This is a genomic window from Streptomyces sp. NPDC001933 (assembly GCF_042890955.1).
Classification (GTDB): Bacteria; Actinomycetota; Actinomycetes; order Streptomycetales; family Streptomycetaceae; genus Streptomyces.
In genome coordinates, this window is the sequence record NZ_JBIASS010000003.1 from 343,867 (window position 1) to 398,397 (window position 54,531).

54 protein-coding genes, 1 pseudogene and 1 riboswitch (2 of these 56 cut by a window edge) are annotated in these 54,531 nt (G+C 71.3%); of the genes and pseudogenes, 25 read left to right on the top strand and 30 right to left on the bottom strand.

All coding sequences use genetic code 11. The annotated features are described in order from the left end of the window. Positions 1-896, bottom strand: partial view of a sensor histidine kinase gene (locus tag ACFYY7_RS09325; protein ID WP_388659017.1) — the 5' portion only. 328 nt of this gene lie to the left of the window's left edge; only the first 896 of its 1,224 coding nucleotides appear in the window; its start codon is at positions 894-896; its stop codon lies off the left edge, out of view. Positions 897-926: 30 nt separating this feature from the next. Beyond that, positions 927-1,715 (bottom strand): hypothetical protein, encoded by a 789-nt coding sequence (locus ACFYY7_RS09330; protein ID WP_388659020.1) that lies wholly within the window; start codon positions 1,713-1,715, stop codon positions 927-929. A 302-nt stretch (positions 1,716-2,017) separates the two neighbouring features. Here ACFYY7_RS09330 and ACFYY7_RS09335 point away from each other — a divergent pair, with 302 nt between their 5' ends. After that, positions 2,018-2,497, top strand: a complete 480-nt coding sequence (locus tag ACFYY7_RS09335; protein WP_388659022.1) for a VOC family protein — start codon at positions 2,018-2,020, stop codon at positions 2,495-2,497. Positions 2,498-2,735: 238 nt separating this feature from the next. Here ACFYY7_RS09335 and ACFYY7_RS09340 read toward each other — a convergent pair whose 3' ends face one another. Beyond that, positions 2,736-4,229: an MFS transporter gene (locus tag ACFYY7_RS09340; protein ID WP_388659025.1), complete on the bottom strand. Its 1,494-nt coding sequence runs from the start codon at positions 4,227-4,229 to the stop codon at positions 2,736-2,738. Between the two features lie 112 nt (positions 4,230-4,341). Between ACFYY7_RS09340 and ACFYY7_RS09345 the strand changes: the two genes are divergently transcribed. Continuing rightward, positions 4,342-4,953, top strand: coding sequence for a TetR/AcrR family transcriptional regulator (locus ACFYY7_RS09345; RefSeq protein WP_388659028.1), 612 nt, complete (start codon positions 4,342-4,344; stop codon positions 4,951-4,953). Between the two features lie 39 nt (positions 4,954-4,992). On the opposite strand, the gene ACFYY7_RS09350 is transcribed toward ACFYY7_RS09345, so the two are convergent. The 6 genes from ACFYY7_RS09350 to ACFYY7_RS09375 all read right to left on the bottom strand — a co-directional run bounded on the left by ACFYY7_RS09350 (position 4,993) and on the right by ACFYY7_RS09375 (position 10,627). Beyond that, complete coding sequence (locus ACFYY7_RS09350; protein ID WP_388659031.1) at positions 4,993-5,616, bottom strand: nucleotidyltransferase domain-containing protein; 624 nt, start codon at positions 5,614-5,616, stop codon at positions 4,993-4,995. A gap of 125 nt (positions 5,617-5,741) precedes the next feature. After that, positions 5,742-6,668: an NAD(P)H-binding protein gene (locus ACFYY7_RS09355; protein WP_388659034.1), complete on the bottom strand. Its 927-nt coding sequence runs from the start codon at positions 6,666-6,668 to the stop codon at positions 5,742-5,744. After that, positions 6,665-7,024: a DUF952 domain-containing protein gene (locus tag ACFYY7_RS09360; protein ID WP_266729777.1), complete on the bottom strand. Its 360-nt coding sequence runs from the start codon at positions 7,022-7,024 to the stop codon at positions 6,665-6,667. The genes ACFYY7_RS09355 and ACFYY7_RS09360 overlap by 4 nt, the downstream gene beginning before the upstream one ends. A 334-nt stretch (positions 7,025-7,358) precedes the next feature. Further along, positions 7,359-8,417 (bottom strand): choice-of-anchor A family protein, encoded by a 1,059-nt coding sequence (locus tag ACFYY7_RS09365; RefSeq protein WP_388659037.1) that lies wholly within the window; start codon positions 8,415-8,417, stop codon positions 7,359-7,361. Positions 8,418-8,549: 132 nt separating this feature from the next. After that, the gene (locus ACFYY7_RS09370; protein ID WP_388659769.1) at positions 8,550-9,557 is read right to left on the bottom strand and encodes an NAD-dependent epimerase/dehydratase family protein; all 1,008 of its coding nucleotides are present in this window, start codon (positions 9,555-9,557) and stop codon (positions 8,550-8,552) included. A 116-nt stretch (positions 9,558-9,673) separates the two neighbouring features. Then, on the bottom strand, positions 9,674-10,627 hold the full coding sequence (locus ACFYY7_RS09375; protein ID WP_351261994.1) for a LysR family transcriptional regulator: 954 nt from the start codon (positions 10,625-10,627) through the stop codon (positions 9,674-9,676). A 278-nt stretch (positions 10,628-10,905) separates the two neighbouring features. Here ACFYY7_RS09375 and snpA point away from each other — a divergent pair, with 278 nt between their 5' ends. Continuing rightward, positions 10,906-11,586, top strand: a complete 681-nt coding sequence (snpA, locus tag ACFYY7_RS09380) for a snapalysin (protein WP_388659040.1) — start codon at positions 10,906-10,908, stop codon at positions 11,584-11,586. 124 nt (positions 11,587-11,710) lie between these two features. Here the strand turns inward: snpA and ACFYY7_RS09385 are convergent, their stop codons facing one another. The 3 genes from ACFYY7_RS09385 to ACFYY7_RS09395 all read right to left on the bottom strand — a co-directional run bounded on the left by ACFYY7_RS09385 (position 11,711) and on the right by ACFYY7_RS09395 (position 15,204). Beyond that, positions 11,711-12,385: a DUF6304 family protein gene (locus ACFYY7_RS09385; RefSeq protein ID WP_266729780.1), complete on the bottom strand. Its 675-nt coding sequence runs from the start codon at positions 12,383-12,385 to the stop codon at positions 11,711-11,713. Between the two features lie 227 nt (positions 12,386-12,612). Beyond that, positions 12,613-13,638, bottom strand: coding sequence for a family 2 encapsulin nanocompartment cargo protein polyprenyl transferase (locus ACFYY7_RS09390; protein ID WP_388659773.1), 1,026 nt, complete (start codon positions 13,636-13,638; stop codon positions 12,613-12,615). Positions 13,639-13,797: 159 nt separating this feature from the next. Continuing rightward, complete coding sequence (locus ACFYY7_RS09395; protein WP_388659044.1) at positions 13,798-15,204, bottom strand: family 2B encapsulin nanocompartment shell protein; 1,407 nt, start codon at positions 15,202-15,204, stop codon at positions 13,798-13,800. A 178-nt stretch (positions 15,205-15,382) separates the two neighbouring features. Here ACFYY7_RS09395 and ACFYY7_RS09400 point away from each other — a divergent pair, with 178 nt between their 5' ends. The 4 genes from ACFYY7_RS09400 to ACFYY7_RS09415 all read left to right on the top strand — a co-directional run bounded on the left by ACFYY7_RS09400 (position 15,383) and on the right by ACFYY7_RS09415 (position 18,849). Further along, a complete protein-coding gene (locus tag ACFYY7_RS09400; protein ID WP_388659047.1) occupies positions 15,383-15,832 on the top strand; it encodes an RrF2 family transcriptional regulator in 450 nt (149 codons plus the stop codon). 121 nt (positions 15,833-15,953) lie between these two features. Beyond that, positions 15,954-17,150 carry a globin domain-containing protein gene (locus tag ACFYY7_RS09405; protein ID WP_388659049.1) on the top strand — a complete coding sequence of 399 codons (1,197 nt, stop codon included), beginning with the start codon at positions 15,954-15,956 and terminating at the stop codon, positions 17,148-17,150. Positions 17,151-17,297: 147 nt separating this feature from the next. Then, positions 17,298-17,888 (top strand): N-acetylmuramoyl-L-alanine amidase, encoded by a 591-nt coding sequence (locus ACFYY7_RS09410; protein WP_388659052.1) that lies wholly within the window; start codon positions 17,298-17,300, stop codon positions 17,886-17,888. 43 nt (positions 17,889-17,931) lie between these two features. Beyond that, the gene (locus ACFYY7_RS09415) at positions 17,932-18,849 is read left to right on the top strand and encodes a 1-aminocyclopropane-1-carboxylate deaminase/D-cysteine desulfhydrase (RefSeq protein WP_388659055.1); all 918 of its coding nucleotides are present in this window, start codon (positions 17,932-17,934) and stop codon (positions 18,847-18,849) included. On the opposite strand, the gene ACFYY7_RS09420 is transcribed toward ACFYY7_RS09415, so the two are convergent. After that, a complete protein-coding gene (locus ACFYY7_RS09420) occupies positions 18,822-20,426 on the bottom strand; it encodes a Na+/H+ antiporter (RefSeq protein ID WP_388659057.1) in 1,605 nt (534 codons plus the stop codon). The two genes, ACFYY7_RS09415 and ACFYY7_RS09420, sit on opposite strands and share 28 nt — an antisense overlap. 57 nt (positions 20,427-20,483) lie before the next feature. On the opposite strand from ACFYY7_RS09420, the gene ACFYY7_RS09425 reads away from it, so the two are divergent. The 3 genes from ACFYY7_RS09425 (at position 20,484) to ACFYY7_RS09435 (ending at position 22,338) form a co-directional block, all read left to right on the top strand. Beyond that, on the top strand, positions 20,484-20,744 hold the full coding sequence (locus tag ACFYY7_RS09425) for a UBP-type zinc finger domain-containing protein (RefSeq protein WP_358948954.1): 261 nt from the start codon (positions 20,484-20,486) through the stop codon (positions 20,742-20,744). Between the two features lie 230 nt (positions 20,745-20,974). Beyond that, on the top strand, positions 20,975-21,388 hold the full coding sequence (locus ACFYY7_RS09430; RefSeq protein WP_072483809.1) for an anti-sigma regulatory factor: 414 nt from the start codon (positions 20,975-20,977) through the stop codon (positions 21,386-21,388). After that, on the top strand, positions 21,385-22,338 hold the full coding sequence (locus tag ACFYY7_RS09435) for an RNA polymerase sigma factor SigF (protein WP_382934735.1): 954 nt from the start codon (positions 21,385-21,387) through the stop codon (positions 22,336-22,338). Before ACFYY7_RS09430 ends, ACFYY7_RS09435 begins: the two co-directional genes overlap by 4 nt. A gap of 113 nt (positions 22,339-22,451) precedes the next feature. Here the strand turns inward: ACFYY7_RS09435 and ACFYY7_RS09440 are convergent, their stop codons facing one another. Next, a complete protein-coding gene (locus ACFYY7_RS09440) occupies positions 22,452-22,925 on the bottom strand; it encodes a hypothetical protein (RefSeq protein WP_388659061.1) in 474 nt (157 codons plus the stop codon). Between the two features lie 130 nt (positions 22,926-23,055). On the opposite strand from ACFYY7_RS09440, the gene ACFYY7_RS09445 reads away from it, so the two are divergent. Together ACFYY7_RS09445 and ACFYY7_RS09450 are read left to right on the top strand one after the other, a co-directional pair. After that, positions 23,056-24,024 (top strand): diacylglycerol/lipid kinase family protein, encoded by a 969-nt coding sequence (locus tag ACFYY7_RS09445; RefSeq protein WP_388659063.1) that lies wholly within the window; start codon positions 23,056-23,058, stop codon positions 24,022-24,024. A 319-nt stretch (positions 24,025-24,343) separates the two neighbouring features. Beyond that, complete coding sequence (locus tag ACFYY7_RS09450) at positions 24,344-24,601, top strand: WhiB family transcriptional regulator (RefSeq protein ID WP_003953983.1); 258 nt, start codon at positions 24,344-24,346, stop codon at positions 24,599-24,601. A 197-nt stretch (positions 24,602-24,798) separates the two neighbouring features. On the opposite strand, the gene ACFYY7_RS09455 is transcribed toward ACFYY7_RS09450, so the two are convergent. After that, positions 24,799-26,265, bottom strand: a complete 1,467-nt coding sequence (locus ACFYY7_RS09455; protein WP_356088470.1) for a histidine kinase N-terminal domain-containing protein — start codon at positions 26,263-26,265, stop codon at positions 24,799-24,801. Positions 26,266-26,801: 536 nt separating this feature from the next. Between ACFYY7_RS09455 and nagB the strand changes: the two genes are divergently transcribed. Further along, complete coding sequence (gene nagB, locus ACFYY7_RS09460) at positions 26,802-27,587, top strand: glucosamine-6-phosphate deaminase (protein WP_356088412.1); 786 nt, start codon at positions 26,802-26,804, stop codon at positions 27,585-27,587. Between the two features lie 132 nt (positions 27,588-27,719). Here the strand turns inward: nagB and ACFYY7_RS09465 are convergent, their stop codons facing one another. The 4 genes from ACFYY7_RS09465 to ACFYY7_RS09480 form a co-directional block, all read right to left on the bottom strand. Next, positions 27,720-29,261, bottom strand: a complete 1,542-nt coding sequence (locus ACFYY7_RS09465; protein WP_388659066.1) for a glycoside hydrolase family 3 protein — start codon at positions 29,259-29,261, stop codon at positions 27,720-27,722. A 7-nt stretch (positions 29,262-29,268) separates the two neighbouring features. Next, positions 29,269-30,099, bottom strand: a complete 831-nt coding sequence (locus ACFYY7_RS09470) for a carbohydrate ABC transporter permease (RefSeq protein ID WP_388659069.1) — start codon at positions 30,097-30,099, stop codon at positions 29,269-29,271. Beyond that, complete coding sequence (locus tag ACFYY7_RS09475) at positions 30,096-31,088, bottom strand: carbohydrate ABC transporter permease (RefSeq protein ID WP_388659072.1); 993 nt, start codon at positions 31,086-31,088, stop codon at positions 30,096-30,098. The genes ACFYY7_RS09470 and ACFYY7_RS09475 overlap by 4 nt, the downstream gene beginning before the upstream one ends. 99 nt (positions 31,089-31,187) lie before the next feature. Then, on the bottom strand, positions 31,188-32,471 hold the full coding sequence (locus tag ACFYY7_RS09480) for an extracellular solute-binding protein (protein WP_388659075.1): 1,284 nt from the start codon (positions 32,469-32,471) through the stop codon (positions 31,188-31,190). 279 nt (positions 32,472-32,750) lie between these two features. Here ACFYY7_RS09480 and ACFYY7_RS09485 point away from each other — a divergent pair, with 279 nt between their 5' ends. From ACFYY7_RS09485 to ACFYY7_RS09505, 5 genes are all read left to right on the top strand, one after another. After that, entirely contained in the window at positions 32,751-33,515 is a 765-nt protein-coding gene (locus ACFYY7_RS09485; RefSeq protein ID WP_266729794.1) for a GntR family transcriptional regulator, read from the top strand. Between the two features lie 225 nt (positions 33,516-33,740). Then, positions 33,741-33,995, top strand: a complete 255-nt coding sequence (locus ACFYY7_RS09490) for a DUF3311 domain-containing protein (protein ID WP_266729795.1) — start codon at positions 33,741-33,743, stop codon at positions 33,993-33,995. Then, the gene (gene mctP / locus ACFYY7_RS09495) at positions 33,992-35,626 is read left to right on the top strand and encodes a monocarboxylate uptake permease MctP (protein WP_388659081.1); all 1,635 of its coding nucleotides are present in this window, start codon (positions 33,992-33,994) and stop codon (positions 35,624-35,626) included. Before ACFYY7_RS09490 ends, mctP begins: the two co-directional genes overlap by 4 nt. Positions 35,627-35,781: 155 nt before the next feature. Then, positions 35,782-35,923: riboswitch (cobalamin riboswitch) on the top strand. A gap of 141 nt (positions 35,924-36,064) precedes the next feature. Further along, positions 36,065-38,473 (top strand): ribonucleoside-diphosphate reductase subunit alpha, encoded by a 2,409-nt coding sequence (locus tag ACFYY7_RS09500; RefSeq protein WP_388659084.1) that lies wholly within the window; start codon positions 36,065-36,067, stop codon positions 38,471-38,473. After that, positions 38,473-39,492 carry a ribonucleotide-diphosphate reductase subunit beta gene (locus ACFYY7_RS09505; protein WP_072483822.1) on the top strand — a complete coding sequence of 340 codons (1,020 nt, stop codon included), beginning with the start codon at positions 38,473-38,475 and terminating at the stop codon, positions 39,490-39,492. Before ACFYY7_RS09500 ends, ACFYY7_RS09505 begins: the two co-directional genes overlap by 1 nt. 14 nt (positions 39,493-39,506) lie before the next feature. Here ACFYY7_RS09505 and ACFYY7_RS09510 read toward each other — a convergent pair whose 3' ends face one another. Next, positions 39,507-39,719, bottom strand: a complete 213-nt coding sequence (locus tag ACFYY7_RS09510) for a hypothetical protein (protein ID WP_388659087.1) — start codon at positions 39,717-39,719, stop codon at positions 39,507-39,509. Positions 39,720-39,800: 81 nt separating this feature from the next. On the opposite strand from ACFYY7_RS09510, the gene ACFYY7_RS09515 reads away from it, so the two are divergent. Continuing rightward, positions 39,801-40,775, top strand: coding sequence for a GlxA family transcriptional regulator (locus tag ACFYY7_RS09515; RefSeq protein ID WP_388659089.1), 975 nt, complete (start codon positions 39,801-39,803; stop codon positions 40,773-40,775). Beyond that, positions 40,723-41,187, top strand: a pseudogene (locus ACFYY7_RS09520) (RICIN domain-containing protein); the annotation flags it as partial. The gene ACFYY7_RS09515 and the pseudogene ACFYY7_RS09520, both read left to right, overlap by 53 nt. 99 nt (positions 41,188-41,286) lie before the next feature. On the opposite strand, the gene ACFYY7_RS09525 reads toward ACFYY7_RS09520, so the two are convergent. The 9 genes from ACFYY7_RS09525 to ACFYY7_RS09565 form a co-directional block, all read right to left on the bottom strand. After that, the gene (locus tag ACFYY7_RS09525) at positions 41,287-42,018 is read right to left on the bottom strand and encodes a D-Ala-D-Ala carboxypeptidase family metallohydrolase (RefSeq protein ID WP_388659092.1); all 732 of its coding nucleotides are present in this window, start codon (positions 42,016-42,018) and stop codon (positions 41,287-41,289) included. A gap of 188 nt (positions 42,019-42,206) precedes the next feature. Next, a complete protein-coding gene (def, locus tag ACFYY7_RS09530) occupies positions 42,207-42,845 on the bottom strand; it encodes a peptide deformylase (RefSeq protein ID WP_351261951.1) in 639 nt (212 codons plus the stop codon). Between the two features lie 143 nt (positions 42,846-42,988). After that, positions 42,989-43,981 carry a hypothetical protein gene (locus ACFYY7_RS09535; protein ID WP_072483827.1) on the bottom strand — a complete coding sequence of 331 codons (993 nt, stop codon included), beginning with the start codon at positions 43,979-43,981 and terminating at the stop codon, positions 42,989-42,991. A 91-nt stretch (positions 43,982-44,072) separates the two neighbouring features. Further along, on the bottom strand, positions 44,073-45,338 hold the full coding sequence (locus tag ACFYY7_RS09540; protein ID WP_388659095.1) for an HD-GYP domain-containing protein: 1,266 nt from the start codon (positions 45,336-45,338) through the stop codon (positions 44,073-44,075). After that, entirely contained in the window at positions 45,335-46,801 is a 1,467-nt protein-coding gene (locus ACFYY7_RS09545; RefSeq protein WP_388659098.1) for an HD-GYP domain-containing protein, read from the bottom strand. The genes ACFYY7_RS09540 and ACFYY7_RS09545 overlap by 4 nt, the downstream gene beginning before the upstream one ends. Positions 46,802-46,938: 137 nt before the next feature. Then, entirely contained in the window at positions 46,939-47,259 is a 321-nt protein-coding gene (gene rsrA, locus ACFYY7_RS09550) for a mycothiol system anti-sigma-R factor (RefSeq protein ID WP_388659100.1), read from the bottom strand. Next, complete coding sequence (locus tag ACFYY7_RS09555; RefSeq protein ID WP_266729806.1) at positions 47,256-47,912, bottom strand: sigma-70 family RNA polymerase sigma factor; 657 nt, start codon at positions 47,910-47,912, stop codon at positions 47,256-47,258. The genes rsrA and ACFYY7_RS09555 overlap by 4 nt, the downstream gene beginning before the upstream one ends. Before the next feature lie 273 nt (positions 47,913-48,185). After that, on the bottom strand, positions 48,186-48,863 hold the full coding sequence (locus tag ACFYY7_RS09560; protein WP_388659103.1) for an alpha/beta family hydrolase: 678 nt from the start codon (positions 48,861-48,863) through the stop codon (positions 48,186-48,188). A gap of 16 nt (positions 48,864-48,879) precedes the next feature. Beyond that, positions 48,880-49,695: an SOS response-associated peptidase gene (locus tag ACFYY7_RS09565; RefSeq protein WP_388659107.1), complete on the bottom strand. Its 816-nt coding sequence runs from the start codon at positions 49,693-49,695 to the stop codon at positions 48,880-48,882. Positions 49,696-49,773: 78 nt separating this feature from the next. On the opposite strand from ACFYY7_RS09565, the gene ACFYY7_RS09570 reads away from it, so the two are divergent. From ACFYY7_RS09570 to ACFYY7_RS09585, 4 genes are all read left to right on the top strand, one after another. Further along, complete coding sequence (locus ACFYY7_RS09570) at positions 49,774-50,487, top strand: M50 family metallopeptidase (RefSeq protein ID WP_388659110.1); 714 nt, start codon at positions 49,774-49,776, stop codon at positions 50,485-50,487. Positions 50,488-50,566: 79 nt separating this feature from the next. Then, a complete protein-coding gene (aroA, locus tag ACFYY7_RS09575; RefSeq protein WP_388659112.1) occupies positions 50,567-51,883 on the top strand; it encodes a 3-phosphoshikimate 1-carboxyvinyltransferase in 1,317 nt (438 codons plus the stop codon). Positions 51,884-51,886: 3 nt separating this feature from the next. Next, positions 51,887-52,903, top strand: a complete 1,017-nt coding sequence (rsgA, locus tag ACFYY7_RS09580) for a ribosome small subunit-dependent GTPase A (protein ID WP_388659115.1) — start codon at positions 51,887-51,889, stop codon at positions 52,901-52,903. Between the two features lie 90 nt (positions 52,904-52,993). After that, positions 52,994-53,317, top strand: coding sequence for a multidrug efflux SMR transporter (locus ACFYY7_RS09585; RefSeq protein WP_145803350.1), 324 nt, complete (start codon positions 52,994-52,996; stop codon positions 53,315-53,317). Here the strand turns inward: ACFYY7_RS09585 and ACFYY7_RS09590 are convergent. Further along, positions 53,247-53,930 carry a TetR family transcriptional regulator gene (locus ACFYY7_RS09590; protein ID WP_388659119.1) on the bottom strand — a complete coding sequence of 228 codons (684 nt, stop codon included), beginning with the start codon at positions 53,928-53,930 and terminating at the stop codon, positions 53,247-53,249. The two genes, ACFYY7_RS09585 and ACFYY7_RS09590, sit on opposite strands and share 71 nt — an antisense overlap. Positions 53,931-54,070: 140 nt before the next feature. On the opposite strand from ACFYY7_RS09590, the gene hisN reads away from it, so the two are divergent. Further along, positions 54,071-54,531, top strand: partial view of a histidinol-phosphatase gene (gene hisN, locus ACFYY7_RS09595; protein WP_376311987.1) — the 5' portion only. It continues 340 nt past the right edge of the window; the window shows 461 of its 801 coding nt (coding positions 1-461); the start codon lies at positions 54,071-54,073; its stop codon lies beyond the right edge, outside the window.

Consider the following 54,531-nt stretch of genomic DNA (forward strand, 5'->3'; position numbering starts at 1 on the left):
TTGACCGCGAAGCGGATGTCCGTGCCCGCCCGCTCGGCCTCGACACCCAGCGCGTCCAGGCGGCCGAGGTCCGGGACCGGGCCGAGCGGGGCGCCCGGGCCGAGCTGCCCGCCCCGGCCGGGTGTCGCGTCCGCGCCGGGGGGTGTGCTCTGGCCGCGCAGTACGCCGAGGGTGCGCCGCATCTCGGCCAGCGCCGACCGGCTCGTCTCCTCGATGATCTTCAGCGCGGCCCTCGCCTCCTGCGGATCGGCGTCCGCGACATGTCCGGCGACGCCCGCCTTGACGGCGATGAGGCCGAGGTTGTGCGAGACGATGTCGTGCAACTCCCGGGCGATCCTGAGGCGTTCCTCCGCCACCGCACGCTCCGCGCGACGCCTCTCGTCCCGTACGGCGTCGGCCCGGCGCCCGCGCACCGTGCGGCCCGCACCCCAGGAACCACCGATCACCAGCACCACCAGCCCGGCCACTCCCACGGCCCCCAAAGGGTCCTCGGCCGGGGTGACCACGGCCTCGCCGAGGTAGACGGCGCCGCCCGCCACCGTCAGCGCGACGGCCAGCGCGGGTACGGAGCGGCGGGCCGGTTCGGCGAGGCCGACCAGGTAGGCCCCGAAACCGGCCGCCGCGTACGGCTCGCGGACGATGTCCAGGAGCGAGGCGGCGGCCAGTGCGGCGAGGACGACCGCCAGGACCAGGAGCGGCCGGCGCCTGCGTACGGCGATGGGCAGGCCCACCGCGGCGGCGACCAGGTACCCGGTCCAGAGCGGCCCGGTGTAGTGCGCCTGGCCGTCGCCGGAACCCATCCGGACGAAACCGACGTAGACGGCGGTCAGGGACAACGCCGCGACGAGGTCGAGGAGTTGGAGCCGCAGACGGCGGCGGTCGACCGTGGGGATCACGGTCCGACGGTATCCGTACGGGCGGCGCATTCAGCCGGCCTGTCCGATCAGCACCATGAACGCGATCGCCACCGGGGTCAGCGCGGCCCACCGCAGCGCCGCCGCCCGGCCGGGTCGCGGCGCCTCGCGCAGCAGGCCGACGCCGGACGGCATCAGTGCGACGCACAGCCCGGCCAGGGCCACCAGCGACATCGGCGTGGTGCCCTTGAGAACTCCCAGGGGCAGCGCCGCCGTCAGGCCGAGCGCGACGGCCCGCACCGGCCCGAGCACCCGGGTGCGCCAGGCCCCGAGTGCGAGGACGATCCAGCCCGCGAGCACGGCGAGGTTGAGCGCGGCGAAGACGTGAAAGGCGCCGTAGCCGGCGGTCACGGCCTCGGTGGCGGCCTCGGCCCCGCGCGACCGCACCAGCTGGAAGGCCAGGTGGTCCACTCCCGCGTGGAAGGCGCGGGCGAACAGCCCGAAGACGACCAGGACTCCGCCCCACAGCCCCCATCCCGGGCTGCGGGCGCCGATCCGGGCGGCGAGCACGGCTACGGCGGGCCAGAGCAGCACGCTCCCGGCGGCGAACAGGCCGTACGCCGTGGCCATCAGCGTGGGGTGCCGTTCGTACGCGGCGAGTTGGTCCGGGTAGAAGAAGTGGAAGCGGACGCGCAGCAGCGCCCCGGCCAGCATCAGGACCGGGCCGAGCACCATGGCGGTGCCGGCTGCCCAGCGTCCGGTGAATCCGGCTGTGCCCATCCGCTCCACCGGCAGCGCGACGCGCAGCCGGGCGCCGATGGCGGTCGCCGGTGTGCCCATGGGGGCAGTTCGGTTCGTCATGCCCCGACGATGCCGCCCCTCCCCCGGCCGGGGCATCGGATCACGGCCCGGATCTCGGGGTCGGACCTGGGTATGACCCGCGTCCGCCGCGCGGTCACGGAACCCTCCGGGCCGGTTGTTAGATGTGGGGTGCAGCCGTGTCGCCGAGGCGATTTCGAGCCATCCACAGGGACCATATGAAGTCGGCCGATACCTGTACCCCTTGAGTTACCCCCAGTACAACGGTGATTTTTCGGGACGGGACCGGTCGGTATGGGTGTATCTGCGCAGGCGACGGGGCTGCGTAATGAGGGGAGACAGCGATGACCACCGAGGGCTTCACCACATGTCTGTGGTTCGACGGACAGGCCGAGGAGGCGGCGGAGTACTACGTCTCGGTCTTCAAGAACTCCCGCCTCGGGGCGATCGGCCGCTACAGCGAGGCGGGGCCGGGGCCCGCCGGGTCGGTGATGACGGTCGAGTTCGAGCTCAACGGCCAGAAGTTCGTGGGGGTGAACGGCGGCCCGGAGTTCACGTTCGACGAGGCCATCTCGTTCCAGATCCGCTGCGCGGACCAGGCCGAGGTGGACTACTACTGGGGCACTCTCACGGACGGGGGCGAGGAGGGGCCCTGCGGCTGGCTGAAGGACAGGTACGGACTCTCCTGGCAGGTCGTGCCGGAGGTGCTGCTGGGGATGGTCACCGATCCGGACGGGGCGAAGGCCGCCAGGACCACCAGGGCGATGATGACCATGAAGAAGCTGGACATCGCCGCGCTGCAGAAGGCCCACGACGGGGGCTGAGACGCGCCGCGGACCGGGAAGCGGGGGGGGGGGGGGGGGGGGGGGGGGGGGGGGGGGGGGGGGGGCGCGGGGCGGGCGGGGCGGCGGGCGCGGCGCGCCGGGCGCGGCCCGCCGCGGCGGGGCCGGGCGCGCGGCGCCCCCCCCCCCCCCCCCCCCGCCGCCCCCCGCCCCCCCCCCCCCCCCCCCCGCGCCCCCCCCCCCCCCCCCCCCCCCCCCCCCCCCCCCCGCTTCCCCGCTCTCACCGCCGCGCGTCGCTCCCCGTCCGCCGTGGCCCGAGGAAGGTGCCCGCGAGCAGCGCCCCGGCAAGCACCAGCGCCGAGTTGACCAGGATCGCGACCGAGACCCCCGAGAGAACGCCCTCGGGGCCGGTGTCGCCGAGTGCGGACATCCGGGCGGTGGCGACCGCGCTCATGACCGGGATGCCCATGGTGATGCCGACCTGCTGGGTCATGGTGGCGAGGCCGGTGGCCAGGCCCTGTTCCTCGTCGGGGAGACCGGAGGTCGCGGTGACCATGAAGGCGACGATCATCAGCATGTTGCCGATGCCGCCGACGAAGGTGGCCACCAGCAGAAGCGTGATCCAGGCCCCCGACGTCCCGAGCGCCACCAGGGAGAGGGTGGCGACGGCCTGGACGGCCCCGCCGGTGACGATGGTCCTGCGGTTCCCGAACCGGCCGACGGCGCGGCCGCCGAGGGTGCCGCCGATCACGGTGCCGATGCCCAGGACGCCGAAGGCGAGACCGGTGGCGAGCGGTGAGTACCCGAGGACCTCCTGCAGGTAGAGGGTGAGCAGGAAGACCAGCGAGGTCTCGGTGACGAAGGCGATGAGACCGGCGGTGTTGCCCCAGATGACGCTGCGCCGCTTCAGGATGTGCACGGGGACCAGCGGTGCCGCGGCCTTCTTCTCGACGGCCCGGAAGGCGACGAGGAGCGCGAGCCCGGCGAGGAGTGCGGCCAGGGTGGTGGGCCGGGTCCAGCCGGACTCGCCGGCCTGCGTCAGCCCGTAGACGAGCAGGAGCAGACCGCCGGTGACGGTCACGGCGCCGGGGACGTCGAGCCGGGGGCGCGCGGCGGGCCGCGAGTCGGTGATGACGGCCGGGGCGAGGGCGACCACCAGGGCGGCCACCGGCACGTTGATGAAGAACGCCCAGCGCCAGGAGAGCAGATCGGTGAGCAGGCCGCCGAGGATGGCCCCGGCGGTGAATCCGGCGGACATCAGCGCCCCGTTGAGCCCCAGGGCGCGTTCGCGCAGCGGGCCCTCCTTGAAGGCGGTGGTCAGCAGCGCGAGCCCGGCCGGGGTGACGGCCGCCGTGGCGAGACCCTGCAACACCCTTGCCACGAGCAGCACTTCGGGCGAGGTGGCGAGTCCGCCGAGGGCGGAGGAGAGACCGAGGACGACCATGCCGGCGAGGAACAGCCGCTTGCGGCCGACGAGGTCGGCGACACGGCCGAAGAGCAGTGTGAAGCCGGCGGCGGCGAGCGCGAACGCGGTGGCGATCCACTGGAGATGAGAGAGGGAGAAGCCGAGCCCCTCGCCGACGACCGGCAGTGCCACGTTCAGGATCGAGAAGTCCACAGCGATCATGAACTGGGCGCCGAGGAGGAGTACGAGGACGAGCTTCTGCCGTCCGGTCATACGGGTTTTCGACGAGGCGGCGGAGGGGGCGGAGGGAGCGAGGGAAGGCGCGGCGGCGGCGGTCGCGCCGGACGGGACCTGGCTGGGTGCGGACATGATGGGACTCCTCGACGGAGCAGGGACGGAGAGTTTTAACGGGACCACAGTTCCGTTAAGATGGGAGTCACCGTAGCAGAGGAAGAGTTACTAATGGAACTGGAGACCCGTTATGGCTTCTGAGGGTGTGGAACCCGGCAGCGTCCGGCCCGGTGGCCGTACCGCCCGGGTCCGGGAATCGGTCCTGCGTGCGGCGGGCGACGCCCTGGCCGAGCACGGCTTCGACCGGCTGGATCTCGCCGATGTCGCGCGCCGCGCGGAGGTCGGAAAGACGACCGTCTACCGGCGCTGGTCCACCCCCACCGGCCTGATCGCGGACCTGCTCGACGACATGGCCGAGCAGTCCTCGCCCCGCACGGCCACGGGTTCGCTGGCCGAGGATCTCAGGGCCAACGCCCGGCTGGTGGCCACGACCCTCTCCGACCCGCGGCAGGGGGCGCTCTTCAGGTCCGTGATCGCCGCCGCCACCTGCGACCCGCGCACCGCCGAGGCGCTGCACCGGTTCTACGCGATCCGGATCAAGGAGTGGTCCGGCTGCGTCACCGAGGCCGTGGAGCGCGGGGAGCTGCCCGCGGGCACGGACGCGGACGAGGTGATCCGCGCCGTGTCGGCGCCGCTCTACTACCGGTTGCTGGCCAGCGGCGACCCGCTCGACGAGTCGGCGGCGGACCGGGCCGCCGGGGCGGCCGAGGCGGCGGCCCGGGCGGGCGCGTACGTGAGCTGAGGACCGGCCGCCCGCCCCGTGGCGGCGATTAGCGCCCCGTCAGCCCGCCGGACGGGCGCGCAGCCGCACCGCCCACGGGTGCCCCGCGTCCTGGGCCAGGGAGATGGCCCCGGTCAGCCAGGCGCGCTGGTCCGCGTCGAGGACCGGCAGCGCCTTCGCGAAGTCCTGCTCGTCCTTGGGGCGCGGGGACCCGGCCTTGTACAGGAGCTGCACCTCGGGGCGGAGATACGGGACGCCGCCCTCGGAGACCCGGCCGAGCCGGCCGACCGGCAGCCGGATGCGGGGGTCGCGGCGGAACAGCCAGTCGTCGCCCTCCGTGTCGTCGAGCATGAGCTGGATGCGCCAGGGCTCGTCGGGCCCCGGACGGCACCAGATGTCGTGCACGTGCGGCGGCAGGATCTCGCCGGGCAGCCAGGGGCGCAGGGTGCCGGGCGGGTCCGCGGCCCACCAATCCCAGCCCGCCAGGAGCCGCTGGGCGGCGAGCTGGTCGCGGCGGAGCAGCAGCACGTCGATGTCGGCGTGGTCCCGGAAGGCATGGCCCACGGCGAATTCGACCGCGTATCCCCCGGCGATCCACCAGGGGACACGCAACGGTGCGAAGAGGCGTGCGGCCTCGTCCGGCGGGGGCGGATCCCAAGGGCCCCACGGGGTCTCCGTACGCATGGCCGCAGGCCTCTTCCCCTCTCCGGCGCCGCCCGACGCGAGGTCGGCCGGTCCGGCTCCGTCCGACGCCGGGTGGGTCCGTCTTCAGCGGGTCCCGGGCCGGTCCGTCTTCAGCGGGTCCCGGGTCAGTCCGTCTTCAGCAGGTGCCGGTAGCTGTCCGGATGCTCCCGCAGGAACGTGGCCAGGCTCGTCGCCGGATGCCCGGTGAGCTCCGGTACGGCGTCCGAGACCGTGGCCATCTCGCCGGTGGCGATGGCCTCGTACGAGGTCACCCAGCCGGCCACCTCCCAGTCCTCGGCGCCGTACTGCGCCCGGGAGGCGTAGGCCTCCTCCCGGGTCTCCGGCAGGTAGGTGACGGTCCGGCCGGTGACCCTGGTGAGCTCCTCGGCCGCCTCGGCGAGGGTGAACGCCTCCGGGCCCGTGAGCTCGTAGGTGATCCCGTCGTGGCGGGTGTCGGCGCTCTCGGTGTCGGCCAGCAGGACCGCGACCGCGGCGTCCGCGATGTCGTCGTGCGCCACCGCCGCCACCCGGCCGTCCCCGGCCGGTCCGCGCAGCACTCCGTCGGCGCCGGTCATGGCCGGGATCCCGGCGAGGTACAGGCTGTCGCGCAGGAAGGTGTGGCGGATGTCGGCGGCCCGGATGTGCGCCTCGGTGTGCCAGTGGTCCCGGGCGAAGGTGAACGTGGCGTCCGGCGCCGCGCCCAGGAACGAGACGTACACGATGCGTTCCACGCCCACGGCGACCGCCGCGTCCACAGCCGTCGTGTGCTCCCGCACCCGGTACGGGCTCTCGTGCGCCGAGACGAGGAACAGCGTGTGCGCCCCGGCCAGGGCGCGGCGCATCGCCTCGCCGTCGCCGTACCGGGCGGGCGGCGCGGCCACGGCGCCGGGGAGTTCGGGCAGCCGGGAGGGGTCGCGCCCGAGGAGCCGCACGGGCACGCCGGCCCGCGCCAGGCGCCGTGCGACCCGGCCGCCGACGGCTCCGCCCGCGCCGGTGACGGCGACGATGGGGGCGTCCGGGTTCTCCGGGCCGGTGGGGGGTGGGTTGTTCATGCGGGGTCGCCTTCCTTGCGCGGCCAGGGGCGCACCTCCACGACCGCGTCCACCGGGACGGGGCCGTAGATGTGCGGGAACTCCTCGCCACCGGGCGCGACGGACTCGTACCGTACGGGCACCGGGAGCCGGTCGGGATCAATAACGAGGACCACGAGTTCCTGGTCTCCGGTCCCGGCCCCGCTCCCGGCGCCGTACAGCATCTCGGCGACGCCGGGGAGCTGGTGCGGCAGCGAGCAGTGGATGAAGCCCTCTTCGTGCAGGGTGCGGCCGCGGGTGGACATCTCGTACGTCCCGATCCCGCGGGCCGCCTCCCACAGGGGCCCTTCGGTGAGGTGCAGCAGCAGTTCGGCCATGGGCCAAAACTAGCCGCGTCGACGCGCCCTCCGGGCCATCAGCGTGGCCGCCGATCCGGCCGCGAGCAGAGTGGCGGCGATTCCGCCGAGAATCCATTCACCGCCGCGCGCCCGTGTGCGGGAGCTCGCCCCCGGGGTGGGGCTTGTGCGGCCAGTCGGGCCCGTCGGGCTTGTGCGGCCAGGTGTGGGACGGGGTCGGCTTCGGGCCCGGGGTGTGGGTCGGGGTGTGGGTGGGCTTCGGTGTGGGGGTGTCCGTCGGGGTCGGCGTGGGCCTGTCCGTCGGGGTCGGGGTCGGCGTGTCCGTCGGCGTCGGGGTGGGAGTCGGCTCCTCGCCTCAGCCCGGCAGATCGCCGTCGAACCGGTAGGCGTGCAGCTCCTGGCCGCCCGACTCGCCCGCCGAGGTGTGGGTCAGCGAACCGGCGGTGTAGAAACGGCCGTTGGTGCCGCTCATGTCCAGGATGGTGGTACTGAACTGCCGGCCGATCAGCACGCTGCCCTGGAACTGCCCGGTGCCGTGCAGACCGACCTCGGTGGCGTCCGGGAAGTTCCACAGCAGGTGCTCGCGGAGCCCGGCCTGCGGCAGCGAGCCCATCAGCGTGCTGATGTTGCGGCTGCTCCCGTAGACGTTGACGAGCACCGTCGCGCCGTCCGGGATCGCGGCGAACGTGGTGCCCTGCTGGCCGCCCTGGGCCGAGACCAGATCGGCGTCCACGGCGAACACCTGGAGGGGCGAGGTGCCGTCGCCGGTGAAGACCGTCTCGGAACCGGAGTTGACCACGGTGCCGGTGGCGGGGCGGCGGTGGTCCTGGTTGTCGTCGTACGCGTAGCAGTGGCTGGCCGCGGTCAGCTCGTCGCGCAGGTCCGCGTACGGGGCCGTGGCGTCCGCTTCGTGGACCGGGTCCGGGATCACCGTTCCACTGACGGTCCGGGCGTACTTGACCACGCCGTGGTTCGTTCCCTCCTCGGCGAGCAGCCGCTGCCCGGTCGCGATGGACAGAGGCCCGCCCACGGTCAGGTAGTCGGAGTCGTCGGGGGGCGGCACCCGGGAGCCCCCGCCGGCCACGCCGACGTTGTAGACCTGCGAGGCACCCTCGCGCTTGTTCATGTCGAACCGCCCGAGGGTGACGATCTTCCCCTCGGCCTCGGCGGCGGCCTCCCGGACCAGGAAGTCGCCGCCGACGAAGATGTTGATGTTGCGGTCGTGGTGGGTGACGGGCCCGCTGTTCGGATCGAGCCAGGTCGTCGGGCAGTCGCTGCCCAGACACGGACCGAGCCCGCCGGGCAGCGGGTCGGCGAGAGCGATGGACGCCGTCGTGCCCACCATTGCCGCGGCCGCCGCCATGGCCACCGCCGCCCGGATACCGTTGCCGCGCGCACGCGCATGTGTTGCCATACAGGGCAATATGCAACTTTTCCTACAAGCGGCAGGAGCGCCACGCCCGGACCGACCCCGATACCCAGGACCGCGCCCGGTTCCGCGCCCGGGGGCGCACCCGCGCGGCGCTTCACGATCCCTGGCGGTGCGTCAGCCCCCTTCCGCCAGCAGTCCGGCCTCCACGTCCGGGTCCAGGCCGACCGCGGGCCGGTCCGGTCGCTGCGGCGCCACCCCGCCCAGCTCCTCCAGCCACTTCCAGGTGTCGGCGACCGTATCCTCGACCGGGCGGCAGCGCAGGCCGGTCGCGTACGCCCGGCTGACGTCGCCCCCGTGGATCGCCTCGTACAGCTCGCCCGGCGGCAGCCAGACCGGCAGATCGGCCCATGGCTCCACACCGGCCGCGAGGATCCTCTCCGCGGGCGTCCAGCGCAGTTCCGCGTCGGAGCCGGTGAACCGCACACAGGCGTCCAGCAGTTGCCCCATCGTGGCGTGCCCCGGCCGGCTGACCAGGTCGTACGGCCCGTGCAGACCGTTGTCGGCCGCGTCCAGCAGCCAGTTCGCGAGGTCGCGGGCGTCGATGTACTGAAGCGCCACGTCCGGCGTGCCCGGGGCCAGTACGGGTCCGCCGCGGGCGATCCGCCCCAGCCACCAGGGCAGTCGGCCGATGTTCTCCCAGGGCCCCAGGATCAGTCCCGCGCGGGCGAACAGGGCCCGGTCCCCGAAGGCGTCGAACGCGGCCAGTTCGCCGCCGCGCTTGGCCAGCGGGTACGAGACGTCACCGCCCGCGTCGGGCGAGGCACCGGCCACCAGCGGACCGTCCTCCGCCAGGCCGGCCGGGGCCGGGTATTCGTACACGGAGCGGCTGGAGACGTACGCGTACCGGGCGGCCCGGTCCGCCAGCAGACGGGCCGCGTCCCGCACGGCCGAGGGGGCGCCGCTCCAGGTGTCCACCACCAGGTCCCAGGTGTACCCATCGCCGGAACCCTCGCCGTCGCCCGCCAGGGCGGCCAGGCCGTCCTCGGTGGTGCGGTCGCCCAGGAGCTCCGCCACACCCGGCGGGGGCCCGTGCCGGCCGCGGTGGAACACCGTGACCTCCCAGCCCCGCGCCAGCGCCGCCTCGGTGACGGCGCGTCCCACGAATTCCGTACCGCCCAGCATCAGAAGCCTCATGGGCCCGACTCTGCCCGCCTGGCGGCCTGCTGGGAACCGGTCCTCGCTCTCGGCGGAATCGGGAAGCGGTTCGTCACGGCGTCGGGGCGGGCGGGCCGCGTTCGTCACGGCGTGCGGGCGAGCGGGCTTCGGTTGCGCAGCAGCCACTGGTGGTACCCGGCAGCGCGCCGGGCCGCCTCGCAGTAGGCCGCCTCCAGCTCCCCGTACACCGCACCCATGTCGGCGCCCGGCCGGGACACCAGCAGCAGCCGTACGGCGAGGGGGTCGTCGCGCAGTGGGCGGATGGCCATGTCGTCGCGCGGTCCGGAGGTGGGCTGGCAGGGGGCGACCGCCTCGCCGAGCACGACGAGGGAGGCGGCGGTGAGGTAGTCGCCGTGCAGGACGGTCGGCGCGAGCCCGGCCTCGCCGAACACCCGGCGCAGCCCGTCCCATTCACCGTCCACCGTGGGGTCGACCATCCACCGGTCGCCGGCCAGATCGACGAGGTCGACCACGGGCCGGGCTGCGGCCGGATGGTCCCTGGCCATGGAGATGAACTGCGGTTCGCGGTCCAGGAGTACGCGCTGTTCCAGGCCGTCGGGGACGGCCAGCGGGCAGCCCTCGACCTCGTGGACGAAGGCGACGTCGAGCCCGCCCGTCGCAATGTCGCGCAGCAGTGCGCGGGCCGATACGTCGACCCGCAGCGAGATGTCCGTGTCGGGCAGCCGGAGTCGCAGCCTGCGCAGCCAGCCGCCGATGACGCGGCTCGCGGTGCAGCCGATGCGCAGCCGCGGCCCGGAGGCCCGGACCGCGTCGGCCTCCGCCTTCGCGTCGCTGACCAGGGCGGTCATCCCGTCGACCAGGGGGCGGGCCCGGCTGAGGACGGCGCGGCCGAGCAACGTCGGGCGGCAGCCGGTCCGTTCGCGGCTGAACAGTTCGGCGCCCAGGGTGTTCTCGATCCGGCGCAGCTGGGTGGTCAGGGAGGGCTGGCTCACGCCCAGTCTGCGGGCGGCTTGGTGCAGGCTGCCCGTGTCCGCGATGGCGCACAGCGCCCTGAGGTGTCTCACCTCAAGCTCCATACGGTCGAGCGTAGGGCGGCGGGCGACGGTCGCACCAGACTCCCCAATCGCATCAAAGTCCGTTAATTCACCTGGAGTTGGGGAACGCTTCGACGGCAGTACCCGGGGTGGCAGCAGTCCGGTGACAGGGCGGCGACAGGACGGCGATAGGGCGGTGTTATCGCCGGTTGACATCATCCGCACGGGCTCCGGCTCCCCGACACTCTCTGCGTACCGCACCCGTCCGGGTCCGATCATCGGACGGGTTCATCGGACCGGTTACCGGTAGGAGACCCCCCATGAGACACCCCAGGACCGTCATGTCGGCCGTGGTCGGCCTCGGCTTCGGCCTCGCGGCCGCGCTCGGCACCGCCCCCGCCATCGCCGCCTCCCCGGCCCCCGCCGCCGCACTCGCCGACACCGCTTCGCAGGCCCGCGCGGGCTACACCGCCTACGCCGGGTCGCACGAGAACGCCGCCGCGAACAAGGCGTTCTTCGAGGCGGTCGCCAAGTCCGTGGCGAAGAAGCGGGCGGCGAACCCCGGCGCCCAGTCGGTCACCGTCGTCTACAGCGCGGCCAACGCGCCGAGTTTCCGCAGCTCGATAGCCAACAGCGCGCAGATCTGGAACAGCTCCGTCTCCACCGTCCGGCTGCAGGAAGGCTCGAACGCCGACTTCGCCTACTACGAGGGCAACGACTCCAGGGGCTCGTACGCGAGCACCGACGGTCACGGCAACGGGTACATCTTCCTGGACTACGCGCAGAACCAGCAGTACGACTCGACCCGCGTCACCACGCACGAGACCGGGCATGTGCTCGGCCTTCCGGACCACTACTCCGGCCCGTGCAGCGAACTGATGTCGGGCGGCGGCCCCGGCCCGTCCTGTACCAACCCGTACCCCGACGCGAACGAGCGCAGCCAAGTCAACTACCTGTGGCAGTACGGCTTCGCGGCCGGACTCGCGCGCAGCGCCTCCTGACCCCGTACGGTCCGGACGCACCGCACAGCACAGCGCCTCACCGCACAGCACAGGCCTCACCGGCCCGAAGCGGCCACCTCGTAGGACGGGGTGGCCGCTTCGGGCCGGTCCGCGCCCCCTCGCCTCAGGCGTGTTCCAGCGGGAACGCGCCCCGGTGTCCGGTGCCCGCGCCGGTGTCCGGGCGGGGCTCGTACTCGCGGCAGCTCCAGATCTCCTGGACGAATCCGGTACGCCGGTCCCACAGATCCCGGAGATCACCCTCACCGGCCGCCTCGCGGTAGGCGTCCTTGGCGCCCCGGAAGCAGGCGAGGCCGCCGGACAGTCCGCGCACCGCGGCCGGGGCCGGGAAGTAGTCCGAGAAGGCGCAGGCGATGCAGGTCTGGAGTCGCACCCCGGGCGGCAGCGCGCGCTGGATGGTGGCGAGCGCGGACGCGAAGTCGCTCTCGGCGCGATGGGACGCGTAGGCCGCACCGCCGAACTGCAATTCGAGGCTGAGGTGCGAATCGGGTCGGCGCAGCGACAACAGGCAGCTGAGCGTTGCCTGGTGGACCGCTCCGTCCCAGATGACCGGGAGCGGCAGGTCCCACTCCAGGACGCAGTCGCTCAGCGCACCGTCCACCAGGACGAACCGGTCGTCGGCCGGTGGCGCGCCGGCGGCCGGGGTGAGGCCGTCGAAGCTCGCGCCCTCGAAGTCGATGCCTCTTGTCCGGAGGCGTAGTTGCTGTCCGTCGGTGGTGAGGACGACGGCGTCGGAACCCTGTCGGTCCCGGTACCACCCCGCCCATGACTCATCTGTCATGGGCACGGACTGTAGCCCGTGCCCATGACAGTCGCCCGATCGCCCTCCGTTTCCCGTCACGGGCCTTGTGACCTCGGCGCCTTGTTCCGTTCCCCCCGGTTCCGGGCTCCTCCGTTCCGGGCTCCTCCGTTCCGCTCTCCTCGGGTCCGGTCTCTTCGATTCCGCTCTCCTCGGTCCCGGTCTCCTTCCTCCGCGCCTTCACCGTTCCCGGTCCCGGTGGTTCGTGGTCAGTTCGTCCGGCGGGTCACGAACTCCGCCAGGGCCAGGAGGTCGCCGGCCCGGGCCAGGTCGGGGACCGCCCGGGACAGATGGTGGACGGCGCGGGCCATCCGGTCCGCCGCGGCGATCTGCGCCCAGTCCCGGCCGCCGGCCCGGTCGACGGCGTCGGCAGCCCGGCTCACCTCACCCGGGGTGTTCATCGATCCCCGGTAGAGCGTGGCGAGTTCGGCCGCGGCCGAGGTGCCGGAGGTCAGCGCGGCGACGACGGGCAGCGACTTCTTGTGGGCGACGAGATCCGCCCCGACCGGCTTCCCGGTCCGCGCCGGGTCCCCCCAGATGCCGATCAGGTCGTCGATGAGCTGGAAGGCGAGGCCCGCCTCCCGGCCGAAGCCGTCCATTCCCCGGACCGCCCGCTCCTCAGCGCCCGCGTACAGCGCCCCCAGTGCGCACGCACAGCCGAGCAGGGCTCCGGTCTTGGCGGTGGCCATGGTCAGGCACTCGTCCAGCGTGACCTCGTCGGGGCCCCGGTCCTCGAAGGCGCAGTCGGCCTGCTGGCCCGCGCACAGCTCGATGACACAGGCCGAGAGCCGCGCCGAGGCACGGGCCGAGGCCGGGTCCGGATCCTCGGCCAGCAGCCGCTGGGCGAGGGCGAGCATGGCGTCGCCCGCGATCACGGCGTCGGGGATGCCGAAGACCGCCCAGGCCGTGGGCCGGTGGCGGCGGGTCCGGTCCTCGTCGATGACGTCGTCGTGCAGCAGCGTGAAGTTGTGTGCCAGCTCCACGGCGACGGCCGCCCGTACCGCCCGTTCCGGATCGCCGCCCAGCGCGCGGGCGGCGGCGAGGACCAGGGCGGGCCGGATCGCCTTTCCGGCCGGCCCCGAGGCCGGGGTGCCGTCGGCCTCCTGCCAGCCGAAGTGGTACATCGCGACGCGGCGGATCGATCCGGGTAAGGATTCGACGGCGGCGCGCAGTCGGGGATCGACCAGGGCCCGGGTCTCCTCCAGGAGAGCCGCGCCCTCCTGGCCCTGCGCCACGGGGGCGGCCGGGGCGTCGTCGCCCGGGGCCCGGGGTTTGGGTGGTTGGGGTACATGGTGGGTCTTCACTGGGGCGTCCTCCCGAGGCCGCCCCGGGCACCGCTGCCCGGTGGCGGAGGTTGACGGGGCCCGGACATCGTCGTCCGGACCCCCGCGGGGCTACCGCCAGCGGCTGACCTCGACGTTCTCCAGTACGCCCAGGGCGTCCGGCACGAGGACGGCCGCGGAGTAGTAGGCCGTCACCAGATAGGAGATGATCGCCTGCTCGTCGATCCCCATGAAGCGGACCGAGAGGCTGGGCTCGATCTCGTCGGGGATGCCGGTCTGCTGGAGTCCGATGACGCCCTGCTCGTCCTCACCCGTCCTCATGCAGATGATCGACGTGGTCCGGGCGTCGGTGACCGGGATCTTGTTGCACGGGAGGATCGGCACCCCTCGCCAGGCCGGCACATGCTGTCCGCCGAGGTCGACGCTCTGCGGTACCAGACCGCGCCTGTTGCACTCGCGGCCGAACGCGGCGATGGCCCTCGGGTGGGCGAGGAAGAGCTTCGACCCGCGGCGGCGCGAGAGCAGTTCGTCCATGTCGTCGGGGCCGGGCACGCCGTCGTGCGGCTGGAGGCGCTGCCCGTAGTCGCAGTTGTTGAGCAGCCCGAACTCGCGGTTGTTGATCAGCTCGTGCTCCTGGCGCTCGCGCAGCGCCTCGACCGTGAGCCGCAACTGCTGCTCGGTCTGGTTCATCGGCTGGTTGTAGAGGTCGGCGACCCGGCTGTGGACCTTCAGCACGGTCTGGGCGACGCTCAGTTCGTACTCGCGGGGCGCCGCGTCGTAGTCGACGTACGTGTGCGGGACGACGGCTTCGCCGACGTGGCCGGCGGAGAGGTCGATCGCCGCCTCGCCGTACTTGTTGGTGCGCTGCTGCGGGATGTTGAGCAGTCCGGCGAGATGGTCGCGGAGCGGCTGCGCCCGCTCGGCGAGGTTCAGCACGTCGGCCCGGCTCAGTGTCAGCACCGTACAGGCGGTGACGGCGCGGGCGGTGTACTCCCAGACGGCGTCGCCGTCGACCAGGGCCTGGTCCCCGAAGTAGGCCCCGTCGGCGTGGACCCCGAGCACCGTCTCGTCCCCGTACGGGCCGGTGCCGATCTTCTCGACCTTGCCGTGCGCCAGCAGATAGACGCTGTCCGCCGCGTCCCCCGACGCGGCCAGCACCTGCCCCGCCGCGATCTCGCGCTGCTCGCAGCGCCGGGCGAGCTCGCCCAGCACCTCCTCGTGACCGAAGTCCCGCAGGGCGGGAAGCTCACCGAGCTCGGCCGGGATGACCGCGACCCGGTCACCGGTCTGCACAAAGGTCACCCTGCCGTCCCCGACCGCGTAGCTCAGCCGGCGGTTCACCCGGTAGGTACCACCTTGCACCTGCACCCACGGCAGCATCTTCAGCAGCCACCGCGAGGTGATCTCCTGCATCTGCGGGGCGGACTTGGTGGTCGTCGCGAGGTTCCGCGCCGCTGCCGTCCCCAGGCTCTGCTGCGGCGGCAACGACGCGTTCTGAACCTCTTCACCAACGGACATCTGTCGTCCTCTCGATTCTTCGGCTGACCTGCGCGAAGAAGCCTTTCAGCACGGAGAGCGGTCGCGCCATTACACAAAAGAGTGTGACTAATCGGCTTTGGGCTGGGCACAACGCACAGCGACCTCCGCGAGTGGACTTAAGTTGCATCCTCGATGCAACTTATCTACGGTGGTTGTCATGCGGCTGACGAGATTCACCGACGTGGCGCTGCGCGTACTGATGCGCCTCGCCGTCGTGGAGAACGAGGATCCGCCGACCACCCGGGAGGTGGCGGCCACCATGCAGGTGCCGTACACCCACGCCGCGAAGGTCGTCGCCAAGCTCCAGCACCTCGGCCTGATCGAGGCGCGACGGGGTCGCGGCGGCGGGCTCAGCCTCACCGGAGCAGGGCGCTCCGCCTCGATCGGCGGACTGGTCCGGAAACTGGAGGGACCCGGCGACGTCGTCGACTGCGAGGGCACCACCCCGTGCCCCCTGCGCTCGGCCTGCCGGCTGCGCGGCGCCCTGCGCCAGGCGGAGGAGGCCTTCTACGCCTCCCTCGATCCGCTCACCGTCACCGAACTCGTCGCACCCCCCACCGGACCGCTGCTGATCGGCATCAGCAGCGGTCGCCCCGCCCCCGACTGAGCCGCCGCACGCCACACATCACCGGCCGCACACCGCGCACACGCGCCACGGACCCACCGCCCGGCCTCGCGCCGCCCAAAAATACGCATCTCAAATACCAATTCACTCATGAGGAGTCCCGATGCTCTCCGAGACGTCGACCGCCACCGTCCGCGCCACCCTGCCCGCCGTGGGCGCGGCCGTCGGAGACATCGCCGATCTCTTCTACCGCAAGCTCTTCGACGCCCACCCCGAGCTGCTGCGCGACCTCTTCAACCGCGGCAACCAGGCGTCCGGCGCCCAGCGGCAGGCCCTCGCGGGTTCCATCGCCGCCTTCGCGACGCAGCTGATCGAGCACCCGGACACCCGCCCCGACGTGATGCTCGGCCGGATCGCCCACAAGCACGCCTCGCTCGGCGTCACCCCCGCCCAGTACGACGTCGTGCACACCCACCTCTTCGCCGCCATCGCCGAAGTGCTCGGCGACGCGGTCACCCCGGAGGTCGCCGCCGCCTGGGACGAGGTCTACTGGCTGATGGCCGGCGCCCTGATCTCGATCGAGGAGCGGCTGTACGCGCAGCAGGGCGTCGTCGCCGGCGACGTGTGGCGCGAGTGGGAGGTGGTCACCCGGATCGAGGAGACCGCCGACGTCGCCACCTTCCAGCTCCGCCCCGCCGACGGAGCGCCCACGCCCGCCTTCCGGCCCGGCCAGTACGTCTCCGTACAGGTGGAACTCCCCGACGGGGCCCGCCAGATACGCCAGTACAGCCTCTCCAGCGCCCCCGGCTCCCGGCTCCGCTCGATCACCGTCAAGCGGGTGCGGGGCGGCGGCTCGCCCGACGGCGAGGTCTCCCGCCACCTGCACACCGAGGTGGAGGCCGGTGACGTGCTGCGCGTCTCCGCCCCGTACGGCGACCTCGTGCTCGACTCCGTCGACGCACCGCTCCTGCTCGCCTCCGCGGGCATCGGCTGCACCCCGATGCTCTCGATGCTGGAGCACCTCGCGGCGACCGGACACCGCGCCCCGGTCACCGTCGTGCACGGCGACCGCTCCCCCGCCACCCATGCGATGCGTACCGATCACGCCCTGCTCACCGGCAAACTCCCCGACGCCGCCGCCCACTTCTGGTACGAGGACCCCGAGCCCGGCCACCCGGCCGACCGCACCGGCCTGGTCGACCTGAGCGGCCTCGCCGTCGCCCCCGGCACCCACGCCTACCTCTGCGGCCCGCTGCCCTTCATGCGTGCCGTACGCACCCAGCTGCTGGCCAAGGGCATCCCGGCGACCGACATCCACTACGAGGTGTTCGGCCCCGACATGTGGCTGGCACAGGGCTGAATCCGGCCCACTGCTCGCGGACCTGACCGGTTCGGATCGCACACGGTCCGAACAGCCACCGAGGGCATGGCCCGGAGAGCGGCATTCCGGTAAAAGCGGATCAAGGCTGTTCAAGGCTGGTTCCCCCCACGCACGAAGGAGACGGCCATGTCCTCGCCCATGTCCGCGAGCAGGTTCCTGGAAGTCCTGATGAACGAGGGGCTCACCGTCGTCCAGGTCGGCGACTGGCGCAGCCACAACCGCAACCACAAGGGCCCCTGGGGCCCGGTCAACGGCGTGATGATCCACCACACCGTCACCAGGGGCACCGAGGCCACCGTGGGCGTCTGCCGCGACGGCTACCCGGATCTGCCCGGCCCGCTCTGCCACGGCGTGATCGCCAAGGACGGCCGGGTCCACCTGGTCGGCCACGGCCGCGCCAACCACGCCGGACTCGGCGACAGCGACGTACTGCGCGCCGTCGTCGCCGAGAAGCGCCTCCCCGGCGACAACGAGGCCGACACCGACGGGAACAGGCACTTCTACGGCTTCGAGTGCGAGAACCTCGGCGACGGCGAGGACCCCTGGCCCGAGGCCCAGCTCGAAGCCATCGAGAAGGCCGCCGCCGCCGTCTGCCGCCACCACGGCTGGAACTCCCGCTCGGTGATCGGGCACAAGGAGTGGCAGCCGGGCAAGGTCGACCCGCGCGGCTTCACGATGGACTCCATGCGGGCCCGCATCCACGACCGGCTCAAATGACCGGCGCCCGCCCGGCACGGTGCCGTACGGCGACAATTGCGGCATGCCCTCCGAAGTACTCGACCTCTCCCGGCTGCGACCGGTGCTCCCCTCGCCCCTGCAGCCGGTCGAGGACGAGCGCTTCGCCCGCCACGGCGTCCGGCTGCTGCTCAAGCGGGACGATCTGATCCACCCCGATCTGCCCGGCAACAAATGGCGCAAGCTCTCCCTCAATCTGCGGGCCGCCGCCGGGCGCACCGTGCTGACCTTCGGCGGCGCCTACTCCAACCATCTGCGGGCCACCGCCGCCGCCGGGCGGCTGCTCGGCTTCCCCACCGTCGGGGTGGTACGCGGCGACGAACTGGCCGGCCGGCCTCTGAACCCCTCGCTCGCCCGGTGCGCCGCCGACGGGATGACCCTGCACTTCGTGGACCGTGCGACCTACCGCGCGAAGGGTGATCCGGAGGTCCTGGCGGGGCTGCTGAGCCTCTTCGGGGAGTGCTGTGTCGTCCCGGAGGGCGGCAGCAACGCCCTGGCCGCACAGGGGTGCGCGGAGCTGGGGCGCGAGCTGCGCGGAGCGGCCGACGCCGTCGCGGTGGCCTGCGGCACCGGGGGCACCCTCGCCGGGCTCGCCGCCGGGCTCGCGCCGGGGCAGCGCGCCCTCGGCGTTCCGGTGCTGCGCGGCGGCTTCCTGGGGGACGCGGTGCGCGGACTCCAGGAGGAGGCGTTCGGCGGCCCGGCCGGGGCCTGGTCGCTGGACGAGCGCTTCCACTTCGGCGGCTACGCCCGTACGACCCCGGCGCTGCACGCCTTCGCCGACGACTTCGAGCAGCGGCACGGCCTGCCCGTCGAGCGGCTCTACGTGGCCAAGCTGCTGTACGCGCTCACCGAACTGGCCGGGGAGGGCGCGCTCCCTCCGGGAACCGCGCTCGCGGCGGTCGTCACGGGCAGCCCTCAGGGGGCGTCGGACTCCTCCCGGTAGGCCGCCGCCTCTTCCAGGTCGAGCCGCCTGAGCAGCGTCCGCAGCATCTCGTCGTCGATCCGCCGCTCGTCCCGCAGCGTCACGAAGACCTCGCGCTCGGCGCCGATCATCTCCCGGGCCAGCCGCCGGTAGGTGTCGTCCGCCGACTCCCCGGTCACCGGATTGGCCGCGCCCAGCCGTTCCCACACGGCGTTGCGGCGGCGTTCCAGGACGGTGCGGAGCCGGTCGGCGAGGGGGCCCGGCAGCTGGTTGCGGCGATCGGCGAGCAGTTCGTCCAGCCGTGCCTCGGCCGCCGCGGAGGCCTCGCTCTGGGCCTGCGCCTCGGCCAGCGTCTCCGCCTTCGCGTCGCGCCCGGGGAGCTTCAGGACTCGCACCAGCAGCGGCAGGGTGAGCCCCTGGACGACCAGGGTGCCGATGACCGTGGTGAACGTCAGGAAGAGCACCAGGTTGCGGGCCGGGAAGGGGCTCCCGTCGGACATGGCGAACGGGATGGAGAAGGCGATGGCGAGCGAGACGACACCGCGCATCCCGGCCCAGCCGACGATCAGCGGCGCCGTCCAGTCGGTGTCGGGCTCGCGTTCCCTGATCCGTCGCGACAGCCACCGGGGCAGGTACGTCGCCGGGTAGACCCAGATGAAGCGGACCACGACGACGGCGAGGAAGACGATCACCGCGTACCGGACGGCCTCACCGACCGCGTATTCGCCGAGCCCCTTCAGCACGAAGGGCAGCTGGAGCCCGATCAGCGCGAAGACCGCCGACTCCAGGATGAACGCGACCATCTTCCAGACGGCCGCCTCCTGGAGCCGGGTGGCGAAGTCGACCTGCCAGGACCGGTGGCCCAGGTAGAGCGCCACCACGACCACGGCGAGCACCCCGGAGGCGTGTACGCGTTCGGCCGCCGCGTACGCCACGAAGGGGATCAGCAACGACAGCGTGTTCTGCAGCAGCGATTCCCTGAGATGGGTACGGAGCCAGTGCAGCGGCACCATCAGCGCCAGACCGACCACCACACCGCCGACGGCGGCCAGGAAGAACTCGCCGATCCCCGCGCCCCAGCTCATGCCCTCGCCCACGGCGGCGGCGATCGCCACCTTGTAGGCGGTGATCGCCGTGGCGTCGTTCACCAGGGACTCCCCCTGCAGGATCGTCGTGACCCGGCCGGGCAGCCCGACCCGGCGCGCGATCGCGGCGGCCGTGACCGCGTCCGGCGGGGCGACGACCGCGCCGAGCACCAGCGCGGCGGTCAGCGGCAGGCCGGGCACCAGGCGGTACGCCAGCCAGCCGACCGCGACGGTCGCGAACAGGACGTAGCCGATCGAGAGCAGCGCGACCGGCCGGAGATTGGCCCGCAGATCGAGGTACGAGCTGTCGACGGCCGCCGTGTAGAGCAGCGGGGGCAGCAGCAGCGGCAGCACGACGTGCGCGTCCAGGGTGTAGGTGGGCACCCCGGGCAGATAGGAGGCGATCAGGCCCACCGTGACGAGCAGCAGCGGGGCAGGCACGGGGGTACGGCGGGCCGCCCCCGCCACCGCCGCACTGGCCGCGACCAGTCCCACCAGCGGCAATACGTCCATTCCACGGTCCTCGCATCCGCAATTCACGGGCCACGCATCCGTCGTAACCTGACAATCATGAGTGACTGCTCTCACGTGTCCGTACTGCCGCGCCCCGAACCGGCCCCGCTCAGCGCGACCTGCCCGGGATGCCTCGCCGCGGGCACCCACCCCGTGCAGCTGCGGCTCTGTCTGGTCTGCGGCCATGTCGGCTGCTGCGACTCGTCACCGCTCCAGCACGCCACGGGACACTTCAAGGAGACCGGCCATCCGGTGATGCGGAGCTTCGAACCCGGCGAGAGCTGGCGATGGTGCTTCGAGGACGGTTCGATCGTCTGACGTCTGGGTACGTCAAACCGGCGCCGGTTGTTCGTAATTGACCGCCGCAGACCCCTACCCACTGTGTGTGCTCATGGGCTTACCATGAGTGACAGCCATGGGCTGGGGCTCTGGCGACACGGCATCATGGATCGCGATAGCGTCGCGGACCAGAACCGAAGACGTACCACATGGCTCCGGGGCACCCTTCCCGGATCCTCGAAAGAGTTTGTGCCACCTTGGAGGTGAGGGTGTCCCAGATCGCAGGCGAGCCCGGGAATCAGGACTTCGTAGAGGTCCGGCTGCCCGCTGCGGGTGCCTACCTGTCGGTGCTGCGTACGGCCACGGCCGGTCTCGCAGCGCGCTTGGACTTCACTCTCGACGAGATCGAGGATCTTCGCATCGCGGTCGACGAGGCCTGCGCGATCCTGCTTCAGCAGGCCGTGCCGGGCTCCGTCCTCAGCTGCGTGTTCCGGCTCGTCGAGGATTCTCTCGAGGTGACGGTGGCCGCCCCGACGACGGACGGCCGGGCGCCGGAGCGCGACACCTTCGCCTGGACGGTGCTCTCCGCACTGGCCGGCAAGGTCGACTCCTCGGTGGCCGACGACCGTACGGTCAGCATCAGCCTCTACAAACAGCGCGGCGCGGGACCCGGGCCGGCGTGAGCAACGGGAACGGGGACGGTCCTGTGCGGGACGAGACGATGCGACCAGGGGTGGTGCGCGCAGCAGGCATCCCGGAGCAGCAGGCCCTGCCCCATCCGGTGGACGGGGCGGACGGGCCTTCGGGCCGTACGGTCGCGGTGGAGCAGTCGCAGGCGGAGCGGGCAGGCCAGATGAGCGAGCACGGGCACCACGATCCACACGACCGCAGCGGGGCGCGGGCGCTGTTCATCGAACTGCGCGCGCTTCCCGACGGGTCACCCGAGAAGGCGGAGCTGCGCAATCGGCTGGTGCGGATGCATCTGCCGCTCGTGGAGCACCTGGCCCGCCGGTTCCGCAACCGCGGCGAGCCGCTGGACGACCTGACGCAGGTCGCCACCATCGGCCTGATCAAATCGGTGGACCGGTTCGACCCGGACCGCGGCGTCGAGTTCTCGACGTACGCGACCCCCACGGTCGTGGGCGAGATCAAGCGCCACTTCCGTGACAAGGGCTGGGCGGTCCGGGTGCCGCGCCGGCTCCAGGAGCTGCGGCTCTCGCTGACCACGGCCACCGCCGAGCTCTCCCAGCAGCACGGCCGCTCGCCGACGGTCCACGAGCTGGCGGAGCGGCTGGGCATCTCCGAGGAAGAGGTCCTGGAGGGCCTGGAATCGGCCAATGCGTACAGCACGCTCTCGCTGGACGTGCCGGACACGGACGACGAGTCCCCCGCGGTCGCGGACACGCTGGGCTCCGAGGACGAGGCGCTGGAGGGCGTCGAGTACCGGGAGTCGCTCAAGCCGCTGCTGGAGGACCTGCCGCCGCGCGAGAAGCGGATCCTGCTGCTGCGCTTCTTCGGCAACATGACCCAGTCGCAGATCGCGCAGGAGGTCGGCATCTCACAGATGCACGTCTCGCGGCTGCTGGCCCGCACACTGGCGCAGCTGCGCGAGCGGCTGCTCGTCGAGGAGTAGCGGGCGGGGCCGCGCGCGCAGGGCGTGGTCCTTCCCGTGCCCGCGGCCGCCCCATCGACGGCGACCGCCGGGTTGCCGCCGTTCCGCCCCGCCAGGTCTTCCGGCGGGGCGGTTCAGTTCTCCGGGGCGGTGCCGGTCTCCGGGGCGGTGCCGGGGCGGCGGATGCCGAGCGCCTCGACCGTCGTCGGCCTGACCAGCTGGTAGAGCGCCGTCAGGGTCACCGCGGCGAGGACGATCCCGGCCGGGATCAGCACCCCCTGCGACCTCAGCAGCGTCCACGCCACCGGGAGCGCGATGATCTGTGTGATGAGCGCGGGACCGCGGCTCCAGCTGCGCCGCCGCAGCAGACCACGGGCAGCGGCCAACGGGATCACGGCCAGAGCGATCAGCGTCAGCCCGCCCATCTCCGCCTGCTGCGGGCTCTCGGGGTGCCCGAGCAGACCCATGACCAGCATGTAGATCCCGCCGATGGCGAGCGCCGCCCCTTCCAGGGCGGTGAGTCCGGCAACGAGAGTGATCCTGCTCGGCTTCGCCGGTTCGAGCCTCGGAGCGGGCGACGAGTCGGGCATGTTCTGCTGAGTACTCACCCTTGCAGGTTGGCATCCCGGCGCCGCGAAAGCGAAGCCGGGGTCGGAATCGGCCCTGCATCGTCACCGTGCGTGAAGGTCATGGGGCAGGACTTCAGAGTGATACCGCGCGGTAGGTAGTCTGACGGTCATGCGCGCACTCCTCGTGGTCAATCCAGCTGCTACCACCACCAGTGCGCGGACCCGTGATGTGCTCATCCATGCGCTGGCCAGCGAGATGAAGCTGGAGGCCGTGACCACCGAATACCGCGGTCACGCCCGGGACCTGGGGCGACGGGCCGCGGACGCCGACGACATCGATCTGGTGGTCGCCCTGGGCGGCGACGGCACGGTCAACGAGGTCGTCAACGGCCTGCTCCACAGCGGTCCCGATCTGGACAACCTGCCGAGCCTCGCGGTGGTTCCCGGCGGCTCCACCAATGTGTTCGCGCGTGCCCTGGGTCTGCCCAACGACGCGGTGGAGGCGACCGGGGCGATCCTGGACGCGCTCGCCAACCGGACCGAACGCACGGTCGGCCTCGGGCTGGCGGCCGGCACCCCCGGCACCGCGGACGAGTCGGTCCCGGAACGCTGGTTCACATTCTGCGCCGGACTCGGGTTCGACGCGGGCGTGGTCGGCCGCGTCGAACAGCAGCGCGAACGCGGAAAGCGTTCGACACACGCGCTGTACGTACGCCAGGTGGTCCGGCAGTTCATCGACGAGCCGCACCGCAGACACGGCGTGATGACCCTGGAGACCCCGGGGCAGGAGCCGGTCACCGATCTGGCGCTGTCCATAATCTCCAACACCGCCCCCTGGTCCTACCTGGGCAATCGTCCGCTGTACGCGTCCCCGAAGGCCACCTTCGACACAGGACTGGATGTGCTCGGGCTGAAGCGGCTCTCCACTCCGGCGGTCGCCCGGTACGGCACCCAGCTGCTCACTTCGAGCCCGGAGAAGGGCCCGTCCGGAAAGCACGCTGTTTCACTTCACGACCTCACGGACTTCACCTTGCATTCAAAGGTCCCACTGCCCTTCCAGATGGACGGCGACCACCTGGGAGTGCGCACAAGTGTGACGTTCACAGGCGTACGCCGTGCACTGCGTGTGATTGTGTGAGTAGAAGGGTCCAAAGTCCTTTAACTCGAACGTTTGGGCTGGGCTCCACCCCATAGAAGTACGGCTGTGACCTAGTCGACACCGAGGAATCAAAAAAAAGTTTCCAGAAGGGGTTGTATCCGCCGCCGAGGTTTGCGAATCTCTACATGGCGATCGGGACGGCCCGCAACACCGGCCTCCACTGAGAGCCAGAACCCCTCCTCACTTCACAGGACCACAACCAGTTCATCTGGGCGTCGGCCCGTCATCTGCGGGGGGATTCGTGAAAGCGTTCACATTCACAAGCAACAGTATGTAATACCAAGGAGAGGTAGCAGCCATGGACTGGCGTCACAACGCCGTTTGTCGTGAGGAAGACCCCGAGCTGTTCTTCCCCATCGGCAACACCGGTCCTGCGCTGCTGCAGATCGAGGAAGCCAAGGCCGTCTGCCGTCGCTGCCCCGTCATGGAGCAGTGCCTGCAGTGGGCGCTCGAGTCCGGCCAGGACTCCGGCGTCTGGGGTGGCCTCAGCGAGGACGAGCGCCGCGCGATGAAGCGCCGCGCCGCTCGCAACCGGGCGCGTAACGCCAGCGCCTGACCGACGCCACCGCTACGAGCCTCAGCCAGGCGGCGCGTACAGAGCGTACGCACAACCCCGCCCCCCGAGTCGCAGCGCGCAGTACCCCCGAAGCGCATGCATGACCAGTGAGCCCGGACCGTGAACAACGGTCCGGGCTCACTGCTGTGTTCGGGCTCACTGCCGTGTTCGGCCGCCCCGAGTAGGGGCGGGCCGGGTCACTTCTCGGAACGGACCGGTATGTCGAGCACGACCTGGGTGCCGCGCTCGGGGGCCGGGACCATGCCGAAGGTTCCTCCCAACTCGCCCTCCACCAGCGTCCTGACGATCTGGAGCCCCAGATTGCCGGCGCGCTGCGGGTCGAACCCCTCCGGCAGGCCGCACCCGTCGTCCTGGACCGTGATCAGCAGCCGTGTCTCGACGGAGGAACCGCCGCGCACCGCGGACACCTCCACCGTGCCGGACTCGGCGAGCGTGAAGGCGTGCTCCAGGGCGTTCTGCAGGACTTCCGTGAGCACCATCGCCAGTGGGGTGGCCACTTCGGCGTCCAGGATGCCGAAGCGACCCGTCCGCCGGCAGGTGACCTTGCCGGGCGAGATCTCGGCGACCATCGCGATGACGCGGTCGGCGATCTCGTCGAACTCCACCCGCTCGTCCAGATTCTGGGACAGCGTCTCATGGACGATGGCGATCGAACCGACGCGCCGTACCGCCTCGTTGAGCGCCTCGCGGCCCCGCACCGAGTCCATCCGCCGGGCCTGGAGCCGCAACAGGGCGGCGACGGTCTGGAGGTTGTTCTTCACCCGGTGGTGGATCTCCCGGATGGTGGCGTCCTTGGTGATCAACTCGCGTTCGCGGCGGCGGAGTTCGGTGACGTCCCGGAGCAGGACCAGGGAGCCGATGCGGACGCCCTTGGGCTTGAGCGGGATCGCCCGGAGCTGGATCACGCCGCCCGCACACTCGACCTCGAACTCCCGGGGCGCGTAGCCGCTGGCCAGTTTGACCAGGGCCTCGTCCACCGGGCCCCGGGAGGGGGCGAGTTCGGCGGTGATGCCGCCCAGGTGCTGGCCGACCAGATCGGAGGCGAGGCCGAGGCGGTGGTACGCGGAGAGGCCGTTGGGGCTGGCGTACTGGACGACCCCGTCGGCGTCGAGCCTGATCAGGCCGTCGCCCACGCGCGGCGACGCGTCCATGTCGACCTGCTGGCCCGGGAAGGGGAAGGACCCCGCGGCGATCATCTGGGCCAGGTCGGAGGCCGACTGGAGGTAGGTGAGCTCCAGCCTGGAGGGGGTGCGGACGGTGAGCAGGTTGGTGTTGCGGGCGATCACGCCGAGGACCCGCTGCTCCCTGCGTACGGGGATCGACTCGACCCGTACCGGCACCTCCTCGCGCCACTCCGGGTCGCCCTCGCGCACGATCCGGCCCTCGTCCAGCGCCGCGTCCAGCAGCGGGCGGCGGCCGCGCGGAACCAGGTGTCCGACCATGTCGTCCTGGTAGGAGGTGGGGCCTGTATTGGGGCGCATCTGCGCCACCGACACATAGCGGGTGCCGTCGCGGGTGGGAACCCAGAGCACCAGGTCGGCGAAGGACAGGTCGGAGAGCAGCTGCCACTCCGAGACCAGCAGATGCAGCCACTCCAGGTCGGTGTCACTGAGGGCTGTGTGCTGGCGGACGAGGTCGTTCATGGAGGGCACGTGTGCGAGCGTACCCGCGGACGGGCAATGGTTCCGAACCGGACGTCCGGACGGTACGTGCAAGGAAGAAGGTAAAAAGAAGAAGGTAAGGAGTGCGGAAAATTTCGGCACTCCGATGGATGGACACGGGCGAATGGTCTAGTCCACAATGCTGTAGACAGAGCTTCCGCTCTCCCCGCACAGGAGGGCGGATCGAGGTACCGCGCTCTCTGCCCTGACCGCGTTGGTACCTCTCCCCGGCCGGGGGCACCGCACACCGCCGGCCGACCGGTCCGGCCGTGATGGCCGGCCTTGCTCCGGGCTGCGGTGCCGGACGGGCTGAGGGTCCCGTCCCGGCGCCGTGGCCCGCGGGTGTTTCCGGGGCCATTTTCTATGTCCAGCCGGCATTTTCGACCCGCCCCGGCAGTCCGTCGGTGGCCACGAACAACCACGGTACGTCCACCGCGCCCGGGTCGACCGCGTCTGCTAGATTGGAACACGATTGGTCTATACCACCTGACTTCACTCTTCAGATAGGCAGGCCCCGCGTGGAAGTTGTCATCGTCCCGAACGCCAAGGCAGGCGGCGAACTCATCGCGGAGGCCATCGGCGCCCTGCTGAGCCGCAAGCCCGACGCACTTCTCGGCGTTGCCACCGGCTCGACCCCGCTGCCCATCTACCAGGCGCTGGCGGCCAAGGTCCGCTCCGGTGCCGTCGACGCCTCGCGCGCCCGCATCTGCCAGCTCGACGAGTACGTCGGTCTGCCCGCGGGCCACCCCGAGTCCTACCGCTCCGTGGTGCTGCGCGAGGTCGTCGAACCGCTCGGCCTGTCCGAGGCCTCCTTCATGGGCCCCGACGGCAGTGCCGAGGACGTCCAGGCGGCCTGCCTGGCGTACGACAAGGCGCTCGCCGAGGCCGGCGGCGTGGACCTCCAGCTCCTCGGCATCGGTACCGACGGGCACATCGGCTTCAACGAGCCTTGCTCCTCGCTCGCCTCCCGCACCCGGATCAAGACGCTCACCGAGCAGACCCGGGTCGACAACGCGCGCTTCTTCGACAACGACATCTCGCAGGTGCCGCACCACGTGATCACCCAGGGCATCGGCACCATCCTGGAGTCCCGCCACCCGATCCTGCTCGCCACCGGCGAGGGCAAGGCGGACGCCGTGGCGCAGACGGTGGAGGGACCGGTCGCCGCGGTCGTGCCCGCCTCGGCGCTCCAGCTGCACCCGCACGCGACGGTGGTGGTCGACGAGGCCGCCGCGTCGAAGCTGAAGCTGGCGGACTACTTCCGCGCCACGTACGCGGCCAAGCCGCCGTGGCAGGGGCTGTAAGGCTCCCGGACACACAGAAGGGGCCGGGGCACCCAGCGTGGGTGCCCCGGCCCTCTCGTATGCCGCTGGGGCCTCTCGTTTGGATCAGGCCGGGCGTGATGCGGCCCCCCTGCCCCGCATCACGCCCCGCGCTCAGGCCGTCGGGCCGTCCGTGCCCCTGACGACGATCTCCGCCGCCGCGAGGCCGCAGACCCGGGCCGCGCCATGGGTGGCGATGTGCAGGGCGCCCCTGGGAGCCGCCTGCGGTACGCCCATCTCGACGACGACCGTGTCGGGGCGCTCGGCCACCAGGGCGTCGAGCGCCTCGCCCATCCAGGCGTGGCGGTGGACGTCGCGGACCACCACGACGACGCGCCGCTCCCCCGCCGCCCGCAGCACCGCGGCGGCGGGCGCCTCGGTCTCGCTGCTGTACGTGTCGGTCTCCGTGCCCGGCAGCAGCCGGCCCAGCTCCGCGGCGACGCCCCACGGGGTCTCGTCGCCGACGGCGATGTTCGAGGCGGAGGTGAACGCGGCGACGTACGCGGGCTCGGTGAGCGGGGCGGCGGATCCGGTCACCAGCACCGCCCGGCGGGCGGCGACCAGGCCGATGTCGGAGCCGATTCCGGTGCCGGGCGCGGTCCCCTCCTGCGCCGCCGCGCCCGGCCCCGAACCGGTCCCCTCTGCCCCCTGCGTCCAGGACGCGAGGGCGCGTACCCGTGCGGCCGCGTCCGCGAGCCGCTCCTCGGGGAGTTCACCGCTGCGCACCGCCCGGACCAGCGCGTCGCGCAGCCTCAGCACCGTGCCGTCGTCCTCCAGGCCGCCGCCGACGCACAGCGCGTCGGCCCCGGCGGCGATCGCCAGGACGGAGCCCCGCTCGATGCCGTAGGTCGCGGCGATGGCCTGCATCTCCACGGCGTCGGTGACGATCAGGCCGTCGTAGCCCAGCTCATGGCGCAGCAAGCCGGTGAGGATCTGCGGGCTCACCGTGGCGGGACGGTCCGGGTCGAGCGCCGGCAGCAGGATGTGCGCGCTCATCACGCACTTGGTGCCCGCCGCGATGGCGGCCCGGAAGGGCACCAGCTCACGGGCGTGCAGGGTCTCCAGGTCCACGTCGATGCGCGGCATCGCGTGGTGCGAGTCGATCGCGGTGTCGCCGTGCCCCGGGAAGTGCTTGGTGCAGGCGGCGACCCCGGCGGCCTGGAGGCCCTCGATGTACGCGGCGGTGTGCCGGGCCACGAGAGCGGTGTCGGCGCCGAAGGAACGTACGCCGATGACCGGGTTGCCCGGGTTGGAGTTGACGTCCGCGGAGGGCGCCCAGTTGAGGTTGACGCCGCATTCGGCGAGCCGGCGGCCGAGCTCCTGGGCGACCGCGCGGGTCAGGGCGAGGTCGTCGACGTGGCCGAGGGCGAGGTTGCCGGGGAACGAGGAGCCGGTGCGCACCTCGAGGCGGGTGACGTCACCGCCCTCCTCGTCGATGGCGACGAGCAGGTCGTCGCGGACGGCCCTGAGCCGGGCGGTGAGCGCGGTCACCTGCTCGGGCGTCCGGATGTTGCGGCCGAACAGGGCGACGGAGGCGAGCCCTTCGTCGACCCGGCGCAGCAACCAGTCCGGGGCGGTGGTGCCGGTGAAGCCGGGCTGCAGGACGGCGAGCGCGTCGCGGGTGACGGTGTCCGTGGTGGATATCAGGGTGGTCATGGCGGCGTTATCCCTTCACGGCACCGTCGGTGAGGCCGCTGACGGCCTTGCGCTGCAGGAAGACGAACAGGATGAGGATCGGGATGGCGAAGATCGAGGCCGCCGCCATGGTGGCGCCCCAGTCGTCGCCGAACTGGCTCTGGAACTGGGAGAGCCAGAGCGGCAGCGTCTTGGCCTCGGGGTCCTTGTTGAGGATGAGGACCAGCGGGAATTCGTTCCACGCGGTGATGAAGCCGAAGAGCGAGGTGGCCATCAGGCCGGGGGCGAGCAGCGGCAGGATCACCTTGACGAACGCCTGCGGGCGGGTGCAGCCGTCGACCATGGCGGACTCCTCCAGCTCCTTGGGCACGGCGGCAACGTAACCGCGCAGCGTCAGGATCGTGAAGGGGAGGACCATCACCATGTAGAAGAGGGTCAGCGGGACCAGGCTGTTGAGCATGTCCGCGTCGCGGACCAGCATGTAGATCGCGATGACCATGACTTCCCACGGCGCCATCTGGGCGATCATGAAGACCAGGATCAGGCCCTTGCGGCCCTTGAACCGCATCCGGGCCAGCGCGAACGACGCGAAGAGCGCGATGATCAGCGAGAAGGTCACGGCGAGCAGGGTGACGGTGAGCGAATTCCCGACCAGCTTCAGGAAGTTCGGTGCGTGGTAGGCCGTCTTGAAGTGCTCGAACGTGACGTCGGCCGGGAACCAGACCGGCGTCTCGGTGATGATGTCGCCGGTCGGCTTGAACGCCGTGCTGAACATCCAGTAGACGGGGAAGACCAGACCGGCGAAGAGGATGATCGCCGTCGCGTTGGGCCAGATGCGGCCGAACAGTGAGCGCTTCACAGCTCGTCCTCCTCTTGCTTGAGAACGATGCGGAGGTAGTAGGAGGTCAGCCCCAGCATGATCAGGATGGTCAGCAGCGAGATCGCCGCGCCCATGCCGTAATGCTGGTTGCCGACGCCTTCGACGAAGGCGTAGACCGGCAGGGTCTCGGTGAGGCGGTTGGGGCCGCCCTCGTTGAGGGTGAAGATCTGCGGGAACGCCTTGAAGATCCAGATGACTTCGAGGAAGGTCGTGGCGTAGAGGAAGGGCCGCAGGAACGGGAACGTCACCGAGGTGAAGCTCTTCCAGACGCCGGCGCCGTCGAGCGAGGCGGCCTCGTACAGCTCCTTGGCGATGGTCGTGGTCGCCGCGTACAGGTTGATCGCCACGAACGGGATGGACTGCCAGACGATCAGCAGGGTGACCACGAAGAACGTGGAGAACTGCGATCCGGTCCAGTTGTACTCGGCCATCGAGTGCCAGCCGAGGTGGTCCAGCACGTAGTTGACCACGCCGAAGCGCGAGGCGAACAGCCACTGGAACACGGTGGACGCGGCCACGACCGGCATCGCCCAGGCGAGCACCAGGCCGATCATCAGGGTGAACCGCATCCTCTTGCCGAGGCGGGCGAGCAGCAGTCCGATCAGGGTGCCGAAGACCATGGTCAGGACGACGTTGACGCCGGTGAACACGATCGTGCGGAGCGTGACTCTCCAGAAGTCCTCACCGGTGAGGATCTCCTGGTAGTTCTTGAAGCCGTTCCACTCGGTGACATGCTGGATCAGCTGTCCCATATTGAGGTTCTGGAACGACAGCAAGACGTTCTTCACCAGGGGATACCCGAGGAAGACCGCCGTCACCGCGAGTGCGGGAATCATCAGCAGGTACGGCGCTGCGCCGATGCCCAGCTTCCGCTTGCCGCCCCCGTGCTGCCCGACGGGTGGTTCCCCGTCCTGCCCGCGGACTGCGGCTGTCTTGGCCACATCCGAGGGTTCGGTCTGCACTGCCATGCTCGCCATCTCTTCCAACAAAGCCCTACACGGATCGGTGCGTACAGCCGGGGCGGCGGGTCGGGACCCGCCGCCCCGGCGCGGGACGCGCTACTGCGACTACTGCTGCTGGCTGAGGCGCTTGTTGAGCTCGCCCTCGACCTGCTTGGCGGCCTCGGCGGGCGACTTGCCCTGCAGGACCAGCGTCATGTAGGTCTTGATCGGGTTCGGCGGGTTCTCGACCGGTGCCCACTCCGGGATCAGCGGCGTGGTGCCACCGGACTTGGCGGCGGCCGGACCGGCGGCCTCGGCGGCGGGCTGGCCGACGGTGTACTTCTGCATGGCGTCGTTCTTGGGAGACCAGCCGGCCTCCTTGATGAGCTCGCCGTCGTTCTGCTCGGAGAGCGCGATCTTCAGGAACTCCTTGGCCAGGTCCTGGTTCTTGCTGCCCGCGGCCACGGCGAGGTTGGAGCCGCCGAGGAAGACGCCCTCGGGCTTGTCGGCCGTCTCACCGGGGATGGTGAAGAAGCCGATGTCGTCCTTGATCTTCGGGTTGGCCTTGATGGCCGTGCCGGCCTCGTAGCCCATCGCGATGACGGCGCCGGTCTTGCCCTTGGCGAAGACCTCGGCCTGCTGCGGGGTGGCCTCGTCCTTGTCCTTGGGGGCCTTGGAGAAGGCCTGGTACTGCTTGTAGACGTCCATGGCCTCGGCGACCTTCGGGTCGGCCAGGTTGGAGACGTACTTGTCGCCTTCCTTCTTGACCGGCGAGACGTCCTTGCCGACGAGCAGGCCGTCGAAGAAGTACCAGTTCTGGCCGGGCAGGTAGATCGGCTCGGCGTCGCCCTTCTTCTCGATGGCCTCGAAGGCCTTGAAGAGGTCGGCGCGGGTCTTCGGCGTCTCGGTGATACCGGCGTCCTTGAAGACCTTCTTGTTGTACATGACGACGCGGTTGCCCACGTACCACGGCAGGGCGTACTGCTTGCCGTCGAAGACGGAGGGCTGGTTGACGCCGTCGGCCCAGGCGGAGCCGATCTCCTTCTTCAGGTCACCGAGCTCGGCGAGGCCGCCGGTCTTGGCGTACGCCGGGGTCTGGGTGTTGCCGATCTCCAGGACGTCCGGCGGGTTGGACTCGGAGAGGGCGGTGGTGACCTTCTGCTGAATGCCGTTCCAGTCCTGGACCTCGATCTTCAGCTTGGCCTTGGTCTTCTTCTCGAACTCCTCGGTGACCTTCTTGGTCCACCCGTCCGGGTTCGAGCCGGACATCGTCCACACCGTCAGGGTCTGGCCCTTGTACGCGTCCGGACCGGCCTTCTTGCCGCTGTCGCCGCCGTCGTCGGACCCGCACGCCGCGAGGCCGATCATCATGCCCGCGACGCCGATCGCCGCGATGAGCTTGCGCTTCACGCCAAACCCTCCTCAGGGATACTGCAACCCCGCCCACCGCGAAGACATTCGACGAGTACTGCTGGGGCTGGACCTGGTCTTTAATGGTTTAGACCAGTACGGGGAGCTTGGCCTAGACCTTTAGGGGTGTCAAGGGTGTATAAGAAGTGCACTCGCGTCCGTTATAGGACCGACACCTAAGGGAGGGCGACCAGCCGTGACCGGACCGTGCCACCATGTGAGCCGCGACAGACGGAGGAGCCGGTGACGGCAGCAACGCAAGCGCCGGGAGGGCGGACCATGGGTGCCGACGGGGGCAGTACGGAGAACGAGACGGGCGCGGCCACACGGACGGCGCGCGTCCCGAAGTACTACCGGCTGAAGCGACATCTGCTCGACATGACGGACACCATGCCGCCGGGCACCCCCGTGCCGCCGGAGCGGACCCTGGCCGCCGAGTTCGACACCTCGCGCACCACCGTGCGCCAGGCGCTCCAGGAGCTGGTCGTCGAGGGCCGGCTGGAGCGCATCCAGGGCAAGGGCACCTTCGTGGCCAAGCCGAAGGTCTCGCAGGCCCTGCAACTCACCTCGTACACCGAGGACATGCGCGCCCAGGGCCTGGAGCCGACCTCCCAGCTGCTGGACATCGGCTACGTGACGGCCGACGACACCCTGGCGGGGCTGCTCGACATCAGCGCGGGCGGCCGGGTGCTGCGGATCGAGCGGCTGCGGCTCGCCAGCGGCGAGCCGATGGCGATCGAGACCACCCACCTTTCGGCCAAACGCTTCCCGGCGCTGCGCCGTTCGCTGGTGAAGTACACCTCCCTCTACACCGCGCTGGCGGAGGTGTACGACGTACGGCTGGCCGAGGCCGAGGAGACCATCGAGACCTCGCTGGCCACCCCGCGCGAGGCCGGGCTGCTCGGTACGGACGTGGGCCTGCCGATGCTGATGCTCTCCCGGCACTCGCTCGACGGACAGGGCGAACCGGTGGAGTGGGTGCGCTCGGTCTACCGCGGCGACCGGTACAAGTTCGTGGCGCGCCTGAAGCGGCCCACGGACTGAGTCCGCACCATCGACCGGCCCCCGCGGAACGCATCACTCCGCGGGGGCCTTTCGCGCATCTTGGTCCGGACCAACTGTCGTACATCTGACCGGATTTCGAGCACGAACACCCACGCGGCCGACCGTTGCCGGACCGCAATGCGGACGGGGGGTGACGGTGACCGGAAGCCTCCCCTAGATTTCCTGCGCATTACAAGGTGCTCAGCGAGGGGACGGAGTCGCCACATGCCAGCAGAACCAGAAGGAAAACCACCCACCGTCACACCGGTACGGGTGGTCATCGCCCTCTGTCTCGTCGCGCCGTTCGTGGCGATGCTCTGGGTGAGTTCGTACGCGAAGGTGGACCCCACCTTCATCGGCATTCCGTTCTTCTACTGGTACCAGATGCTCTGGGTGCTGATCTCCACCGCGCTCACGATGATCGCGTACAAGCTGTGGCAGCGTGACCAGCGCGCCCGCAAGGGGGGTGCGTCGGCATGAAGGACGGCGTGAACGGCGTCGCGCTCGGCGTCTTCATCTTCTTCTTCGTGGCCGTCACGGTCATGGGCTTCCTGGCGGCACGGTGGCGCAAGGCCGAGAACGAGGCCAGCCTCGACGAATGGGGCCTGGGCGGGCGTTCCTTCGGCACCTGGGTCACCTGGTTCCTGCTCGGCGGCGACCTGTACACCGCGTACACCTTCGTCGCCGTACCCGCGGCGATCTACGCGGCGGGCGCGGCGGGCTTCTTCGCCGTGCCGTACACGATCCTCGTGTACCCGCTGATCTTCACCTTCCTGCCGCGGCTCTGGTCGGTCTCGCACAAGCACGGCTACGTCACCACCTCGGACTTCGTCCGCGGGCGGTTCGGCTCGAAGGGCCTGTCGCTGGCGGTCGCCGTCACCGGCATCCTAGCCACGATGCCGTACATCGCGCTCCAACTGGTCGGCATCCAGGCGGTGCTGGACGTGATGGGCGTCGGCGGCGGCGAGAACACCCACTGGTTCATCAAGGACCTGCCGCTGCTGATCGCGTTCGCGGTGCTCGCCGCGTACACCTACTCGTCCGGGCTGCGGGCACCCGCGCTGATCGCCTTCGTCAAGGACGGGCTGATCTACCTGGTCATCGCGGTGGCGATCATCTACATCCCGATCAAGCTCGGCGGCTTCGACGACATCTTCGCCAAGGCGAACGAGGTGTTCTCGCAGAAGAACGCGGCGGCCGGCAAGCCGGTGGCCGGACTCGCGCCGGGCGAGGCGGGCCAATGGGGTTACGCCACCCTGGCGCTGGGCTCGGCGCTGGCACTGTTCATGTATCCGCACTCGATCACGGCGACGCTCTCCAGCCGCAGCCGCAACGTGATCCGGCGCAACACCACGATCCTGCCGCTGTACTCGCTGATGCTGGGTCTGCTGGCGCTGCTCGGCTTCATGGCCATCGCCGCCGGGATCAAGGTGGACAACGGGCAGCTGGCCATCCCGCAGCTGTTCGAGAACATGTTCCCGGACTGGTTCGCGGGCGTCGCGTTCGCCGCCATCGGCATCGGCGCGCTGGTGCCCGCCGCGATCATGTCGATCGCCGCGGCCAACCTGTTCACCCGCAACATCTACAAGGACTTCCTGAAGCCGGACGCGACCCCGGAGCAGGAGACCAAGGTCTCCAAGCTGGTGTCGCTGCTGGTCAAGGTCGGCGCACTCGCCTTCGTCCTCACCATGGACAAGACGGTCGCGATCAACTTCCAGCTGCTCGGCGGCATCTGGATCCTCCAGACGATGCCCGCCCTGGTCGGCGGCCTGTTCACCCGCTGGTTCCACCGCTGGGCGCTGCTCGCCGGCTGGGCGGTCGGCATGGTGTACGGGACGGTGGCCGCGTACGGGGTCGCCTCGCCGACGCAGAAGCACTTCGGCGGCTCGTCCAAGGAGATCCCCGGAATCGGCGAGATCGGCTACATCGGCCTCACCGCGTTCGTGCTGAACGTGGTGGTGACGGTGGTGCTCACCTTCGTCCTGAACGCCGTGAAGGCGCCCGCCGGGATCGACGAGACGTCCCCGGCCGACTACACCGCCGACGCGGGCGACCCGGGCGTCGAGGCGGAACTCCCGCCGGCCACGGCAGGCGCTCCGGGCGGCCACTGACGACCGCGCCCCACGGCCTGCCAACGGCCCGTCGAGCCCCTTTCCCGAAGGGGTGCGACGGGCCGTCCGTCGTCTGCCCGAAAGGGCCGCAGAACGCATCCTGTGGTCCCGGCATTTGCCGACCGACACAACATGTGGGGGCTGCCTCTCCGGGCAGCCCCCACATGTATGCTCGTCCTCGCTGTCGCCGCAGGGGAATCCGGTGCGAATCCGGAACTGTCCCGCAACGGTGTATTCAGTGCGCTTTTGTGCACCCCCGAGTCAGTCCGATGACCTGCCGGCAGCGCATCCGGCTCGACCGAACCGGATGCCCAGACGTCCGGGCCTCGCGGTTGGGCCGGTGGACGCCGTGCGAAGTGCTGCCCTGCTCCGGGTCTGCGCGCCCGCAGGGCTGCCCCGATCCCCGCCGGCCCCGAGCCGAGCGAGGGAGAGCACCACGTGACCATCGCGCCAGCCGATCCGGCAGTCGCCGCGTCCGCAGCAGCCGAGTCCGAGGCCGCCGCACAGGACGGACCGGGAACCGCACTGCTGCGGACCCTGACCGAACTGACCGCCGATCTGCCCGACACCGACCCCGGCCGGGTCGCCGCCGCCGCGCTGCGCGGCCGCAGCGCCCGTGCCGACGAGGCCGAGCTGCGGTCGCTGGCCACCGAGGCCGCCGCGGGGCTGATCTCCGAGGACCCCTCCTACTCCCGGCTCGCCGCCCGGCTGCTGACCCTCGCCATCGCGGACGAGGCGGCCGGCCAGGGCGCGGTCTCCTTCTCCGCCTCGGTCGCCGTCGGCCACCGCGAGGGCCTGATCGCGGACCGGACCGCCGAGTTCGTCGCCCGGCACGCGGCCGCCCTCGACGCGCTGGTGGAGCGTTCGCTGGCCGACGGCGCGGACGACCGCTTCGGCTACTTCGGGCTGCGGACCCTGCACAGCCGCTATCTGCTGCGCCACCCGCACACCCGCCAGGTCGTCGAGACGCCCCAGCACTTCATGCTGCGCGTCGCGGCCGGCCTGGCCGAGGACGATTCGCAGCGCGCCGTGGACGAAGTGGCGGCGCTGTACGGGCTGATGAGCCGGCTCGACTACCTGCCCTCCTCCCCCACGCTCTTCAACTCCGGCACCCGGCACCCGCAGATGTCCTCCTGCTACCTGCTGGACTCCCCGCTGGACGAGCTCGACTCGATCTACGACCGCTACCACCAGGTGGCCCGGCTCTCGAAGCACGCGGGCGGCATCGGTCTGTCGTACTCCCGAATCCGCTCCCGCGGTTCGCTGATCCGGGGCACCAACGGGCACTCCAACGGCATCGTGCCGTTCCTGAAGACGCTCGACGCCTCCGTCGCCGCGGTCAACCAGGGGGGCCGCCGCAAGGGCGCCGCCGCCGTCTACCTGGAGACCTGGCACGCGGACATCGAGGAGTTCCTGGAGCTGCGCGACAACACCGGTGAGGACCAGCGGCGTACGCACAACCTCAACCTGGCGCACTGGATCCCGGACGAGTTCATGCGCCGGGTCGACGCGGACGGCGACTGGTCGCTGTTCTCGCCCGCCGACGTGCCCGGTCTCGTCGACCTGTGGGGCGACGCGTTCGACGCCGCGTACCGGGCCGCCGAGGCCCAGGGCCTGGCCCGCAGGACGATCCCGGCCCGTGAGCTGTACGGCCGGATGATGCGCACCCTCGCCCAGACCGGCCAGGGCTGGATGACGTTCAAGGACGCCTCCAACCGGACCGCGAACCAGACCGCCGAGCCGGGCACCGTCGTCCACTCGTCGAACCTGTGCACCGAGATCCTCGAAGTCACCGACGACGGCGAGACGGCGGTCTGCAACCTGGGCTCGGTCAACCTCGGCGCGTTCGTCGCCGACGGCGGCATCGACTGGGAGCGGCTGGACGCCACCGTCCGCACCGCCGTGACCTTCCTGGACCGGGTCGTCGACATCAACTTCTACCCGACCGAGCAGGCCGGCCGCTCCAACGCCAAGTGGCGCCCGGTGGGCCTGGGCGCCATGGGTCTCCAGGACGTCTTCTTCAAGCTGCGGATGCCCTTCGACTCCCCCGAGGCCCGCGCGCTCTCCACGAAGATCTCCGAGCGGATCATGCTCGCCGCGTACGAGTCGTCCTGCGAGCTCGCGGAGCGCTCGGGCCCGCTGCCGGCCTGGTCGCAGACGCGTGCGGCACGCGGTGTGCTGCACCCCGACCACTACGACACCGAGCTGAACTGGCCCGAGCGGTGGGAGGCGCTGCGCGCCCGGGTCGCGAAGAGCGGGATGCGCAACTCGCTGCTGCTCGCCATCGCGCCGACGGCGACGATCGCCTCGATCGCGGGCGTCTACGAGTGCATCGAGCCGCAGGTCTCCAACCTCTTCAAGCGCGAGACGCTCAGCGGTGAGTTCCTTCAGGTCAACGCGTACCTGGTGGACGAGCTGAAGAAGCTCGGGGTGTGGGACGCGCGCACCCGTGAGGCGCTGCGCGAGGCCAGTGGCTCGGTGCAGGGCTTCGCCTGGATCCCCGAGGAGGTGCGGGCGCTGTACCGCACCGCGTGGGAGATCCCGCAGCGCGGCCTGATCGACATGGCGGCGGCCCGTACGCCGTTCCTGGACCAGAGCCAGTCGCTGAACCTGTTCCTGGAGACGCCGACGATCGGCAAGCTCTCCTCGATGTACGCGTACGCCTGGAAGCAGGGGCTGAAGACGACGTACTACCTGCGTTCGCGCCCGGCGACCCGGATCGCCCGTGCCGCCTCCGGCCAGGCGGCGGCCGCCGCCCCCATTCCCGTACAGCAGGCCTCGGCGCCCGACGCGGACGCGATCGCCTGCTCCCTCGAAAACCCCGAGTCCTGCGAGGCCTGCCAGTAATGAGCTCCACCAACTCCGAGAAGAACCTGCTGGACCCGGGCTTCGAGCTGACCCTGCGGCCGATGCGCTACCCGGACTTCTACGAGCGCTACCGGGACGCGATCAAGAACACCTGGACGGTGGAGGAGGTCGACCTGCACTCCGACGTCGCCGACCTCGCCAAGCTGTCCCCCGGCGAGCAGCACATGATCGGCCGGCTGGTCGCGTTCTTCGCGACGGGTGACTCGATCGTCTCCAACAACCTCGTGCTGACGCTGTACAAGCACATCAACTCCCCCGAGGCGCGGCTGTATCTGTCGCGGCAGCTCTTCGAGGAGGCCGTGCACGTCCAGTTCTATCTGACGCTGCTGGACACCTACCTGCCCGACCCGGAGGACCGTGCCGCGGCGTTCGACGCGGTCGAGGAGATTCCCTCGATCCGCGAGAAGGCGCAGTTCTGCTTCAAGTGGATGGATTCGGTCGAGAAGATCGAGCGCCTGGAGACGAAGGCCGACCGCCGCCGTTTCCTGCTGAACCTGATCTGCTTCGCGGCGTGCATCGAGGGGCTGTTCTTCTACGGCGCGTTCGCGTACGTCTACTGGTTCCGCTCGCGGGGCCTGCTGCACGGTCTCGCCACGGGCACCAACTGGGTGTTCCGTGACGAGACGATGCACATGAACTTCGCGTTCGAGGTCGTGGACACCGTCCGCAAGGAGGAGCCGGACCTCTTCGACGACGAGCTCCAGCAGCAGGTCACCGACATGCTGAAGGAGGCCGTGGCCGCGGAGCTGCAGTTCGGCCGCGATCTGTGCGGTGACGGGCTGCCCGGCATGAACACCGAGTCGATGCGGCAGTACCTGGAGTGCGTCGCCGACCAGCGGCTCACCCGGCTGGGCTTCCCGGCCGTCTACGGCTCCGAGAACCCCTTCTCGTTCATGGAGCTCCAGGGCGTGCAGGAGCTGACGAACTTCTTCGAGCGCCGGCCGTCCGCGTACCAGGTGGCGGTGGAGGGCTCGGTCGCCTTCGACGACGACTTCTAGATCCCTTTTCGGGTCTAGATCCTGGCCCAGCTTCTGAGGTGGGGGCGCCGCGCAGCCGTGACGGGCTGCGCGGCGCCTGCCGTTTGTGGGGGTCCGTCGCTCCGGGCCCGTTCCGCGGCGCGCAGCTCGCGGTCGATGCGGCGCTCGCGGGCGAGCCCGGCGAGGGCGGGCAGCAGGACGAGAGCGATAAGTGCGGCTATGCCCAGGACGTTCTGGAATGTGTTCATGGCTCTACTCTCGTCCGCGCGGACGGATAGCGGCAGTGGCAGGACTGTCATGGAACGTCGAATTACTGCCACACTGGTTCCATGCTGAAAAATGTCGCCGCTCTGCTGCTCGACGAGGTCCACCCCTTCGAACTGGGCGTGCTGTGCGAGGTCTTCGGCCTCGACCGCAGCGACGAGGGCCTGCCGGTCCACGACTTCGCCGTGGTCTCCGCCGAGGGCCCGGTGCTGCGGACCCATGCCGGCTTCACCATCAGTACGCCGCACGGCCTCGACCGACTGGAGGAGGCCGACCTGATCGCCGTGCCGGCCGGCAGCCACTTCGCGGACCGGGAGTACCCCGAGGAGGTCCTCGACGCGCTGCGCCGGGCCGTGGACCGGGGGGCCAGGGTGCTGAGCGTCTGCTCCGGCGCGTACCTGCTCGGCGCGGCCGGACTGCTGGACGGGCGCCGCTGCACCACCCACTGGCGCCACGCGGCGGAGCTGGCCCGCCGCTTCCCCCGAGCCGTCGTCCAGCCCGATGTGCTGTACGTGGACGAGGGCCAGGTCATCACCTCGGCGGGCACGGCGGCCGGGATCGACGCCTGCCTGCATCTGGTCCGCCAGGCGTACGGCCCCGACGCCGCCAACGCGCTCGCCCGCCGCATGGTGGTGCCGCCGCACCGGGACGGCGGCCAGGCGCAGTACATCGAGCGGCCGCTGCCCCGCACCTCCTGCGACACCGTCGGCGAGACGCTGGTCTGGATGGAGCGCCACCTCGACCAGGAGATGACCGTCGAGCAGCTCGCCGCCCAGGCCCACATGTCGCCGCGCACCTTCGCCCGCCGCTTCCAGCAGGAGACGGGCACCACTCCGTACCGCTGGCTGCTGCGCCAGCGGGTACTACTGGCGCAGCACCTGCTGGAGACATCCGATGAAACGGTGGACACGATCGCCGGGCGCACCGGTTTCGGGACCGCCGCCGCCCTCCGCCACCAGTTCGTACGCTCCTTGAACACCACGCCGAATGCGTACCGTCGCACCTTCCGCGGCCCGACCACGATGGTCGGCGCGGCCTGACGGTTTCGAGGCGCTGGCCAGGCGGATCGGCCACGCGCCGGGCTGGTCGAACACCGACCGCACCCCGCTGGCCGACGGCACGTACCGGCTGACCGCCGGGGACGAGGTCCTCGCTCCGGGGGCGGACTCGGGTGTGTCCCTGGTCCGCGGCGGCGCGGCCTCCTGGACACTGACGGCGACCGCCGACGGGTACTACACGGTGCGCGCGGCCGGGACGGACCAGTGCCTGGACGCGGTGCGGGGCAAGAAGTACCTGGGCGCTCCGCTGGAGGTCGGGGCCGAGCTGTCGCTCGGCGCCTGTTCGGCGGCGGCGCGCACCAAGCGCTGGCAGCTGGCCCCCGGGGCCGGGACGCTGACCCTGCGCAACGCCATCTCGCAGCTCTCCCTGACCCGGCGGGCCGCGGACGGCGCCGCGGTCCAGACGACGGGCCGTACCCGGCTGACGCGAAGACGGCCTGACCGTCCCGCGCACAGGTGGGGCCCGCCGGTGCCGGCGGGCCCCACACGCGTGTCAGATGCCGCAGTTGGGCGCGGACCAGAAGTGGCTCGGGCCCTGGTTCACGTGGACGTGGTCGTTGTGGTCCGGGTAACCCGGGCCGAGGATCCCGTTGAACCCGTGGTTGCGAGCCTGCTGGGCCAGGGTGCAGAAGGCGATCCCGCCCAGGTCGGCCGCGTCGCCGTACAGATGACGGCTGTTCGAGGCCCCGCCGACCGCGCTGTTGCAGGACGTGGAGCGGAAGCCGCTGTTGACGGTGATGGGGCGGTCACCGAGCGCGTGCCGCAGCGCCTCCAGCTTCCACATGGTGCTCAGCGCGTTGGCCTTGGCGGTTCCCGCAGCGACGGCACCACCGGCCCAGGTGCTGTTGCAGTGGTTGAGCTCGGCGTACGTGAAGTGCGCCGGGGTGCAGTCGTTGTCCTGGAGCTCGTAGATCTTGGCCTGGGTGGCCGGGCCCGCGATGCCGTCGGCGGCGAGGCCGTAGGCGGCCTGGAAGCGCTTGACGGCGGCGGTGGTGGCCGGTCCGTAGGAGCCGTCGACGGCGAGTACGGAGTTGTAGCCGGGGTAGCCGGCCACCCGGATCTGGAGCTGGACGACGTCGTTGCCGGTGGCGCCGGGGGACATCGTGCGGGTCCAGGTGTAGCAGCCGTCGGCCTGTGCGGTGCCGGCGGTCGCCACGGCACCACCCAAGGCGAAAGCCATGGTCATGACAAGACCGAGCAGGAGTCGTGCGGTACGTCTGAGCATGTGGGGCTCCCCGCTGTGACGGAAGTGTGGTCAGAGAGCTTGTCGGACGAGTCGACGCGCGTCAACTGCCCAGGGATGAATGACAGTTGACGCGCGTCCCCGTGCGGAAACCGGTGCGGAAACCGCTGGGCCCGGCACCTCGCGATGCATGCGAGGTGCCGGGCCCAGCAGTGACGACCGCCGCGCGCTCAGTCGTTCGGCACGACCTCGTAGCGCGGCGTGTTCTCCGCCATCTGCCGCAGCGCGTCCTTGCGGTCCCGCTTCGAGAGCCGGTCGATGTACAGGTAGCCGTACAGGTGGTCCGTCTCGTGCTGGAGGCAGCGGGCGAAGTAGCCGCTGCCCCGGACCTTGACCGGGTTGCCCTTGGCGTCCTGTCCGCGGACCACCGCGTAGTCCGGGCGGGCCAGCGAGGCGTACGCCGTCGGGACGGAGAGGCAGCCCTCGTTGGAGTCGTCCAGGATCCGGTCCTCGGGCGCCAGCTCTTCGAGCACCGGGTTGCAGACGGCGCCCACGTGCCGCACACCGTCGTCGTCCGGGCAGTCGTAGACGAAGACCTTGAGGTCGACGCCGATCTGGTTGGCGGCCAGGCCGACGCCCTCCGCCGTCCGCTGGCTCGCGAACATGTCGTCGATCAGCCGGCCCAGCTCGTCGTCGAACTCGGTGACGTCCTTGCACTCCTTGTGGAGCACCGGGTTGCCCACGACCGTGATCGGACGGGAGGTGCCGCGCTCGCGATGTGCCGCCTCGCGCGCCTCACAGTCCTCGGTGTCAACGACGAAACCCTCGTCGTCGACGCTGATCTGCTCGTCCGTCTCCTGCTGCGCCATGTCCGCCGTACGCCTTCCTCAAAACCTGAAACCCGGCCCTGGGCCCGAAGTCCGGCCCTGCCTGAACCCAGGCCGTCCGACGGTTCCGGGGCCTGGGCACCCGAGCACCGCGACCCGGTGCCCGTACAGCCTACGGGCACCGGTCAGCAGACTTCTTCGAGATCCCGCCACTCGCGGCTGTCCGGGCTGTCCGCCACCCAGCCGTCCAGCAGACCGCGCACCAGCCCGGCCGGTGCCGCTATCCCGCACTCCCGCTCGGGCACCCACAGCTCACCGGCGGTGCGGTGGCCCAGCGGGCCCGGATGGCCCGGCTCGCTGTGGTCGTGCGGGTCGAGGTGCTCGCCGTCGCCCTCGTCGCTCTCCATCCGGCTCTCCGAGCAGGCCCGGCAGAGCAGCCGCACGGAGGACGACCAGTCCTCGGCGGCGAACCCGGCGTCGGACGCCAGCTGCTCCAGCGCGTCCCGGTCCGCCTCGGTGGCCGCTTCGAGCAGCACCACCCAGGTCGGTACGGGGGACGGCGCCCACAGCTCGATCTCGTCGAAGACCGGGTAGGAGGGTCCGGCCGCGGTGACCCGCTCGCCGTGCGGCACCCCGTCGTGCAGGACGACCTCGCCCCAGCGGCGGCCGGACGACGGCAGCGGAATGGATAGCACCTCCATCCGGGCCGGATCGAGCCTGCGGCCCCAGACGACCTCGGCCTCGCCCTCCGGCGACAGCCGTACCGCGGCGCTGCCCAGCTCCATGCCGACCGGCTCGCTGTTGGCCGCCGAGGTGTGCTGGCCGGCTCCCGGCACCTTCAGGCCGTACGCCTGCCAGGCCCGGCGGGCCAGCGGCCAGTCCTGCAGCGCGGTGGCGGCGATCCCGACGTTCCACCAGTCGGGAGCACCGGATTCCTTGTCGAGCAGCGCGACGGCCCGCAGGCCGGCGGCTCTCGCCTGTTCCCAGTCATGCCGGAACTTGTGCAGCAGCGCCAGGTTGAACCACGACTCCGAGAGCCAGGGTTCCAGGTCCGCCGCACGTGTCAGCAGCGCGCCCGCGTCCTCGTACCGGCCGTCGCCGATCAGCGTGAACGCGCGGTCCGTGGCCTGCCGCCAAGAGGCGGAGGGCCGATGCCGTACCTTCCCGAAGATCCTCACGATTCCCGCCTGTCCCGACTGGACACCCTCGTTTTCCGCTCTTCTTCGCATCCAACCATGCCGGGCCGGACGCCCGCTCATTACCCATGGGTTACCCGGGCAGGACCGGGGCCGGAACGCCCCGGGCCAGGACCCTGGCCAGTGATTCCACGACTTCGGGCTGATAGTCGTGGGCGGTCCCGAGCCTGAGTTGTTCCAGCGCGCCCAGCGGCCCGATGAGACTTTCCCCGCACAGGTCGTCGTATGCGTTGACGGCCCTGACGATCCTGGCGGACAACGGCTGCTCGCGGTAGGGGTCGGCCTGCCGTTCCACGACGACGGCTACCTCGGGGTCCACCCCGGTCTGGCGGACCACGGCCCCGCCGAGCAGCGCGATACGGCGCTGATCGGCGGCGGGCAGGGTGGCCGTCGCCCCGTCCGGGACCGGGTCGACCAGCGAGAGCTGACCGATGTCGTGCATCAGGGCGGCGTGCTCCAGCACGGTCAGCCGGCTCCCGGAGAGCCCCAGCTCACGGCCGACGGCCCGGCAGAGCAGGGCGACCCGGCGGGCATGCCCGTGCGGGGTGTACCCGGCGATCTCGGTGGACCTGGCGAGCGAGGCGATGGTCTGCCGGTAAGTGATGCGCACGGCGACGAACCGGCGGAACGAGACATGGGTCAGCAGCAGCGGTACGCACAGGACGGGCAGCGCCCACAGCCCGGCGACGGCCACCCCGAGCGCCATCACGACCCCGGTCGCGCAGACCGCCGAGCCGATGCCGAGAAGGCCGCGCAGCTCGTCCCGCAGCAGTGGCGGGTAGGGGTGGCGGGTGCGCGCACGCAGCAGCAGGGCCGCGAGCACGGCGTCGCACAGGGCGGTCAGGACGAGGATCAGGAGCAGGACGAGCACGTAGTACGGGCCCTCGCCGGACCAGCCCTCGGCGCGCCCGCTGTTGTACAGCGGCTGGAAGCACACGGCGGCGAAGGTGACGGTCAGGACGCGGCGGGCCACCCGGTCGGGTGCGGGCCCCGTGCCCCGGGCCACATGGGGCACACAGGCCACGAGGTTCGCCGCGACGAGCACGGCGACCACCTGAAGGACGCCGTGCTCGGTCGGTCCGCCGCCGCTGCGGCCCAGCAGGGCGTACGCGAGGGCTCCGGCGGCGCCGAGCGGCGCGGGCTCGCGCTCGCCGGGCAGCGCGCCCCAGCGGGCCAGTTCGCCGACGGCGATGAGCACCCCGAAGGCGAGGGCGTGACCGGGCTCGTGGACGCCGTTCCAGAGGGTGTGGCCGAGCCCGGCGGCGGCGAGCAGGGCCGCGGCGGCGCGGACGGTGAGGACGGCGGCGGGCAGCCGGGTCCCGGCGCTGTCCCCGGTCACCGGCGGCGGTCCGCGGGCGACTGCGGTCCGGGCACCGCACCGAGCCCGTCCGCCGGGGGCTGCGGCGGCGGTACGCGGTCGAGCCCGCCGGACGGCCCGGGGCGGCCCGGGGCGGCCTCCGCGCTCTCGGCCCGGGGCCCGGGGACCCCCGGCCCGTCCGCCGTCCCGGCCATCGTCACCGCCGACCAGCCGTGCCGTTCGAGCCCGCGCGCCAGCGCCCGGACCATCTGCGGGTCGAACTGGGTGCCCGCACACCGCTTCAGCTCCTCCAGCGCGGCCGGCACGGGCCTGCCCCGCCGGTAGGACCGGGTCGAGGTCATCGCGTCGAAGGCGTCCGCCACCGCGACGACCCGGGCGAACTCCGGGATCTCGCGCCCGCTGAGCCCGTACGGGTAGCCGCTGCCGTCGAGCCGTTCGTGGTGGTGCAGGATCGCGGCCCGCGCCTCGCCGAGGAAGCCGATGCCGCGGACGATCTCGTGCCCGTACTCCGGGTGCAGTTCGATCACCTGTCGTTCCTCCGGGGTGAGCGGACCGTCCTTGCGGAGCACCCGGGTGGGGACGCCGAGCTTGCCGACGTCGTGCAGGATGCCGGCGAACCGGACGACCTCCAGGCGGCCGGGGTCCATGCCCAGTTCGCGGGCGATGAGGACGGAGGCCCGCCCGACCCGTTCGCTGTGGCCCCGGGTGTAGGTGTCCTTGATGTCGACGGCCTGCACCAGCGCCCTGATGGTGGCGCGGTGGGCGGCGTGCTCGCGGTGGTACTGGGCGAAGACCCAGCAGGAGATGTACATCGGCAGCAGGACGATCAGCGCGGACAGCGGACCGTACGGACCGCGCCACAGGACCGCCATCATCAGCCCGGCGAGTCCGTGCACCAGATGCGGTCCCAGCGAGCGCGGCAGCAGCCCGCTCCAGGCCCGCCGCAGGGGCAGCCGCTCGGCCACGGCCAGGATGGAGCCGTCCAGCGAGGTCAGTACGAGGCTGAAGGCCAGGGCGGCGGCGCAGGCGGGCAGGATCGCGTGGGGCAGGTCGGGGAGCCGGCCGGGGCCGGTACCGGTGCCGCCGAGCGTGGCGGTGCCGCCGAAGAGTCCGTGGACGGACGAGGCCGCCCAGACCGTGACGGCGAGCTGCGCGGCCCGCCAGACGCGCCGTGCGGTGAACGGCGGCTGTTCGACCCGGCCGACGAGCGATCCGGGCACGGCGACGAGGGCCGCGGCGGCGGGCGGCAGCAGGAAGGCGGTGGCAAGCAGCAACGGGAAGAACGATCCGGCACGGATCGGCATGGAGCTGCCGAAGAAGGGGCAGCGCCCCGGGAGTTCACAGGCCAGATAGAGCCCGGTGAGCAGTGCGACGGTGACCCACGGGGTCCCGGCACCGCTCCGCAGCGCGGGAAGCACACAGCACAGGGCACCCTGCACGACCGCCGCGATGTACGCGCGCGCCGCCCCGCGTGTGGCTCTCACCCGCCCGGCCCGCCCCCCAACATGGTCAATGGAGGCGCCAGGCTAGCGAGTTGTGGAACCGGTCGAGCGTCGATGAGCCCGATTAGCACATTCGGGTGATTCGGTGGCGGCGGCCGGTACGTGCCGGCCGCCGGGTGTCACTCCTTGGCGACGGTCGGCTGTCCGCTCTCGGCCGCCGTCACGTCCTGCTCGGGCACGGCCTGCCCCGAGCGGATCAGATCGATCCGGCCCATCACCTTGGACCGCAGATCACTGGGCACGTCGTCCTGGCCGCAGCAACGCTTCACCAGCTTCTTGACGGCCTGTTCCAGGCCGTACTTCTCCAGGCACGGGGAGCACTCCTCGAAGTGCACCTCGAACTTGGTGCAGTCGCTGTCGGGCATCTCGTGGTCGAGGAACTCGTAGAGATGATCGAGGACTTCCGAGCAGTCCGTCTCGTGCGGCTCTCCGCAGCTCATGAGCCCGAGCCTTTCCGATCGTCCGACTCTCCGGCACCGGCCGGGACGAGCCCGCGCTCCCGGGCGTAGTCCTCCAGCATGCCGCGCAGTTGGCGGCGGCCCCGGTGCAGTCGGGACATCACCGTACCGATGGGAGTCCCCATGATGTCCGCGATCTCCTTGTAGGCAAAGCCCTCGACATCGGCGAGATACACGGCGATGCGGAACTCTTCGGGGATCGCCTGCAGAGCGGACTTCACGTCGGAGTCGGGCAGGTGGTCGAGCGCCTGCGACTCGGCGGACCGCAGACCGGTCGACATGTGCGACTCGGCGCGCGCCAGCTGCCAGTCCTCGATCTCCTCGGCGGCGCTGCGCTGGGGTTCGCGCTGCTTCTTGCGGTACGAGTTGATGAACGTATTGGTGAGGATGCGGTACATCCACGCCTTGAGGTTGGTGCCCTCACGGAACTGGTGGAAGGAGCCGTACGCCTTGGCATACGTCTCCTGGACCAGGTCCTCGGCGTCCGCGGGGTTGCGCGTCATGCGCAGCGCGGCCGAGTACATCTGGTCGAGGAAACCGAGCGCGTCCCGCTCGAAGCGCGCGTTGCGCTCGGCGGACGTCTCCTGTGCGCGGCCGTCGTCGGTCCCTGTGTCGGTCCCAGTGACCGGACCCACCTCCTCCAACGCTGTGGCGGAGCCGAAACCGGACCCGCTCGAATCGGAGAATAGTCGACCTTGCTTCGATACGGGCTGTCGTTCCGATCCGCCCGGGGCCCGCTCGGGAGTGGTCTTGGCCGCGTGCAGCACCGTCCACTCCAGGTCAGCGGCGTTCGAGCGGCGCGGGCAGATGGTCGAACCCATGCGACGGACTCCCTCTCCACGTACGACGTTGATGTACCGATGTCACCGACAACAGTGGCCCCTCCCCCAACATTCCCGGGGTGCACGTCACACGAGGGCCGACAGCCAGCCGGTCACGGCGGCGGTCAGGATCCCCATCGCCTCGTCCTGGCCGAGGCCGGCCTTCTTCGGTACGGAGAACCCGTGGTCGGCGTACGGCACTTCGGCGAGCTCGTATTCCCCCGGAGGGAATTCGGCGGGCCGCCCGAACGGGTCGTGGCCGCCCTGCACGACGAGCGTGGGCACGCCGGAGCCGAGCAGCTCGTCCGCGCGGGACTTCTCCGGCTTGCCCGGCGGGTGCAGCGGGAAGCTGAGCGCGAGGACGGCGTGGGCGCCGAGCTCCGCGGCGGTCCGGCAGGCCACCCGGGCCCCGGCGCTCCGCCCGCCCGCGACGACGGGCAGTCCGGGCGCGGTGAGCGCGGGCCACAGCCCCCGCCACCCGGTGTCCAGGGTCTTCGGGGCGGGCGCCAGCCGCTTCCCGGCGACCCGCCACGGCTGCTCCACCAGGGCCACGGTCACCCCGTGGGCGGGCAGCGCGGCGGCCAGGGCCTGGAGATCGCGGGCCTCGATGCCGCCGCCCGCGCCATGGCCGAGGGCCAGCACCGGGCGGGCGCTCCCCGCCTTCGTGGTGCCCGTCGCGGGGAACCAGGTGATCCTGGCCGGTCCGGCATCGGTGTCGACCGTTTCGGCCCGGTGGCCGGTGTCTTCAGTGCTCACGTGCCCCATCCTCCCCGCCGGGAGCTCAGAAGAGGGTGCCCACTTCCGGTGCGGCCAGTTCTTCCAGCAGTTCGGGCCCGTTGTTGCGGACGTTGCTGACGGCCGTGGCCACCGGATAGGCCCGCATCAGCCCGCCCGGCGGCGGTGCGAGCAGCCCCTTCAGCTCCTCGACGTCGGTGCGCGAGGGGTCGAGCCAGTCGTCCCAGCGGTCCGGGGTCAGCATCAGCGGCATCCGGGGGTGGATGTCGGCGAGCGTGGACGGGCCGTCCGCGGGGGCGACGGCGAGCGGGGTGGTCTCCGCCTCGGTCGTGATCACCGTGCACGTCACCCACCAGGCCATCGGGTGGTCGTCGGGCAGCGTCCGGTCGCGCCAGAACTCGTACAGCCCGGCCATCGCGAAGACCGATCCGTCGGCGGGGGTCACGAAGTACGGCTGCTTGCGCGGCCGCTTCTTCTTCCCCTTCTCCTCCAGCTGCCGTTCGTCCGCGCCGGTGACCCACTCGTAGTAGCCGTCGGCGGGCAGGATGCAGCGCCGGGAGACGAAGGGGCGGCGGAAGGACGGCTTCTCGTGGACGGTCTCCGCACGGGCGTTGATCATCCGCGCGGCGCCCTCCGGGGACTTCGCCCAGGACGGCACGAGCCCCCATTTCAGCGCGCGCATCTGGCGAACCGGACGCTGGTCGTCTGCGTCTTTGAGAGGACGCTCCAGTACGGCGTAGACCTCCTTGGTGGGCGCCACGTTCCAATCGGGCGCCAGGGCTTCGGCCGGCTCCCACTTCTCGACCTGGAAGAGTCCGGTCAGGTCCTCGGGCCGCCGACTCGCTGAATACCGTCCGCACATGAGTGCCAGACTGCCACGACCGTCACACCGGCAGGACGCCGATACCGCAAGCCGATACCGCAAGGAGCCGCCCGCACCATGGACAGCACCGAACTGGGCAATCTGTGGGACCGCGTGTTCGGCACCCAGCCCGCCCCCGAGCAGTGGCTGGTGGTGGTCACCGGCACGCTCGCACTGATCGCCGTCGTACCGAACCCGATATGGCGGCTGACCCGCAACGCGATCACCATCGCGCACGAGGGCGGCCACGGGCTGATCGCGCTGCTCACCGGCCGGCAGCTGTCCGGCATCCGGCTGCACTCGGACACCAGTGGCCTCACCGTCAGCCGCGGCAAGCCGACCGGGATCGGCATGGTCCTCACCGCTGCCGCCGGCTACACCGCCCCGCCGCTGCTGGGCCTGGGCGGCGCGTGGCTGCTGGTCGACGGCAGGATCACACTGCTGCTGTGGGTGGCCACCGCGCTGCTCGCGGTGATGCTGGTGATGATCCGCAATGTGTACGGGGCGCTGACGGTGATCCTCACCGGCTCGGCCTTCCTGCTGGTGTCCTGGCTGGCCTCACCCGCCTGGCAGTCGCTGTTCGCGTACACCGTGGTCTGGTTCCTGCTGCTCGGCGGCGTGCGCCCGGCCTTCGAGCTCCAGTCCAAGCGGCGCCACGGCGGTGCGCCCGACTCGGACGCGGACCAGCTGTCACGGCTGACGGACGTGCCTGCCGCGCTCTGGCTCTTCCTCTTCCACGCGGTGTCGCTCTGCTCACTGATCGGCGGCGGGCGCTGGCTGCTCGGCATGTGAGGCATGCGGGGCATGAGAGGACCTCGGCGGAGCCCGCTGGGCGGGAGGCTGCCGGGCGAAGGCCGTTAAAGTGAGATCCATGACCGAAAGCTCCGTGCACCCCGCTCTCTGGCCCGCCCCGCATGCGACCGGGGCGGTCGACGCGACCGTCACCGTGCCCGGATCGAAGTCGGTCACCAACCGCGCGCTGGTCCTCGCCGCTCTCGCCGCCGAGCCCGGCTGGCTGCGCCGCCCGCTGCGTTCCCGCGACACCCTGCTGATGGCCGAGGCGCTGCGCTCGATGGGCGTGGGCATCGAGGAGGGCGTGGGCCCGGACGGCTCCGGCGAGGCCTGGCGGGTCATCCCGGCCCGGCTGCACGGCCCGACCACGGTCGACGTCGGCAACGCCGGTACGGTCATGCGCTTCCTGCCGCCGGTCGCCACCCTCGCCGACGGCCCGGTCCGCTTCGACGGCGACCCGCGTTCGTACGAGCGCCCGCTGACCGGCGTGATCGACGCGCTGCGGGTGCTCGGCGCCCGGATCGACGACGAGGGGCGCGGCTCGCTGCCGATGACCGTGCACGGCAGCGGTGCGCTGGACGGCGGTCCGGTGGCGATCGACGCCTCCTCGTCCTCCCAGTTCGTCTCGGCGCTGCTGCTGTCCGCGCCGCGCTTCAACCAGGGGGTGGAGGTGCGTCACACCGGCGCCCGGCTCCCCTCCATGCCGCACATCCGGATGACCGTCGACATGCTGCGGGCGGTCGGCGCGCAGGTCGACGAGCCGGAGACGGGCGGCGAGCCGAACGTCTGGCGGGTCTCCCCCTCCGCCCTGCTCGGCCGTGATCTGACCATCGAGCCCGACCTCTCCAACGCCCAGCCGTTCCTCGCGGCCGCGCTGGTCACCGGCGGCCGGGTCACGATCCCCGACTGGCCCGAGCACACCACCCAGCCGGGCGACGCGCTGCGGGAGATCTTCACCGCGATGGGCGGCAGCTGCGAGCTGACCGAGCGCGGGCTCACCTTCACCGGTTCGGGCCGGATCCACGGCATCGACGTCGACCTCGGCGAGGTCGGCGAGCTCACCCCGGGCATCGCGGCGGTCGCGGCCCTGGCCGACTCGCCCTCCACCCTGAGCGGCGTCGCCCATCTGCGGCTGCACGAGACGGACCGGCTGGCCGCGCTCACCAAGGAGATCAACGAGCTGGGCGGCGATGTCACCGAGACCGCCGACGGCCTCCACATCCGGCCCCGCCCGCTGCGCGGAGGTACGTTCCATACGTACGACGACCACCGGATGGCGACCGCGGGGTCGATCATCGGCCTTGCCGTCCCCGGAGTGGAGATCGAGAACGTGGCGACGACCGCCAAGACCCTGCCGGACTTCCCGCAGATGTGGACCGGAATGCTCGGGGCCTGAGACATGCGCCGCTACGGCAAGAACCCCGACGAGGACGACATCCGGTTCCGCCCCAACCCGAAGGGCAACCGGCCTCGCACTCATACCCGCCCGAAGCACGAGGACGCCGAGGAGGGCATGGTCCTCACCGTCGACCGGGGCCGCCTCACCTGCCTCGTCGACGGCCGTACGGTCATGGCGATGAAGGCCCGTGAGCTGGGCCGGAAGGCCGCCGTGGTGGGCGACACCGTCTCCATCGTCGGTGATCTCTCCGGCGACAAGGACACCCTCGCCCGCATCGTCCGCATCGGTGAGCGCCGCTCGGTGCTGCGCCGGACCGCGGACGACGACGATCCGTACGAGCGGGTGGTCGTCGCCAACGCCGACCAGCTGGCGATCGTCACCGCCCTGGCCGATCCGGAACCCCGGCCGCGGATGATCGACCGCTGTCTGGTCGCCGCGTACGACGGCGGGCTCTCGCCGCTGCTGGTCCTCACCAAGTCCGATCTGGCCTCCCCGGACAAGCTGCTGGAGGCGTACACGCCGCTGGGCGTCCCGTTCATCGTGACCAGCCGCGAGGAGCTGGAGAACGGCGACGCGGCCGACCGGGTCCGCGAGCAGTTGAACGACCGGGTCACCGCCTTCGTCGGGCACTCCGGCGTCGGCAAGACCACGCTGGTCAACGCGCTGGTGCCGAAGGACCGGCGGCGTACGACGGGAGTGGTCAACGCGGTCACCGGGCGCGGCCGGCACACCACCACCTCGGCGCTGGCGCTGCCGCTGCCCGACTACCGGGGCTGGGTGATCGACACCCCCGGCGTGCGCTCCTTCGGGCTCAACCACATCGACCCGTCCCGGGTGATCCACGCGTTCCCGGATCTGGAGCCCGGCACCGAGGAGTGCCCGCGCGGCTGCACCCACGACAGCCGTGAACCGGAATGCGCCCTGGCCGCCTGGGTAGCGGACGGCCACGCCGATCCGGCCCGGCTGGACTCGCTGCACCGGCTGCTGTCCACCCGGGAACGGCGCGAGGGCGACTGACCGGGGCACGTTTGCGATCCGGTGTCACCGGTAAGTGCATAATCGTATTCAGTGTGGCAAGGCGGTCACCGACGCGGGAGGGCACTGACGATGGCGTGGCTGCTGGTCGTGGTCGCAGGACTTCTGGAGACCGGCTTCGCCGTCTGTCTGAAACTCTCGCACGGCTTCACCCGGCTCTGGCCGACCATCGCGTTCTGTGTCTTCGCCCTCGGCAGCTTCGGTCTGCTGACGTTGTCGCTGAAGAAGCTCGACGTGGGCCCCGCCTACGCGGTGTGGACCGGCATCGGCGCGGCGGGCACCGCGATCTACGGGATGGTCTTCCTCGACGACGTGGTCTCCACGCTCAAGCTGGTCTCGATCTCCCTGGTGATCGTCGGGGTGATCGGTCTCCAGCTCTCGGGCTCGTCCCACTGACCGCGTCCGGCGCCCGTGCCACCACGTGGCGCACCAGCGGTGCCGGCTCTCCCCCGGCCTCCGGCGGGGCGGGCACCAGTGCGTAGCTCAGGGCGAGCCGCAGCACGATCTCGCAGGTCGCGGCCAGTTCCTCCCGGCCTCGCGGTGGCCGTTCCCCGTCGAGTGCGGCCACCGCGCGTTCACCGGCCCGGCGGAGCAGTTCGGTGGGGGCCGGCGGTCCGGGATCGGCGCCGCGCGGGCCCGGCAGCGGGGACGCGTACCCGGCCGGCGGGGGTCCGGGGCTGGGTAACCGCTCGCTCCAGCAGCCGGTGAGCAAGGCCTTCACCAGCACGTTCGCGCGTACGGCCCGGACGGTCCAGGCAGCGGTGGCGGCCAGTCTGTCCGCCGTGCCGCCGGCCGATCCCAGCGCCTGCTCGACCCCGGCCAGATAGCCGTCGGCGGCGTCCCGCACCAGGGCGCGGGCCAGGCCGTCCTTGCCGCCGAACTCGTTGTGGAGGGTCTGCCGGGAGACGCCCGCGGCGGCGGCCACGTCGACCATGCGCACCGACGTCCAGGGCAGGGTCGCCAGCGCCGAGAGGGCGGCGTCCAGCAGTACTTCCCGCGCTGTGGGCATCGTCGCCTCCCGCGCCGAGGGCTCCGCGACCCAGCGTCGGCTCGCTCCCCGGGACTGTCAATGGTCCGCGCGGCTGTCGACGGTCGGCGCGGCTCCGGGGACGTATGGCCCCGTTCACCTTCGGTCGATACTGTGACCGCATGCCCGATTACCACGATGATCTGCGCCTTGCCCATGTACTGGCGGACGCCGCCGACGCGGCGACGATGGACCGGTTCAAGGCCCTCGACCTCAAGGTCGAGACCAAGCCGGACATGACGCCGGTGAGCGAGGCCGACAAGGCCGCCGAGGAACTGATCCGCGGCCACCTGCATCGGGCCCGCCCGCGCGACGCGATTCTGGGCGAGGAATTCGGGATCGAGGGCACCGGCCCGCGGCGCTGGGTCGTCGACCCGATCGACGGCACCAAGAACTATGTGCGCGGCGTGCCCGTCTGGGCGACGCTGATCTCGCTGATGGAGGCGGGCGAGGACGGCTTCCAGCCGGTGGTCGGCGTGGTGTCGGCCCCCGCGCTGAACCGGCGCTGGTGGGCGGCCAAGGGCGCCGGGGCGTACACCGGCCGCAGCCTGACCTCCGCGACCCGGATCCAGGTGTCGAAGGT

What these genes read in the sequence shown, in the direction of transcription:
- ACFYY7_RS09330 (WP_388659020.1), bottom strand. Translation starts at nt 1,715, where the DNA reads ATGACGAACCGAACTGCCCCCATGGGCACACCGGCGACCGCCATCGGC.
- ACFYY7_RS09335 (WP_388659022.1), top strand. Translation starts at nt 2,018, where the DNA reads ATGACCACCGAGGGCTTCACCACATGTCTGTGGTTCGACGGACAGGCC.
- ACFYY7_RS09340 (WP_388659025.1), bottom strand. Translation starts at nt 4,229, where the DNA reads ATGTCCGCACCCAGCCAGGTCCCGTCCGGCGCGACCGCCGCCGCCGCG.
- ACFYY7_RS09345 (WP_388659028.1), top strand. Translation starts at nt 4,342, where the DNA reads ATGGCTTCTGAGGGTGTGGAACCCGGCAGCGTCCGGCCCGGTGGCCGT.
- ACFYY7_RS09350 (WP_388659031.1), bottom strand. Translation starts at nt 5,616, where the DNA reads ATGCGTACGGAGACCCCGTGGGGCCCTTGGGATCCGCCCCCGCCGGAC.
- ACFYY7_RS09355 (WP_388659034.1), bottom strand. Translation starts at nt 6,668, where the DNA reads ATGAACAACCCACCCCCCACCGGCCCGGAGAACCCGGACGCCCCCATC.
- ACFYY7_RS09360 (WP_266729777.1), bottom strand. Translation starts at nt 7,024, where the DNA reads ATGGCCGAACTGCTGCTGCACCTCACCGAAGGGCCCCTGTGGGAGGCG.
- ACFYY7_RS09365 (WP_388659037.1), bottom strand. Translation starts at nt 8,417, where the DNA reads ATGGCAACACATGCGCGTGCGCGCGGCAACGGTATCCGGGCGGCGGTG.
- ACFYY7_RS09370 (WP_388659769.1), bottom strand. Translation starts at nt 9,557, where the DNA reads ATGCTGGGCGGTACGGAATTCGTGGGACGCGCCGTCACCGAGGCGGCG.
- ACFYY7_RS09375 (WP_351261994.1), bottom strand. Translation starts at nt 10,627, where the DNA reads ATGGAGCTTGAGGTGAGACACCTCAGGGCGCTGTGCGCCATCGCGGAC.
- snpA (WP_388659040.1), top strand. Translation starts at nt 10,906, where the DNA reads ATGAGACACCCCAGGACCGTCATGTCGGCCGTGGTCGGCCTCGGCTTC.
- ACFYY7_RS09385 (WP_266729780.1), bottom strand. Translation starts at nt 12,385, where the DNA reads ATGACAGATGAGTCATGGGCGGGGTGGTACCGGGACCGACAGGGTTCC.
- ACFYY7_RS09395 (WP_388659044.1), bottom strand. Translation starts at nt 15,204, where the DNA reads ATGTCCGTTGGTGAAGAGGTTCAGAACGCGTCGTTGCCGCCGCAGCAG.
- ACFYY7_RS09400 (WP_388659047.1), top strand. Translation starts at nt 15,383, where the DNA reads ATGCGGCTGACGAGATTCACCGACGTGGCGCTGCGCGTACTGATGCGC.
- ACFYY7_RS09405 (WP_388659049.1), top strand. Translation starts at nt 15,954, where the DNA reads ATGCTCTCCGAGACGTCGACCGCCACCGTCCGCGCCACCCTGCCCGCC.
- ACFYY7_RS09410 (WP_388659052.1), top strand. Translation starts at nt 17,298, where the DNA reads ATGTCCTCGCCCATGTCCGCGAGCAGGTTCCTGGAAGTCCTGATGAAC.
- ACFYY7_RS09415 (WP_388659055.1), top strand. Translation starts at nt 17,932, where the DNA reads ATGCCCTCCGAAGTACTCGACCTCTCCCGGCTGCGACCGGTGCTCCCC.
- ACFYY7_RS09420 (WP_388659057.1), bottom strand. Translation starts at nt 20,426, where the DNA reads ATGGACGTATTGCCGCTGGTGGGACTGGTCGCGGCCAGTGCGGCGGTG.
- ACFYY7_RS09425 (WP_358948954.1), top strand. Translation starts at nt 20,484, where the DNA reads ATGAGTGACTGCTCTCACGTGTCCGTACTGCCGCGCCCCGAACCGGCC.
- ACFYY7_RS09445 (WP_388659063.1), top strand. Translation starts at nt 23,056, where the DNA reads ATGCGCGCACTCCTCGTGGTCAATCCAGCTGCTACCACCACCAGTGCG.
- ACFYY7_RS09450 (WP_003953983.1), top strand. Translation starts at nt 24,344, where the DNA reads ATGGACTGGCGTCACAACGCCGTTTGTCGTGAGGAAGACCCCGAGCTG.
- ACFYY7_RS09455 (WP_356088470.1), bottom strand. Translation starts at nt 26,265, where the DNA reads ATGAACGACCTCGTCCGCCAGCACACAGCCCTCAGTGACACCGACCTG.
- ACFYY7_RS09465 (WP_388659066.1), bottom strand. Translation starts at nt 29,261, where the DNA reads ATGACCACCCTGATATCCACCACGGACACCGTCACCCGCGACGCGCTC.
- ACFYY7_RS09475 (WP_388659072.1), bottom strand. Translation starts at nt 31,088, where the DNA reads ATGGCAGTGCAGACCGAACCCTCGGATGTGGCCAAGACAGCCGCAGTC.
- ACFYY7_RS09485 (WP_266729794.1), top strand. Translation starts at nt 32,751, where the DNA reads ATGGGTGCCGACGGGGGCAGTACGGAGAACGAGACGGGCGCGGCCACA.
- ACFYY7_RS09490 (WP_266729795.1), top strand. Translation starts at nt 33,741, where the DNA reads ATGCCAGCAGAACCAGAAGGAAAACCACCCACCGTCACACCGGTACGG.
- mctP (WP_388659081.1), top strand. Translation starts at nt 33,992, where the DNA reads ATGAAGGACGGCGTGAACGGCGTCGCGCTCGGCGTCTTCATCTTCTTC.
- ACFYY7_RS09505 (WP_072483822.1), top strand. Translation starts at nt 38,473, where the DNA reads ATGAGCTCCACCAACTCCGAGAAGAACCTGCTGGACCCGGGCTTCGAG.
- ACFYY7_RS09510 (WP_388659087.1), bottom strand. Translation starts at nt 39,719, where the DNA reads ATGAACACATTCCAGAACGTCCTGGGCATAGCCGCACTTATCGCTCTC.
- ACFYY7_RS09515 (WP_388659089.1), top strand. Translation starts at nt 39,801, where the DNA reads ATGCTGAAAAATGTCGCCGCTCTGCTGCTCGACGAGGTCCACCCCTTC.
- ACFYY7_RS09525 (WP_388659092.1), bottom strand. Translation starts at nt 42,018, where the DNA reads ATGCTCAGACGTACCGCACGACTCCTGCTCGGTCTTGTCATGACCATG.
- def (WP_351261951.1), bottom strand. Translation starts at nt 42,845, where the DNA reads ATGGCGCAGCAGGAGACGGACGAGCAGATCAGCGTCGACGACGAGGGT.
- rsrA (WP_388659100.1), bottom strand. Translation starts at nt 47,259, where the DNA reads ATGAGCTGCGGAGAGCCGCACGAGACGGACTGCTCGGAAGTCCTCGAT.
- ACFYY7_RS09560 (WP_388659103.1), bottom strand. Translation starts at nt 48,863, where the DNA reads ATGGGGCACGTGAGCACTGAAGACACCGGCCACCGGGCCGAAACGGTC.
- ACFYY7_RS09565 (WP_388659107.1), bottom strand. Translation starts at nt 49,695, where the DNA reads ATGTGCGGACGGTATTCAGCGAGTCGGCGGCCCGAGGACCTGACCGGA.
- ACFYY7_RS09570 (WP_388659110.1), top strand. Translation starts at nt 49,774, where the DNA reads ATGGACAGCACCGAACTGGGCAATCTGTGGGACCGCGTGTTCGGCACC.
- aroA (WP_388659112.1), top strand. Translation starts at nt 50,567, where the DNA reads ATGACCGAAAGCTCCGTGCACCCCGCTCTCTGGCCCGCCCCGCATGCG.
- rsgA (WP_388659115.1), top strand. Translation starts at nt 51,887, where the DNA reads ATGCGCCGCTACGGCAAGAACCCCGACGAGGACGACATCCGGTTCCGC.
- ACFYY7_RS09585 (WP_145803350.1), top strand. Translation starts at nt 52,994, where the DNA reads ATGGCGTGGCTGCTGGTCGTGGTCGCAGGACTTCTGGAGACCGGCTTC.
- ACFYY7_RS09590 (WP_388659119.1), bottom strand. Translation starts at nt 53,930, where the DNA reads ATGCCCACAGCGCGGGAAGTACTGCTGGACGCCGCCCTCTCGGCGCTG.